Here is a 45,319-nt window from a genome sequence, read left to right as displayed (position 1 = left end):
TTTCCGCGCCGACGACGAACACGTCGCCGACCTTCAGCGTGCCGCGCGTGACGAGCACGGTCGCGACCGGACCACGGCCCTTGTCGAGCTTGGCCTCGACCACGCTGCCCTCGGCGGCGCGATCGGGATTGGCGGTCAGTTCGAGCAGTTCGGCCTGAAGCTGGATCTTCTCGATCAGCGTATCCAGACCGATCTTCTTGAGCGCCGACACTTCGACGTCCTGGGTCTCGCCACCCATGTCCTCGACCTGCACGTCATGCTCGAGCAGGCGTTCGCGGACGCGCTGGGCATTGGCGTCGTGCTTGTCGATCTTGTTGATCGCCACGATCATCGGCTTGCCCGCCGCCTTGGTATGGTTGATCGCCTCGATCGTCTGCGGCATCAGCCCGTCGTTCGCGGCCACCACCAGCACGACGATGTCGGTGACGTTGGCACCACGTGCGCGCATCTCCGAAAAGGCTTCGTGGCCCGGCGTGTCGAGGAAGGTGATCTTCGACTTGTCCTTCAGGGTCACCTGATAGGCGCCGATATGCTGGGTGATGCCGCCGGCTTCGCCGCGCACCACATCGGTGCCGCGCAGCGCGTCCAGCAGCGAGGTCTTGCCGTGGTCGACGTGACCCATGATCGTGACGACCGGCGGACGCGGCTGCAGCTTGTCCTCGGGATCGAGTTCGGTATCGATCTGGAGATCGACGTCGCTCTCGCTGACGCGCTGCACGTTATGGCCGAAATCGGTGACCAGCAGTTCGGCGGTATCCTGGTCGATCGACTGATTGACCGTGACCATCATGCCCATCTTGAACAGGGCCTTCACCAGGTCCGCACCCTTTTCGGCCATGCGGTTGGCGAGTTCCTGCACGGTGATGGCGTCGGGCACCACCACGTCACGGACCTGCTTGACCTGCGGCTCGCGCGGGCCGCCATAGGAGCGGCGATGCTCCTTCTCACGGGCGCGCTTCAGCGCGGCGAGGCTGCGCGCACGCGCGCCATCGTCGCCACCAAGGGCGCGGGTGACGGTGAGCTTGCCCGACTGGCGGCGATCGTCGCCCTTGCGGTCGCGCGACGGCTTGGCCGGATCGGCACCCGGACGACGCGGCGCGGCGCCAGGGCCCGAAGGCGTCGGACGCGCGGCGCCTGCGCCAGCGGCGGGACGCGGCTGGTTCTGGTTCTGCGCGGGCTGCTGCGACTGGGTCGCGGCGGGGGCTGCCTGCTGCGGCTCGGGCTTGGGCTGCGGCTTGGGAATTTCCGGACGCACAACCGGCGTGAAGCGACGCGGCGCGGGCAGCGACGCATCAAGCTGCAGCGTGATCGGACCCTGCGGGATCGGACGCCGCGGCGGCTGCGCGGGGGCGGCCGGCTTGGGCGCTGCCGCCTGCGGCGCCGCGGGCTTGGGCGCGGCCGGCTGCGGAGCTGCGGCCTGCGGGGCGGGAGCAGGCGCAGGGGCCGGAGTCGGCTCGGCGGTCGGCGCGGGCGCAGGGGCCTCCGCGATCACTTCCGGCTTCGGCTCGGGAGCAGGCGAAGGCGCAGGCGCAGGCGCGGCGGCTTCGACCGGAGCGGCAGCCGCCTCGGCCTGGGCACGCGCACGCTCTTCGGCGCGGCGACGCTCTTCTTCCTGTGCCTCGGCACGGAGGCGCTCGTCACGGCGACGCGCTTCCTCCAGCGCCTGCATGCGCTGTTCCTCGGCCTCGCGGAGCAGCTTGGCCTGGCGCTCCTGCGGCGACAGATTGTCCATGGGCTTGCGCGGCGGCTGGGCAGCCGGACGCGGCGCCTGCTGCTGCGGGGCAGCGGCGCGGGGAGCCTGAGCAGCCGGAGCCTCGGGCGCAGCGGCAGGGGCCGGCGTCGACTCGTCGATCGGCGCACCCTGCGGGCCGAGAACACGGCGACGCTTGACCTCCACGACCACGGTGTTGGAACGGCCATGGCTGAAGCTCTGCTTCACCTTGCCGGTTTCCACCGTGCGCTTCAGACCCAGCGGTGCGCGCATGCCCAGTTTCGGCTTGTCGTTTTCGGTGTCGCTCATGCGGCTACTCAAGTTCCTCGATAGTGTTCGTCGTCAATGGCACGGCGGACGGCAAAGCCGATGCGCCTTGCGATACGGAATCGCAAGACACGGGATCAGGTTCGGGTCCGATAAAGTGCAGCCAGCGATCGAGCGCTTCGCTCGTCCGTTGCGCCGCCCGGGCGTCGATAAGTCCGGCGTGTACCACATTTTCGCGGCCTAACGCCAAGGACAATATGGTGCGCGAGACCGGCAATGTTAAGCCCTTGAGGGCAGAACCTTCCCGATCCGAGCCAACCCGCCACGCCTGCGCCAGCTTTCGGCTGCCGTCGTCGCGGGCATCGGAGGCGTGGAGCAGCAGATGGAGTCGGCCGCTGCGCGCGGCCTTTTCGATCCGCTCGGCGCCGATCACCACATAGCCGGCCTTCGCCTCCAGCCCCAGCCGATCGAGCGCGGCGCGCTGCAACTGGGCGGCGATCCGGTCTTCCAGATCGTCCGGAATGCGAATCTCGCCGGTACGGAAGCTGCGCGAGAGCGCGCCCCGCAGCTTGCCCTTGTCGCGCGACGCCGTCAGCCCCGCCTTGTCGACGGAGATCCAGGCACCGCGGCCGGGGGCCTTGGCACGGATGTCGGGCAGCACTTCGCCGTCGGGCGAAAGCACGAGTCGGATCAGCCCTTCCCGCGGCGATTCCTCGCGCGAAAGGATGCAGGTGCGAACCGCGTCGGTCATCGGCCCCTCCGGTTACCGAGAGGGGGGATGACCAGTGCCAATGTCAGTCGGCGCGTATCATTGTTCGGAGTCCGCAATTGCGTCCTCCTCGCCTGCTTCCGCAGGTTCTTCATCGGCGAACCAATGGGCGCGGGCCGCCATGATGATCTCGTTGCCCTGTTCGTCGCTGAGGCCATACTCCGCGAGGATGCCGCCCTTGGGCTCCTTGCGGGGGGTATCGTCGCCGCGACGACGCGGCTCGGCGCGCTTCTTCTCGACCAGCTCGTCGGTCGCCAGGTCGGCGAGATCGTCGAGCGTCTTGATGCCCGCCTTGCCGAGCGTGACCAGCATCGCTTCGGTCAGATACGGCATGGTGGTCAGCGCGTCCTCGACGCCGAGTGCGCGGCGCTCCTCGCGATTGGCTTCCTCGCGGCGCTCCAGCGCTTCCTGGGCGCGGTTCTGGAGCTCCTGCGCGAGGTCCTCGTCGAAGCCCTCGATCGTCGCGAGCTCCTCGATTTCGACATAGGCGACTTCTTCCAGCGCGCCGAAGCCTTCGGCGACCAGCAGCTGGGCCAGCGTCTCGTCGACGTCGAGCTCGTTCTGGAACATCTCCGAACGCTCGACGAATTCCTTCTGGCGCTTCTCGCTCGCATCCGCCTCGGTGAGGATGTCGATCGCCTTGCCGGTCAGCTGGCTGGCCAGGCGCACATTCTGGCCGCGACGGCCGATGGCGAGGCTCAGCTGATCGTCGGGGACGACGACTTCAATGCGATCCTCTTCCTCGTCGATCACGACGCGGCTGACGTTTGCCGGCTGCAGCGCGTTGACGACGAAGGTGGCCGTGTCCGGCGACCAGGGAATGATGTCGATCTTCTCGCCCTGCATTTCCTGCACGACGGCCTGCACGCGGCTGCCCTTCATGCCGACGCAGGCGCCGACCGGATCGATCGAACCGTCATGGCTGATCACGCCGATCTTGGCGCGGCTGCCCGGGTCGCGGGCGGCGGCCTTGATCTCGATGATGCCGTCGTAGATTTCCGGCACTTCCTGCGCGAACAGCTTCTTCATGAACTCGGGGTGCGCCCGGCTCAGGAAGATCTGCGGGCCGCGGTTCTCGCGGCGGACGTTGAGCACCACCGAGCGGACGCGGTCGCCTACGCGCACCACTTCGCGCGGGATCTGCTGGTCGCGGCGGATCACGCCCTCGGCGCGGCCCAGGTCGACAACGACATGGCCGAACTCGACACGCTTCACCACACCGGTGATGATCTCGTTCACCCGGTCCTTGAACTCGTCATACTGGCGCTCGCGCTCGGCGTCGCGGACCTTCTGGAAGATGATCTGCTTCGAGGCCTGCGCCTGGATGCGGCCGAACTCGATCGGCGGCAGCGGATCGACGATGAAGTCGCCGACCTTCGCGCCCTTCTGGAGCTTCTCGGCGCCCTTCAGGTCGACCTGCTTGAAATAGTCGTCGACCTGCTCGACCACCTCAACGACACGCCACAAACGGAGGTCGCCCGAGACCGGATCGAGCTTCGCGCGGATGTCGTTCTCGACGCCGTAACGGTTCTTCGCGGCGCGCTGGATCGCGTCTTCCATCGCCTCGATGACGATGGCCTTGTCGATCAGCTTTTCCTTCGCGACCGAATCGGCGATCGCGAGCAGCTCGGCCTTGTTGGCAGAAATGGCGGTGGCCATCCGGGCTTATCCTTCTACTTCGATAATCTTATCGGCGCCCTCGGCAGAGAGCGGCGCGGTGGCGGCGATCAGGCGATCGGTCATCGTCAGCTTGGCATCCTCGATCGCCGCGAACGGCAGCACATGGTGTGCCTCGTCCTGCGTCACGATCGTGATAGTGCCCGCGTCCGCATCGATACCGGCGAGATCGCCCTTGAACTGTTTGCGCCCATCGAGCTTCTCGGCAAGCGTGATGCGGGCCTCGTGCCCCTTCCAGTCGGCGAAATCCTGCAGCCGAGTGAGCGGCCGGTCGATGCCCGGCGAGCTGACTTCCAGCCGATAGGCATGGTCGATGGGGTCGCGGCCTTCAGCTTCGAGCCGATCCAGCAGGTCCGAGATGCGGCGCGACAAATCGGCGCAATCGTCGATCGTCAGCTGGCGCGTATCGGGGCGCTCGGCCATGATCTGCAGCGTGGGATCGCTCTGGCCGCCGAACAGCTTCACGCGCACCAGGGCAAAGCCCAGCGCCTGCGCTTCGGTTTCGATCATCTTGGCCAGTTCGGCGAGATTCGCCACACACATCTCCGGTTGAAATCAAGCAGCTTCGGTGCCGGTGCCTCGTGGCGCCGACCTCGATCATGTTTGACGATGTCCGAGAAAGCATCCGCGATATACGCAATCGTGTGGCACGGAGCAAGGGGGCGCTGCCCTACTTGCATCTTTTCGCGGACGAAAGTCGTTGCAACACGTTGCAAAACCGGCTGCGTTCGCGGCCGAACCATCGCCGGAGAGGATTCCCCATGCCCCGTTCGCTGCTGCTGATCCCGCTTCTGTTCGCCGCTGCCTGTTCGTCGCCCGGCTCCAACGCCCAGCAGCCGACCGGCACGGCCGCGACGCCGACACCGTTGCCGGTTCCGAGCGGCACCCCCGCCCCACTGCCCGCGGGCGTGCCCTTCACCGCGATCCGCGTCGCCGATTTCGATTCTCCCTTCGCGCTCGCCTTCCTGCCCGACGGCGCCGCGCTGGTGACCGAGAAGGCCGGGCAGCTGCAATATTGGGAGGTCAACCAGAAGGCGCAGGCGGTGACCGGCGTGCCCAAGGTCGCCGTGGGCGGCCAGGGCGGCCTGCTCGACGTGGCGCCCGCACCGGACTTCGCCAGCAGCAACACCATCTATTTCACCTATTCGGAGCCGCGCGCCAACGGCAGCGCGCTGGCGCTTGCCCGCGCCAAGCTGACCCGCGGCAAGGCGATGGCGCCGCGACTCGACAATGTCGAGGTGCTGTTCCGCTCGGGCGCGGACGGCGATGGCGGCCAGTTCGGCGCCGTCATCGCCTTCGCGCCCGATGGCAAGTCGCTGTTCCTGTCCTCAGGCGAGCGCCAGCGCTTCACCCCGGCGCAGGATCCCAACCAGGCGATCGGCAAAATCCTGCACCTGACGCTCGACGGCAAGCCCGCCTCGGACAACCCGGATGCCAGCAAGGTCGGCGCGACGACCGTGCAGGTCATCGATCCGCCCGAGGACAGCATCGCCGCCAAGACCGCCAAGGGCCGCCCCTTCGCGTTCGACGGCCCCAATCCGGCGCCCGCCGCGATCTGGAGCAGCGGCCATCGCAATCCCTATGGTCTGGTCTTCGATGCTTCGGGCAATCTGTGGGAGCACGAGATGGGTCCGCAGGGCGGCGACGAGCTCAACCTGATCCTCAGGGGCCGTAACTATGGCTGGCCCAACGTCTCGTTCGGCGAGAACTACAACAACAAGCCGATTCCCAAGCCCAAGGCGGGCGACGGCTATGAGCTGCCCAAGCTCTACTGGGTGCCGTCGATCTCGCCTTCGGGGCTGATCTACTATGCCGGCAGCGAGTTCCCGCAGTGGAAGGGCTCGCTGCTGATGGGCGCGATGTCCGGCCAGGCCCTCATCCGCATCGCGCTCGACGGCACCAACGCCCGCAAGGCCGACCAGTGGAACCTGGACATGCGCATCCGCGACGTGGCGCAGGGACCCGACGGCTCGCTGTGGCTGCTGCAGGACGGCGCCAAGGGCGATGGCGGCTGGCTGATGCGGGTGACCCCGAAGAAGTGAGGAATTGGGGAGGTGCACGCCTCCCCACCATCCTTCGTCATCCCCGCGAAGGCGGGGATCCATTGCCGCATGTGGGTAGACTCTTTCTGAGACGCTCAGGCTGATGGATTCCCGCCTTCGCGGGAATGGCGGTGAGCTGTGGAGGGAACGCCCCTATCTGACGATCAGGAAGTTCATCCGAGCCGCGGCGATCGGCCGCTCCTCCTCGTCCTGCCACGCGATCGCGCTGACATTCGCCACGCGATTGCCCAGCCGCGTCACCGTGCCCTTGGCCCGCGTCTCCTTCTCGCGGCCACCGCGCATGTAATCGACGGTAACGTTGACCGGCTTCACCTTCGCCCCGCCTTCCGCTTCCAGCGCCTGGAGCAGCGCCCCCACCGCGGCCATTTCGAGCAACCCGCCGATCGCGCCACCATGGAGAAAGCCCGGCCGGCCGACGACGTCGCCAGAGAACGGCATCAACAGCACCGGCGCATCCGCGCCCGGCTCGACACTGAGCCCCAGCAGCTCTGCATAAGGTGGAAGCTTCACCAGTAGCCCTCCGCTGCCATGAAGGTCCCCGCGACATGCGCCAGCGGATCGGCCGGATCGCCGTCATGCGCCTGACCGCGCACGAACGCGATCGAGCGGGTCAGCCGATAGCATTCGCAGCGCCCGATAACCGTCTGGCCCGTCCGCGCCGGGCGGAGATAGTCGATCCGCAGATCGAGCGTGGCATGCGGCAGGAACTTGCCGACCTTCAGCCACACCGCGACGCTGCTCGCCATGTCCATCAAGGCGAGGATCGGCCCCGAGGCGAGCACGCCGGTCTCCTCCTGCCCCACCAGATCGGCACGCCACGGCAGCTCGAGCTCGGACCAGTCCTCGCCATGGTCGCGGTGGGCGACGCCCAGGCGGCTGCCATGGTTGGGAAAGCGGAGCGCGAAGAAGGCGCGCGGATCGAACCGGGGCGGCGCCGCGGGATCGCTGGACTGGGACATACCCACTTTTCTAGCGTCGCCATCTTGCCCGCGCAAATGCTTCGCCGCACATTGGCGACAAGCGACAGAGGATGCCGGAATGAGCGAGCGGGTGACGTGGACCATCGAGAACGGCGTGGCCGACGTACGGCTGCGTCGGCCGGACAAGATGAACGCGCTCGACCCCGCGATGATCGAAGGCCTTCTCTCGGCGATCGACGCGCTCGGCCAGACCGCTGGCCTGCGCGCCGTGGTCCTTTCCGGCGAAGGCCGCGCCTTCTGCGCCGGACTGGACATGGCGAGCATGGCCAACGTCGGCGGCGGCGTGGACATCGCCGCGCGCAGCCATGGGCTGGCGAACAGCTATCAGCAGGTCGCCTGGGGCTGGCGAACGCTGCCGGTGCCGGTGATCGCCGCCGTGCACGGTATTGCCTTTGGCGGCGGACTGCAGATCGCCAGCGGTGCGGACATCCGCATCGCAGCGCCCGACACCCGACTGTCGGTAATGGAGCTGAAATGGGGAATCGTGCCCGACATGGCGGGCTTCGTGCTCTGGCGCGGCACCGTGCGCGACGACGTGCTGCGCGAACTCACCTACACCGCGCGCGAGTTCGATGCAGCGGAGGCGCAGGCGCTCGGCTTCGTCACCCGGCTGGCCGACGATCCGCACACCGAAGCCTTGGCACTCGCGCACGCCATTGCCGGCCGCAACCCGGACGCGATCCGCGCTGCCAAGCGCCTCGCCAACCACGAGGGCGATGCCGCCGCCGTGCTGCTGGCCGAAAGCGTCGAGCAGGCAGCGCTGCTCCGCACGCCCAACCAAATCGAGGCGGTGATGGCCAACATGCAGAAACGCGCACCGCAGTTCCGCGACTGAGCCGGTTGCAATCAGGCCGCCGATCGCGGAAGCGTACCCGAAACTCGAAAGAATGAGAGGGTGCCATGCGCGAAGCCGCGATCGTCTCCACTGCCCGCACCGGCATCGGCAAGGCGGGCCGAGGCTATTTCAACGATACCGAAGCGCCGGTGCTCGCCGCGCATGTGATGAACGCGGCAGTGGAGCGCGCCGGGATCGATCCGGCGCGGATCGACGACGTGTTCTACGGCATGGGTAACCAATGGGGGACACAGGGCGCCAACATGGCGCGGATGGCGCTGTTCGCCGCGGGCGTTCCGCACAGCGTGCCGGCGTTCAGCCTCGACCGGAAATGCGGATCGGGCCTTACCGCCATCGCGCTCGCCGCCCGCTCGATCATGACCGACGAAATCGACGTGGCGCTGGCCGGCGGGATGGAGTCGATCAGTCTCACCATGGCCAATGCACCGCGCTACGCGAACCGCTCGGTCACCGAGCAGGTGCCCGCCGCCTATATCCCGATGATCGAAACCGCCGAGATCGTCGCCGAACGCTATGGCATCAGCCGCGAGGCGCAGGATGAATTCGCCGCGATAAGCCAGCAGCGCGCCGCTGCGGCCCTCGCGCGCGGCGCGTTCGATGCAGAGATCGCACCGATCACCGTCACCAAGGCGCTGTTCGACAAGGCCGGCAATCGCACCGGTAGCGAGGCGGTGACCGTCACCCAGGACGAAGGCATCCGCCCCGGCACCACTGCCGAGGTGCTGGCAACCCTCAAGCCCGTGTGGAAGGACGGCGCCTTCGTAACCGAAGGCTGCCACGTCACCGCCGGCAATGCCAGCCAGCTCTCCGACGGCGCCGCCGCCCAGATCCTGATGGACCGCAAGACCGCCGAGGCAGAGCGCCGCCCGATCCTCGGCATCTATCGCGGCTTTCAGGTGGCGGGCTGCGAACCCGAGGAGATGGGCATCGGCCCGGTCTTCGCCGTACCCAAGCTGCTCGCCCGTGCGGGGCTCAAGGTCGACGACATCGGCCTGTGGGAAATCAACGAGGCGTTCGCGAGCCAGTGCCTCTATTGCCGCGACACGCTCGGCATCGATCCCGACAAGCTCAACGTCAGCGGCGGCGCGATCGCGATCGGCCACCCGTTCGGCATGACCGGCAGCCGGCTGGTCGGCCATGCGCTGATCGAGGGGCGGCGGCGCGGCGCGCGCTATGTTGTGGTGTCGATGTGCACTGCAGGCGGCATGGGCGCGGCGGGGCTCTTCGAGATCGTCTGAACGGGTTGCAGCCGCGCGCGACACCTGCGAAACGGCCCGCGGGTTTGATCCAGACGGAGGGCGTGCGCCGGTGTCGTTCAACAGCTTCGGTCGCGTATTCCGCTTCACCACCTGGGGCGAGAGCCATGGCCCCGCGCTGGGCGCCGTGGTCGACGGCTGCCCGCCGGGGCTGACGCTCAGCGAGAGCGACATCCAGCCCTTCCTCGATCGTCGCCGCCCCGGCCAGTCGCGCTTCACCACCCAGCGGCAGGAACCGGACCAGGTCCGCATCCTCTCGGGCGTGTTCGAGGGCCGCACCACCGGCACCCCGATCGCGCTGCACATCGACAATGTCGACCAGCGCTCCAAGGATTATTCGGACGTCGCCAAGGCCTATCGCCCCGGCCATGCCGATTATGCCTATGACCAAAAATACGGCTTCCGCGACTATCGCGGCGGCGGCCGCTCCTCGGCGCGCGAGACTGCGGCCCGCGTAGCAGCCGGCGCGGTCGCGCGGCTTGTGATTCCGGAGGTGACGATCACCGCCTGGGTCGAGGCGATCGGCGGCGACGCGATCGACTATGCGAAGTTCGATGCGGCCGAGATCGGCAACAATCCGTTCTTCTGCCCCGATCCGGATGCGGCGGCACGTTGGGAAACGCTGGTCGATGCCGCGCGCAAGGACGGGTCGTCGCTCGGCGCCGTCGTCGCCTGCGAGGCCACCGGCGTGCCCGCCGGCTGGGGCGCGCCGCTCTACGCCAAGCTCGACAGCGAACTGGCCGCAGCGTGCATGTCGATCAACGCGGTGAAGGGCTTCGAGATCGGCGACGGCTTCGCGGCAGCCGCCCTGCGCGGCGAGGAGAATGCCGATGCGATGCGGCCCCGCGGTGACGGCGGCGTCGACTTCCTCGCCAATCATGCGGGCGGAATCGCGGGCGGCATCGCCACAGGCCAGCCGGTGCGGATGCGTGTCGCGTTCAAGCCCACCAGCTCGATCCTGATCCCGGTCGAAACCGTCACCCGCGAAGGCGAGGCCAGCGAGATCCGCACCAAGGGCCGCCACGACCCCTGCGTCGGCATCCGAGGCGTGCCCGTCGTCGAAGCAATGGTTGCATTGGTATTGGCGGACCAGAAATTGCTGCATCGGGCACAGGTCGGCTGATCTTGCGCTCGACTCACCCCTGATCCGTTCGCTTTTATCGGTTAATCGAAATCAGCCAATGAGACTTCTTGGGAATTTGGTGGTTAACCTTCCGTTGGCATAATCAACAGAAGGATGCCGTGTAATGTACATCAAGACCATTCTCGCCGCTGCTACGCTGATCGCCGCGCCGGCCGCCTTCGCGCAGCAGACCACCCCGGGCCAGACGACGCCGGGCGGCTCGACCATGGACCAGAGCACCACGCCGGGTCAGCCGTCGACCTCGCCGGCCGATCCGTCGATGAATCCGTCGACCACGACGACGCCGGGCGGCACGACGGGCTCGGGCACGATGAACACGCCGGATTCGTCGACCACGACGACGACCTCGCCCACCGACCCGAGCGCAAGCACGACGGACTCGACCATGGGTGACCAGACCGGCGACAAGCCGAAGCGCAAGCGTCCGCGCTAACGCAGGGTAGCTCGGCGCGGGGCCTTTCCCCCTTTCAGCCCCTCGCCTTGAGCTCCGATGCGCCCGGCCCTCCCCGAGGGCCGGGCGTTTTCGTGTCAATCGGCGAAGGGATCGCGAACGAGAATGGTGTCCTCGCGCTCGGGGCTGGTCGAAACCAGCGCCACCGGGCACTGGATCAGCTCTTCGACGCGACGGATGTACTTGATCGCCTGGGCCGGCAGGTCGGCCCAGCTGCGCGCGCCGAACGTGGATTCGGACCAGCCTTCCATCGTCTCGTAGATCGGCTCCACCGCCGCCTGGTCCGGCGCGCTGGCGGGATAATAGTCGAGCACTTCACCGTTCAACCGATAGCCGGTGCACACCTGGATCTCGTCGAACCCGTCGAGCACGTCGAGCTTGGTCAGCGCGATGCCGGTGATGCCTGAGACCGCGACCGACTGGCGCAGCAGCACCGCGTCGAGCCAGCCGCAACGGCGCTTGCGTCCGGTGACGGTGCCGAACTCGTGGCCGCGCGTACCAAGACGCTCGCCGATTTCATTCTCCTGCTCGCTCGGGAAGGGACCCGAGCCGACGCGGGTGGTATAGGCCTTGGCAATGCCGAGCACGAAGCCCACGGCGCCAGGGCCCATGCCGCTGCCGCTCGCCGCGGTGCCCGACACGGTGTTGGACGAAGTGACGAACGGATAGGTGCCGTGGTCGATGTCGAGCAGCACGCCCTGCGCGCCTTCGAAGAGGATGCGACGGCCGCGCGAGCGCGCCTCGTTCAGCATCTTCCACACCGGCTGGACGAAGGGGAGCACGAAGCCGGCGATGTCGCGCAGCTCGTTCAGCAAGCCCTCGCGGTCGATCGGCGGCCGGCCGAAGCCGGCCCGCAGCGCATCATGGTGCGCGGCGAGGCGATCGACCTGCGGCCCGATCGAATCGAGATTGGCGAGATCGCACACGCGGATCGCGCGGCGGCCGACCTTGTCCTCATAGGCCGGGCCGATGCCGCGGCGGGTGGTGCCGATCTTGCCGGCGCCGCTGGCATCCTCGCGCAGCGCGTCGAGATCGCGGTGGAAGGGCAGGATCAGCGGGCAAGTATCGGCGATCTTGAGCGTGTCCGGGGTCACGTCGACGCCCTGCTCGCGCAGCTTCTCCACCTCGGCCTTGAGCGCCCAGGGATCGAGCACCACGCCGTTGCCGATCACGCTTGGCGTGCCGCGGACGATGCCCGAAGGGAGCAGCGAGAGCTTGTAGACCTTCTCGCCGATCACCAGCGTGTGGCCGGCATTGTGCCCGCCCTGGAAGCGGACCACCACGTCGGCGCGCTCGGCGAGCCAGTCGACGATCTTGCCCTTGCCTTCGTCACCCCATTGGGCGCCGATCACTGCCACATTTGCCATGGATACACGTCCTCCGCCTGCCGGGCGGACCCTGGCCGCCCTTCGACAGGACTCGGCGGCAGGGACTGGTCAACCGGACGCATCGCCCGAAGCCGCGGCGCGAATGGCGAACGCACGCCCGAAGGTCAAGCCTTTCCTGCCGTCAACCGTCCAGTGCAGCGCGGATCGCGATGGCGAGTGCGGCGATGTCGAACGGCTTGGGCAGGATGTGCTCGTCCTCGCGCGCCGCCGGCGAATCGGGAGCGTACCCGCTGGTGAGCAGCACCTTCAGCTCGGGCATCCGTTCGCGCACCCGCGCCGCCAGCTCGCGGCCGCTCATCTCGGGCATCACCACGTCGCTGAACAGCAGCGAGACCTTCTGCCCGCGCTCGAGCAGCCGCAGCGCCTCGATCCCGTCGCGGGCGAAGACCACGCCATAGCCCAGCTCGCGCAATGCCTCGACCGAATAGGTGCGCACCCGGTCCTCGTCCTCGACGACCAGGACCACCTCGCTGGGTCGCCCCCGCGGAAGTTCGCGCTCGATGCTGCTCGCCGCCGGCGTGGGTACGGCCTCGGGCTGAGCCGGCAGCAGCACCCGCACGCAGGTGCCGTGGCCGGGCTCGCTTTCGATCGTGACGTGCCCGCCCGATTGGCGGACAAAGCCGAACACCTGGCTGAGCCCCAGCCCGGTACCCTTGCCGACGCCCTTGGTCGTGTAGAACGGATCGAAGGCGCGCGCCGCGACTTCGGCCGGCATGCCCACCCCCGAATCGCGGATGCGGATCTCGACGAAATCACCCGCGGCGATTTCGTAGCGACCGGCCTCTTCGGCACCGATCGCCACCTGCTCGGTCTCGATCGTCAGCGTGCCGCCCTCCGGCATTGCGTCGCGACCGTTGACCGCCAGGTTGAGGACGACATTCTCGAGCTGGTTGCGATCCGCCACCACCGGATCGAGCCGACGGGCGAACTGGGTCTCGATGACAACGCCTTCGCCGAGCGTGCGCACCAGCAGCTCGATCATTCCGCCGAGCATGTCGTTCACATCGAGGGCGGTCGGCGCGAGCGGCTGGCGCCTCGAGAAGGCGAGCAGTCGCTGGGTGAGCGCCGCCGCACGGCTCGCCCCGTCCCGCGCGGCGACGAGATACCGATCGATATCCGTCCGCCCCTGCGCAACGCGGCGCTCCATCAGGTCGAGCGCGCCGATCACCACCGCAAGCATGTTGTTGAAGTCGTGCGCGATGCCGCCGGTCAGCTGGCCCACCGCCTCCATCTTCTGCGCCTGGCGGAGCTGCGCCTCGGCGGCCATCAGCCGCTCGGTTCGTTCGCGCACCGCGGCTTCGAGTTCCTCGCGCGAACGGGCAAGCACTTCGCGCGCATCGACGATGTCCTGGATGTCGGTGCTCGTGCCGAACCAGCGGACGATGCGCCCGGTCTCGTCCCGCAGCGGCTGCGCGCGGCCTAGGGCCCAGCGATAGATGCCGCTATGGTGCCGCAGGCGATATTCGATGCGGTACAGGTCGCCGGTACGGATGCAATGCTGCCACGCGGCCGCCGCGCGCCGCTGGTCGCCCGGATGGAGGACCGTGCCCCACGCATCGCCGTCGGTGCTACCGCGTTCCACCCCCGTATAGTCGTACCAGCGATCGTTATAGTAATCGACCGCGCCCTCGGCATCGGCCGACCAGACCATATGGTCGATCGAATTGGTGATCGCGCGGAACTGCGCCTCGCTCTCCCGCAGCGCCAGCACCGCATCCGCGCGCTCCACCGAATCCCAGGTGGTTTCCACCACCGTCTCGACGAACGCGATCTCGTCGGGCTGCCAGGCCCGCGGGCCTGCGCCGTTGGCGTAGAAGGTCGCCACCCATTGCCCGCCGCGCAGCAACGGCACGCCGATCGCCGAGGGCGAGAGCTTGCTCAGCTCGGTATGCGGGAATTCGGTGCTGCTATCGTCAAAGGTTACGGTGCGGCCCTGACGATAGCGCTCGACCAGCGGTGCCACTGCATCCAGCCGCCACTGGCCGGCGAATTTGGGCAGGCTGCCATCGGTCCAGCAGGGACCGAGATGGATCACGTCACCGGCCACCCGGTAGAAGCCGACGCGGGCAAGCCCCAGCTTCGCGCCCAGTTCGGCGGCGGTGAGTTCCATGATCGCATCGGGCGTATCGAGGGCGCGCTGGCGCTCGGCAAGGCCATGCAGGAAAGACTGCGCCTCGGTGGCGGAGCGCAGGTCCTCGGCCGCCCCCTGAGCAGCTTCCTCGGCCAGCTTGCGATCGGTAATGTCGAAGCTGACGCCGGGGAACCGCACCGGGCGCCCCTCGGCATCAAAGATGCAGCGGCCCTGGGTGAGCAGCCAGCGCACCTCGCCATCGGTCCGCACCACCCGGAACTCCAGCTTCAGCGGCGCGCGATGGGCAACCGACTGGCGCACCTCCTGGGCGATTCGCACGCGATCGTCCGGATGGATGAAGTTGAGCACCGCATCGAAGGCACCGCCATGCGCGACGCGCGCCGGATCGATACCGAACAGCGCGGCGAAGCGCTCGTCGCCGGTCACCCGGCCGCTTTCCGCCGTCCAGTCCCAGGTGCCGATGCCGGTCGAGGCGTTGAGCGCGAGCTGCAGGCGCTCCTCGCTGTGCCGCAAGGCTTCCTCGGCGGCCGCACGCTCGGTAATGTCGCTGGCGGCGATGAAGACACCGGTGCTCGCGCCGCGAGCGTCCTTCACCGGCTGGAAGGTAAAATCGAGGATCCGGCGTTCCGGCTCCGCGCCGGGTCGCCGCTGCAGCATCACGTCGCGGCTGACCGCACGATAGACGGTACCGCTGCGAAACACCTGGTCCAGCACGTCGACATAGCCCTGCTCGACCACCTCCGGCAGCACCTCTGCCACGCATCGGCCCACCACCGCCTCGCGCCCCACCAGCTCCAGATAGGCGGGGTTGGCCAGCACGAAGCGGTGCTCCGGCCCCTCCAGCAGCGCCACAGCGCCGGGTGCCTGCTGGAAATAGTCCTGCAGTCGCGCCAGTTCCGCCTGCTGGGCGCGCTCGGCAAGCACGACTCGCGTGGTTTCGTTGCCCTGGTTCAGAATGCCGAGCACCCGGCCTTCCGCGTCGCGGACAGGCGTGAAGCTGTAGTTCCACCAAGTGTCGCGCAGTACGCCGTCCCGCGCCATTCGCAGCAGCTGATCGTAGACGGCAAAGCCGCGCCCGGTAGCGACGACCTCTTCCATCTGCGGGCCGACCACGTCCCAGATTTCAGCCCACACCTCGCGGCCTGGACGACCGAGCGCCCAGGGATGGCGATCGGCAGGAATAGGCGCCCAGGCATCGTTGTACAGCAGCCGGAAGTCGGGGCCCCAGTACAACGCCTTGGGGAAGCGCGAGGCGAGCAGCATGTCCACGGTGATGCGCAGCGGCTCGCACCAGGTCTCCGGCGGTCCGAACGGATGGCTGGCCCAGTCGAACGCGCGGATGCGTTCGGCCATGTCGCCGCCATGATCCAGAAAGCGAAGCGGCGCGGCCATGTGCAATTCGTTGATCATGGCCCGCCCCGAAGTCAATGCGACTGGGCAAAATACGTAGCAAAGGGTTACGGTTCCGTGTTCCGCGAAGTTGCACTAAAGCGACCGCCGAAGGAGATGGTGTCAAATGAAACTAGCCAGCCTCAAGCAGGGCCGCGACGGCAAGCTCGTCGTCGTTTCGAACGATCTCGCCTGGTGTGCCGATGCCAGCCATATCGCCCCCACGCTGCAGGCCGCGCTCGACGATTGGGAGCGGGTGGAAGGCGATCTGCGCAACCTCGCCACCGATCTCGAGCATGAGACCATCCCGATGATGCGCTTCCACGAGCGGCAGGCGGCGGCGCCGCTGCCCCGCGCCTATCAATGGGCGGACGGCTCGGCCTATGTGAACCATGTCGCGCTGGTGCGGCAGGCGCGCGGCGCGGAGCTGCCCGAGAGCTTCTGGCAGGATCCGCTGATGTATCAGGGCGGCTCCGACGGGTTCCTGGGACCGCGCGACTCGATCCCGCTCAGGGACGAAAGCTGGGGCTGCGATCTGGAGGCAGAAGTCGTCGTCGTCACCGGCGACGTGCCGCTGGGTGCGAGCCGCGAAGAGGCACTGGCGGCGGTTCGGCTGGTGGGGCTCACCAACGACGTGTCCCTGCGCAACCTGATCCCAGGCGAACTCGCCAAGGGCTTCGGCTTCTTCCAGTCCAAGCCGGCCAGCGCCTTCTCGCCGGTGTTCGTGACGCCTGACGCGCTGGGCGGCTGGTGGCAGGACGGCAAGCTCCACCGCACGCTGATGGTCGACCTCAACGGCAAGCCGTTTGGCCGCGTCGCGGCCGGCGAGGACATGACCTTCGACTTCGGCACGCTGATCGCGCACGCCGCCAAGACGCGGGCGCTGGGTGCGGGAACGATCCTCGGATCGGGCACCGTCTCCAACCGCGACGCCGATGGCGGCCCGGGCAAGCCGATCGGCGAGGGCGGCAACGGCTATTGCTGCCTCGCGGAGGTGCGCACCGTCGAGACGATCCTGCGGGGTGCTGCCGAAACGCCGTTCCTCAAGGCCGGCGACACGATCCGCATCTGGGCGGAGGACGACAAGCACCACCCGATCTTCGGTACGATCGAGCAGACGGTGGTGGCGGGCTGACCTTCCAGCGGCGGGGCGGCGTCAGAAGGCGAGGCTGCCCTGCCGTTCGACGAGCGGCCAGCGGCCTAGTTCAATATGCTGGTGTTCGCCGATGATGCTGTGGATCAGCACAAAGTCGTTCGCCGTCCAGCAGATCGGATCAATCGCGCGGGTAAATGGGACTCCGGCACGGTAGAGCAGCGTAACGTGCGGACAAAAAACCCACTCCGTCCGCAAGAACCCGGCGCGGGCCATTCGCCGCTGAAGAGGGCCCGCCAGTGCGGCAAGCGGCGGGCATCGTCGACTGGAACGCAGCGCGATCGAGCCGTTGCTCCCGGAAAGTTGATCGAGGCGCATCGGAATGGGCGCCGCCGCGATGCTCCCGCCAATTGAGTGCAACGCGCTTTCAAGAAGCGGACAGGGGCGCTTGAAGTCGTCCGTGATGGCGAGCGTGGCATGAAGTCGGGTATCCGACACAAGGTGCTCGGCGGGCCCGAGTTGATCCCGTTGCCGGGCGATGCCGCGACACATCGGCGATGGCTGCAAGGCGAAGAAGTAGCGGTGTTCGATGGCGGACATCAGTGGAAATCGTGCGACTTGATGGGAATGATGTCCTCGCGCCGCGACGGCCAGCTCTCGGGCGTGCGCTGCTTGGGATAGGCGTGCGCGGGATCCGTCGCGCGGGTGACCTTGCGGTCGCGCGAGTCGATCGTGCCGCCATGCGTCGCGCCGTCGCCGGGCATCGTCATCCGCGGCAGATCCCGGGCGCCGACGCTGCGCAGCAGCTCGGTCAGATCGGTGATCGTCTCGGCAATCAGGTGCAGCACCTCGCCCTCGCGCTGGAGCCGCCCCCGCACGGCAATCATCGGCGCGGCGAGGATGATCGGGCGGTAGAGCGCGAAGCGCGCCGGCCAGACGATCGCATTGGCGATGCCGGTCTCGTCCTCCAGCGTCAGGAAGATGCTCTTGGCGCTGCCGGGCTTCTGGCGGACGAGGACGATCCCCGCCACCTCCACCCGCGCGCCGTCCTTCAGCGTCTTGAGGTCGCCGCACGGCCGGATCCGCCGCGCGTCGAGCGTGCCGCGGAGGAAATGGAGCGGGTGCGCGCGCAGGCTGAGCTGGGTGGCGCGGTAATCCTCCACCACCTCGCGCCCGGCGCTGAGCGGGGTGAGCGACACCGCAGGCTCGGCCGCCTGGATCGGCCCTTCGATCCCCGCGAACAGCGGCAGCGGCGCCTGGTCGAGTGCCTTGATCGCCCAGAGTGCCTGGCGGCGATCCTGGCCGAAGGCGCGGAAGCCATCGGCCTGGGCGAGCTTCGTCAGCGCCGCGGGGGAGACGCGGGCGCGGCGCCAGACATCCTCGATCGAGGTGAAGGGCCGCTCGGCACGGGCGGCGAGAATCGCCTCGGCATCGCGGGCGGAAAGGCCCTGCACCACCCGCATGCCGAGGCGGAGGGGAAGCAACCCAAGATCCTCCCCGGCACGGGGAGGGGGACCGCCGCCGAAGGCGGTGGTGGAGGGGGAGCTCGGCAAGGGATGCCTGCGTGGAGCCCCCCCTCCCCCATGTGCTGGCGCACATGGCCCCCCTCCCCGTTCCGGGGAGGATTGTAGGACGCGCGTATCCCAGTCGCTGTCGTTGATGCACACCGCGCGCACCTCGACCCCATGCTCGCGCGCATCGCGGACGATTTGCGCCGGCGCGTAGAACCCCATCGGCTGGGCGTTGAGCAGCGCCGCGCAGAAGATGTCGGGATGGTGGCACTTCATCCAGCTTGAGGCATAGGCGATCTTGGCGAAGCTGGCCGCATGGCTCTCGGGAAAGCCATAGCTGCCGAAGCCCTCGATCTGCTTGAAGGTGCGTTCGGCGAAATCCTGGGTGTAGCCCTTCTTCAGCATCCCGCTGATCATCTTCTCCTTGAAGTGCGTGACACCGCCGGTCGACTTGAAGGTCGCCATCGCCCGCCGCAGCGCATCGGCCTCGGCGGGCTCGAACCCGGCGCCGACGATCGCCACCTTCATCGCCTGCTCCTGGAACAGCGGCACGCCGAAGGTCTTGTCGAGCACGTCCTTCAGTTCCTCGCTGGGGTATTCCACCGCCTCCTTGCCCTCGCGCCGACGAAGATAGGGATGGACCATGTCGCCCTGGATCGGCCCCGGGCGCACGATCGCGACCTGGATGACGAGGTCGTAGAATTCCTTGGGCTTGAGCCGCGGCAGCATCGACATCTGCGCGCGGCTCTCGATCTGGAAGGTGCCAAGCGTGTCGGCCTTCTGGATCATCTTGAAGGTATCTTCGTCGTCCCTCTGCATCTCGTCCGATGCCAGGGTGAGCTTGATGCCCTTGTGCTGCTCCAGCAGATCGAACGCGCGCCGCATGCAGCCGAGCATGCCGAGCCCGAGAATATCGACCTTCATCAGGCCGAGCGTCTCGATATCGTCCTTCTCCCATTCGATCACCCGCCGGTCGACCATCGCCGCGGGCTCGATCGGCACGATCTCGTCGAGATTGGCCTGGGCCAGCACGAAGCCGCCGGGATGCTGCGAGCGGTGCCGCGGCGTGCCGATCAGCTGGCGGGCGAGGTCGAGCGTCAGCGCCAGCCGCGGTTCGCTCGCATCCAGGTTGAGCGCGGCGGCATCGGCCTCGCTTACCCCTTCGTTGGACCAGCCCCACACCTGTCCCGCCAGCCCGGCGGTCACGTCCTCGGGCAGCCCCAGCGCCTTGCCGACCTCGCGCACCGCACCCCTGGTACGATAGCGACTGACCACGGCGGTGAGCGCAGCATGGCGCGCGCCATAGGTCTCGTAGATCCACTGGATCACTTCTTCGCGCCGCTCATGCTCGAAATCGACATCGATATCGGGGGGCTCGTTGCGGTCTGCGGAAAGGAACCGCTCGAACAGCAATTTGTGCTTCACCGGATCAATCGAGGTAATGCCGAGCAGGAAGCAGATCAGCGAATTGGCCGCGCTCCCCCGCCCTTGGCACAGTATCTCCTGCGCACGGGCGAAGCGGACGATCGAATGGACGGTGAGGAAATAGGGCGCGTAGCCGAACGTCTCGACCAGCGTCAGCTCCTTCTCCAGCAGCTCCACATAAGCGGGCGGCGGGCCCTCCGGGAATTTCGCGGCCAGCGCATCGCGGGCGAGCTTGGCCAGCGCCTCCTGCGGGCTGCGGCCGGACATCACCACTTCGTCCGGGTAGCGATAGAGCTTGCCGAGTTCGCGTGGGGAGAAGCTGCAGCGCTCGACCACCGCTTCCACCGCCTGCAGCGCCTCGGGCCAGGCGGCGAAGCGGCGCGCCATTTCGTGCGGGGGCTTCAGGTGCCGATCGGCGCTGCGGGCGCGGCGGAAGCCGAGATCGTCCACGGTTGTGGTGTGGCGGATCGCGGTCATCACATCGTGCAGCATCCGCCGGTCCGGGTGGTGATAGAGCACGTCGCCGGTGGCGAGCGGGGTGAGGCCATGCGCGGCGGCCGCTTCGGTGAGCGCGTGCAGCCGCACCGCCTCCTGCGGGCGACGGTGGCGGGTGAGCGTCACATGGCCGCGCTCTCCGAACACATCCGACATCCAGCGCAACGCTGCCGGGTCGCCGGCATCCGCCATGCCGGGCACCAGCGCGGCAACCAGGCCGTCCGCATGTCCGGCCACGTCTTCCCAATGGAGGAAGCACTGTCCCTTTTCGCCATGCTGCGCATCCGCCCGCGCCTTGCCGATGCTGAGCAGCCGCGTGAGCCGCGACCATGCGGCGAGATCCTCCGGCCAGACCAGCACGCCGCTGCCGTCGGTCAGATCCAGCCGGCAACCGGTGACCAGCCGCACGCCGGTCTCTTCCGCCGCGACCAGCCCGCGCACGATCCCGCCGACGCTGTTGTGATCGGTGATGCCGAGCGCGGGCATGCCGTACGCCGCCGCCGCCTCGAACAGCTCGGAAGGGGCGGAGGCACCGCGCAGGAAGGAATAATGGCTGGTGACCTGGAGCTCGCTGTACATGGCGGTCACCCGAACAGGCCGTGCAGGTACCAGCTGAGATCGCCGGTCACTTGGCGCTCGCCATCGCCCTGGCGGAACAGCCAGTAGCGGCGGCCGCGCTCGTCCTCGACGCGGAAATAGTCGCGGGTGGCATGGGTCTCGGCGGCGCGCTTCCACCATTCGCCATGGATGCGCTCGGGCCCGTCGGCATGGACCACCTCGTGCCGCTCGCCCCGCCAGGTAAAACGGCGCGGCGGCTGGTCGGGAAGGGCTGCGACGACATGGTCGAGCCGCTCGGGCCGGCGGAGCAGGCGGATCGGGCGCGGCCAGTCGGGGTGCCAGGGCGGCAGCGGGGCGTTCCGATCCAGCTGGCGGACATCGTCGGCCTTCATCGGCGGGGCTTCGCGCTCGGGCGGGTCGAGGGGGGGCAGTGCTGCGGCCGAACGCTCAGGCACGTCGCTCTCCACCGGCCGCATCCGCCACAGCCGCGCCATGCCGATGCGGGTCGCCAGCGTGTCGATCAGCGGGGCGAGATCGGGCACCGTCTCGGCATCGAGCCGCTCATCGACCGGCTGCGCGCCCAGCGGTTCGCTGCGCAGCAAATGCAGCGTCATCGCGTCGAGGCCATAGCCGGGTTCGATCTGGTCGATCCGGCGGGCGAGCAGGCGGAGGAGATGCGCCGGATCGCGGCTGGCGCGGGCAAGGCCGATGCCGATGCGCTGCGGCACGCCGTCGACCCGATCGGCGACCAGCCCGATGCGGCGCGCGCCCTGCCCCGCCTCGGCCAGCGCTTCGGCGAGACGGTGGACGAGATCGCCCAGCCAGTGCGCGATCACCTCGGGGGTCGCGATCGGCTCGGCGAAACGCTGGGTTACAGCGATCGGCTCGGGCGGGGTGACCGGGGTAACCGGCTCCGGGATGCGGCCCAGCGCCTGGTCGAGCCGTGCGGCGATCGTGGTGCCGAAGCGGCGGACCAGCGGCGCGCGGGGAAGCGCCGCGAGCTGGCCGATGCTGTCGACGCCGAGCCGGTGAAGCAGGTCGATCGCATCGCCTTCCAGCCGCAGCGCCTCGACCGGCAGCGGCGCCAGCCAGGCGGCGTGTTCGCCCGGTGGGCAGCGGAGCAGCGTCTCGGGCCGGAAGCGCGCGAATGCCGAGGCGGCACCGGGGGTGTCGGCGACGGCGATCTTGCTGGCAAACCCCAGCCGGGCGAGCAGCGCGTGCAATCGGCGGAGCATCCGGGCTTCGCCGCCATGGAGATGGGCGACGCCGGTCAGGTCGAGGAACAGCAGGTCCTCGCCGGCGAGGGTGATGCTCGGCGACCAGCGGCGGGCTAGGCTGTGCGCCAGCCGTTCGAGATCGGCGCGGTCGCCGTCCGTGTCGGCAGGGTCGACACGGAGCTCGGGCACCAGCGCGCGGGCCTGGGTGAGCGCCATGCCGATACGGATGCCCGCGCTCATCGCGACCGGGCAGGCGGCGGCGACTTCGCTGCGGCTGCCGGTGCGGCGGGAGAGGACGCGGGGAGACTCCACACCCCCTTCGTCATCCCTGCGGAAGCCGGGATCCATTGCCTTCTCCGTCGAAGAAGAAGCCGAAACCTCCAGGCGAATGGATCCCGGCTTTCGCCGGGATGACGATGGTGGGGGCGGCACAGGCGCAGCAACCGACGACGTAGCCACGCGCACCGCCAGCGGCAGCCGCACTACGCCGCCCGCTATCGCGCCGCCCTCGTCGGGCCGCATCCGCTTGAAAGCATGCTCCGCCGCCTCGCTCCGCCGGCCAAGCTCGCGCATCGGCGGCCGCTGGTGCGGCGGCAGCGCGGCAATGGCAGCATCGCGCGCGGCCCGCGCCCAGCGCGCACCCGGCCGCCAGCCGCCGCCCCGCTGGACGGAGCAGGCTGCTTCCTGCTCGGCAGAGGCGAGCGCTTGGACGGAAGCGAACCGTTCGTCGCCTGCGCTCCCCTCCCGCTCGCGGGAGGGGCTGGGGGAGGGACTGACGTGGAAGAACTGCTGTACGGTTTCAGCCCCTCCCCCGACCCCTCCCGCAAGCGGGAGAGGAGCGCGGGTGGCTCCGGAGTCCGCATTCTTGCTGTCGTTCCCTCCTGCAACCGGAAGAGCGGCAGAGATGGAATGCTCCTGAAGACTCGCGCCCCGCTCAGGCGGCGGCAGCGCGCGCCGCTCGGCCCGCCGCACGCGGTCGAGCGACCAGTGGGGCAGGAAGAGCGCAGCGACCCGTTGCATCGCAGGCCTCCACCAAGAGTTGGAACGATTCCCCCCCACGTTGCCGCGCCAGCGACACGTCCCAGCGCGGCCGGCCGACCCCCTCCACCGGCAGCGGTGCCGAGGGCGCACAGCCGATCCGCCAGCGCGTCACTGCCGCCGAGGGCGCGCCCAAGGGATCGCTCCCCTCGCGGGCATGGCGCTTGAGCAGCAGGGCGATGGTGCGGCCCCCCTCGGCCACCAACTGCAGCCGTCGGGTGGCGGGCATGGCCAGCCGCTTCACTTCGCCAATCACCGCGCCGAGCCCGCGATGGCGCAGCCCCTCCTCCATGATCGCGAGCAGTTCGTCGTCGTCGCGCGCCTCGGCGTAAATGACGCGCTTGGGGTCGAGGCCCACCTGCGCCAAGCCGGGGGCGAACAGGTCGCGCCGCCGCACCACCCATAGCACTGGGCCCCAACAGCGCGCGGCGATTCCGCCGATAAAGGTGGTAGCGGCGCAATCGTCGGTCAGGTCGGGCGTGGCGCCCGCAATCTCGTGCAGCGCATCGAGCCGCAGGCCCCCGTCGGCCAGCTTCGAATCGAGCCGCTCCAGCCCGAAGGGCAGCACCGGGCGCCGACGGAATCCGGTGCCGTCGATGGCGCTGAGCATTGCGCGCAACTGGTCGAGAGTGGCAGGATCGGGCACGGCGACTCGCTCGGGGTGGATTACAGGTCCGACTCGTTCGTTCCTATTTTGTTCTAATTCTGCCGCGAGTCAATCGGACTCCGGACCCCAAATTTTTAGGCCAGCGCTGCTGACCCATCTCGACAGGCCAGTTGAAATTTTATAACAAGGGCGTGAAATCGAGTCCGTGGGCGACACGGCCGTATCTGATGGAGAGACCATGACGGTGGACGCCCCGCGCGCCAACCTGCCGCCCCTATCGCTGCACGTGCCAGAGCCGCGCTTTCGCCCCGGCGACGAGGCCGATTTCAGCGATCTTTCGATCCCGCCCGCCGGCGCCGCGCGCCGCCCGGACACCGCCGAGCCTGCCGATCGCTTCCACGAACTCGCCTACGGCCTGGTGCGCGTCCTCGACGACGCAGGCAACGCCGTCGGTCCCTGGGATCCGCGGCTCGATGCGGAAGCCAAGCGCAAGATGCTGCGCAGCATGGCGCTTACCCGCGCGTTTGACGAGCGCATGTTCCGCGCCCAGCGCCAGGGCAAGACCAGCTTCTACATGAAGTCCACCGGCGAGGAGGCGGTGTCGGTCTCGGCTGCGCTGGCCATGGCGGGCGACGACATGTGCTTCCCCAGCTATCGCCAGCAGGGCATCCTGATCACCCGCGGCTATCCGCTGGTCGAGATGATGAACCAGATCTACTCCAACCGGAGCGATCCGCTGCAGGGCCGGCAGCTGCCGATCATGTATTCGTCGAAGGAGACCGGCTTCTTCTCGATCTCCGGCAACCTCGCCACCCAGTACCCGCAGGCGGTGGGCTGGGCGATGGCGAGCGCGGCGCGCGGCGACACCCGCATCGCCGCCACCTGGTGCGGCGAGGGCTCGACCGCGGAAGGTGACTTCCACTCGGCGCTGACCTTCGCGACCGTCTATCGCGCCCCGGTGATCTTCAACGTCGTCAACAACCAGTGGGCGATCTCGAGCTTCTCGGGCTTCGCGGGTGCCGAGGTGACCACCTTCGCGGCGCGGGCGATCGGCTATGGCATCGCGGGCCTCCGCGTCGACGGCAACGATGCGCTGGCGGTCTATGCCGCCACCCAATGGGCGGCCGAGCGCGCGCGGACCAACCAGGGCCCGACGCTGATCGAGCATTTCACCTATCGCGCCGAGGGCCACTCCACCTCGGACGATCCCAGCGCCTATCGCTCGGCCGGCGAGCCCAATGCCTGGCCGCTCGGCGATCCGATCCGGCGGCTCAAGGACCATCTGATCGGCCTCGGCGAATGGGACGAGGAACGCCACGCGGCGATGGACCTCGAGCTCGCCGAGACGGTGAAGCGCGCGCAGAAGGAGGCCGAGAAGAACGGCATCCTCGGCCACGGCATGCACCAGCCGTTCGAGACCATGTTCGAGGGGGTCTTCGAGGAGATGCCCTGGCACCTGAAGGAACAGAGCGACCAGATGATCGCCGAGCGCAAGGCGGCCGGGATATGAGCGGCGCCCCCCGGATGAACATGATCCAGGCGATCAACTCCGCCATGGACGTGATGATGGAGCGCGACGACCAGGTCGTCGTGATGGGCGAGGATGTCGGCTATTTCGGCGGCGTGTTCCGCGCGACCGCCGGGCTCCAGGCCAAGTACGGCAAGACCCGCGCGTTCGACACGCCGATTACCGAGATCGGCATCATCGGCGTGGCGATAGGCATGGGCGCCTATGGCCTGCGCCCGGTGCCCGAGATCCAGTTCGCCGATTACATCTACCCGGCGCTCGACCAGCTCGTCTCCGAGGCGGCCCGCCTGCGCTACCGCTCGAACGGCGACTTCACCGCGCCGATCACGGTACGCTCGCCCTATGGCGGCGGCATCTTCGGCGGGCAGACGCACAGCCAGTCGCCCGAGGGCATCTTCACCCATGTCTCGGGCATCAAGACGGTGATCCCGTCGACGCCCTATGACGCCAAGGGCCTGCTGATCGCCGCGATCGAGGACAATGACCCCGTCCTCTTCCTCGAGCCCAAGCGCATCTACAACGGCCCGTTCGACGGCCATTATGATCGCCCGGCCAAGAACTGGACCGCGCATCCGGCAAGCGAAGTCCCCGAGGGCTATTACCGCGTCGAACTCGGCAAGGCGGCCACGGTGCGCGAGGGCGAGGCGGTGACGATCCTCTGCTACGGCACGATGGTGCATGTCGTCGCAAGCACCGTCGAGGAACTGGGCGTCGACGCCGAGATCCTCGACCTGCGCACGCTGGTGCCGCTCGACATCGAGGCGATCGAAGCCTCGGTAAAGAAGACCGGCCGCTGCATGATCGTCCATGAGGCGACGCGCACCTCCGGCTTCGGTGCGGAATTGTCGGCGCTGGTGCAGGAGCGCTGCTTCTACCATCTCGAAGCGCCGATCGCCCGCGTCACCGGCTTCGACACGCCCTATCCCCACAGCCTCGAATGGGCCTATTTCCCGGGTCCGGTGCGGATCCGCGAGGCGCTCAACAAACTCCTCAAGGACTGACGCCCATGGCTCGTTTTACCTTTCGTCTGCCGGACATCGGCGAAGGCATTGCCGAGGCCGAGATCGTCGCCTGGCACGTGAAGATCGGCGACCGCGTCGAGGAAGACCAGCAGGTCGCCGACATGATGACCGACAAGGCCACGGTGGAGATGGAATCGCCCGTCTCAGGCGTAGTGGTCGCGCTCGCCGGCGAGGTGGGCGACCAGGTGCCGATCGGGTCGGCGCTGATGGTGATCGAGGTCGAGGGCGAGGCTGCGGCGCCGGTTGAGGCGGAGACCGCGGTCGAGGAGCAGGTCGAGGCTGAAAATCCGGGCGTTGAGGAAGCGACGGACGCAGAGCCAAGCGCTCCCCTCCCGCTTGCGGGAGGGGCAGGGGGAGGGGCTGAAACTGCGCCCGCACCCGCAGCAACAACTCCAGCCCCTCCCCCCGCCCCCCTCCCGCAAGCGGAAGGGGGAGAGAAGGTCCACGTCCTCGCCTCCCCCGCTGTGCGCGCCCGCGCGGCGGATCTCGGCATCGACCTTGCGCAGGTGAAGCCTGCCGAAGGCGACCGCATCCGCCATGCCGATCTCGACGCGTTCCTTCGCTATGGCAGCGCACAGGGCTATCACGCCCCCTACGCAAGCCGCGCCCGCGAGGATCAGCCGGTGAAGGTGATCGGCATGCGTCGCCGCATCGCCGAGAACATGGCCGCGTCGAAGCGCGCCATCCCGCACTTCACCTATGTCGACGAGATCGACGTCACCGCGCTGGAGGCGATGCGCGCCGACCTGAACGACAATCGCGGCCAGCGCCCCAAGCTGACCATGCTGCCGTTCCTGATCGTCGCCTTGTGCCGCACGCTGCCCGAATTCCCGATGCTCAACGCCCGCTATGACGACGAGGCCGGGGTGGTCACCCGCCATGGCCGCGTCCATCTCGGCATGGCGACGCAGACCGATGCCGGGCTGATGGTGCCGGTGATCCGCGACGCGCAGGACAAGAATGTCTGGCAGCTGGCGAGCGAGATCACCCGCCTCGCCGAGGCCGCGCGCACCGGCAAGGCGAAGTCCGAAGAGCTGAGCGGCTCCACCCTCACCGTCACCTCGCTCGGGCCGCTGGGCGGCATCGCGACGACGCCGGTGATCAACCGGCCGGAAGTGGCGATCATCGGCCCGAACAAGATCGTCGAACGCCCGATGTTCCACGGCGACGAGATCGTCCGCGCCAAGCTGATGAACCTGTCGATCAGCTGCGACCACCGCGTCGTCGACGGCTGGGATGCGGCGAGCTTCGTCCAGGCGGTGAAGAAGCTGCTCGAGACGCCGGTCCTGCTGTTCGCCGACTGAGCATGGCGCATGTCCTGCTCCGCTATACCCTGGCGCCCGACTATCTCGCGCGCCGGGGTGCGCTTCGAGAGGCGCATCTCGCGCTGGCCTGGGCGGCGTCGGACGCAGGCACGCTGTTGCTTGGGGGTGCGGTCGGCGACCCCCCGGAGAGCGCGCTGCTGCTGTTCGGCGATGCGGAGGCGGCGCGGGCCTTTGCCGCGCAGGATCCCTATGTGACGAACGGTCTCGTCACGCACTGGGACGTGGTCCCCTGGGCGACCGTGGTGGGGGCGGAAGCGGCGACGCCGATCAGCCCCGCCGGATCACTGCGAAACGAAGACCGACTGGCTTAGCGCGTCGCGCACGGCCTCGCGGCCCTCCAGCATCCGATCGCGCTCGCTGCGGTTGAGCTGCTCGGCATCGGCGGCAAGCTGCTGGCGCTTCGCCTGGAGCTTGCGGAATGCCGCCTCGTCCGCGGGTGCCCGGAAGCCGAACAGGCCGCCCATATTGTACCAGCCGCGCCGGGCGAGCAGCTGGCAGAGCTGCTGCGTGGCGTCGAGCATCGCCAGCCGGTTCGCCTGGCGCGGATCGTCACCTTCGGCACCCGCCATCGTCGCGATTCCGTACTTGGCCGATTCCGGTAGCCGCGCGTCGGCGATCGCCTGGCGTAGCGCCTGCCGCTCGGCAGCCTGCGCCGTGCCCGCCTTTTCGGTCTCGCTGCGCAGCGCCGCGAATGCCGCGCAATTGCCGATCGCCCGCGGATCCTGCGTCAGCAGATAGGGGCTGTTGAGCGCCGCCGCACCGAGCCGGGCAAGGCCCTCGCCATAGCGCTGCTGCGCCGCCGTCTCCGCAGCGGCCACGGCAGCAAAGCGACGTGAAATCGGCCCGCGCGCGGCCGCGTCGCCGGGGAAGCGCAGCGTGCCGTCGGCGGTAGGCTCGACATCGGCGAAGCTGCTCGCATCGGTACGCGCGCGGCTCTGGAACTGGCCGTTGGTGACCAGCCCGGCGACCGCACCGGTCGCGAGCAGCACCACCGCCGATCCGGCGCGCCAGCCCAAGCTTGCGCCGCGCAACACGGCCAGCAACACCAGCAGCCACAGCAGCGCGCCCAGCGCGACGCCCGCGCCGATCAGCACCGCCAGCGGCTGCGGCGGCAGCAGCAGCGGTGCCGCGATGGCGGCAATCACCAGCAGCGCGACGCCGGCCAGGGTCGCGAGCAGCGCCAGCGAAACGGGCGCGGCGCCGCGCGCATCTTCATCCTCTTCGATCATGGTTCCCCCCACAGGATCGGCGCGACCTTAGCAGCGCGGCCAAAACCCTCAAGCGGACATGCTTTTCATGCCGATCCCAAGATTTCACTTGGTTGCGCTGCATCGCAGCAAGAGGCATCGATGCCCGCATGACGCAATCTCAGGGTGCGGACCGCGCCGGCCTCCTTCTCGGTATCAGCGCCTATGCGATGTGGGGCGTGTTGCCGCTGTACCTGCACCTGCTCCAGCCGGTTCCGGCGCTGCAGGTGCTGTCGCACCGGGTGCTGTGGTCGCTGCTGTTGCTGGCTGTGATCGTGGTCGCCCTGCGTCGGGTGAAAAGCATCGCGGCGGCGGCGCGGGGGCGGACCCTGCTGCTCCTGCTCGGCAGCGCGGCGCTGATCGGGATCAACTGGCTGGTCTATATCTGGGCGGTCCAGAACGCGCATGTGCTCGATGCGAGCCTGGGCTATTTCATCAACCCGCTGGTCAATGTCGCGCTGGGCATGCTGGTGCTCGGCGAGCGGCTGCGGCGCTGGCAGGGCGTGGCGATCGGGCTGGCGGCACTGGGGGTGCTGCTGCTGACGCTGCACGGCGGCGGCGCGCTGTGGATCCCGCTCGCGCTGGCGTTGAGCTTCGGCGGCTATGGTCTGCTCCGCAAGGTGGCGGCGATCGATGCGCTGGGCGGGCTGACGGTAGAGACGCTGCTGCTCGGGCCGGCGGCGCTGGCGGTGCTGCTCTGGGCGAACCACAGCGGTACGGCAGCGTTCGGCGGTTCGACGCGCATGGACGTGCTGCTGATCGCGGCGGGCGCCGTCACCGCGACGCCGCTGCTACTGTTCGCCGCGGCGGCCAAAAGGCTGCCCTACGCAACCATGGGGCTGCTCCAGTACATCGCGCCGACGCTGCAGTTCCTGGAGGCGGTGCTGATCTTCGGCGAGCCGGTGCTGCCGGTCCACCTCGCGACGTTCGCGCTGATCTGGTCCGGCTGCGCGCTGTATGCGTGGGACAGCCTGCGCGCCTATCGGGCGGCGTCCCGCAGATAAGCGTTTCCTCCCCCGGCTACGCCGGGGGAGGAAACGGTCGTTCCTTTACCCTTCGCGGCGGCCGAGCAGGCGCAGGCGCAGGGCGTTGAGCTTGATGAAGCCCGCCGCGTCGCGCTGGTCGTAGGCGCCCTGGTCGTCCTCGAAGGTGACCACCTTCTCGCTGTACAGCGAATAGGGCGACTTGCGACCGGTGACGATCACGCTGCCCTTGTACAGCTTCAGCCGCACGGTGCCGGTGACCTTCTCCTGGCTGTAATCCACCGCGGCCTGCAGCATCTCGCGCTCGGGCGAGAACCAGAAGCCGTTGTAGATCAGCTCGGCATAGCGCGGCGCCAGCTCGTCCTTGAGATGCGCGGCGCCGCGGTCGAGCGTGATCTGCTCGATGCCGCGATGCGCGAGGTGATAGATGGTGCCGCCCGGCGTCTCGTACATGCCGCGCGACTTCATGCCGACGAAGCGGTTCTCGACCAGATCGAGCCGGCCGATGCCGTGCTTGCGGCCGAGCTCGTTGAGCGCGGTGAGCAGGGTCGCCGGCGACATCGCCTGGCCGTTGAGCGCCACGCCGTCTCCGCGCTCGAAATCGATGGTGATCGTCTCGGGCTCGTCGGGGGCGTCCTCGGGGTTCACCGTGCGCGAGTAGACGTAATCGGGCACTTCCTCCCACGGATCCTCGAGCACCTTGCCCTCGGACGAGGTGTGGAGAAGGTTGGCGTCGGTCGAGAAGGGCGATTCGCCGCGCTTGTCCTTGGTCACCGGGATCTGGTGCGATTCCGCGAACTCGATCAACTTGGTGCGGCTGGTCAGGTCCCATTCGCGCCAGGGTGCGATCACCTTGATGTCGGGGTTCAGCGCATAATAGCCGAGCTCGAAGCGGACCTGGTCGTTGCCCTTGCCGGTGGCGCCGTGGCTCACCGCGTCGGCACCGACTTGCTTGGCGATCTCGATCTGGCGCTTGGCGATCAGCGGCCGCGCGATCGAGGTGCCGAGCAGGTAGAGCCCCTCGTAGAGCGCGTTTGCGCGCATCATCGGGAACACATAGTCCTTCACGAACTCCTCGCGCACGTCCTCGATGAAGATGTGCTCGGGCTTCACGCCGGCCATCTCCGCCTTCTTGCGCGCGGGCTCCAGCTCCTCGCCCTGGCCGAGATCGGCGGTGAAGGTCACCACCTCGCAGTTATAGGTCTGCTGCAGCCATTTCAGGATCACGCTCGTGTCCAAGCCGCCCGAATAGGCGAGGACGACGCGATTGATCTTATCCGACATGGGGCAGGGACTCCGAAATGGGGAAACGCGCGCCCTGTACGGCCCGCGCGCTCGGGGTGCAACTCCGGCGGCGATTTGGCCCGGTCGCAGCGAGGCGTCGCATACCAAGTCTACAGGAACTAGCACCAAAACGGACCGATTCACGTGTTGCAGCGCAACAATACACTCGGAACCCGCTGATTAGTAAGGAAAGTTTCCGTTTGACAAAAAGCAGCAATCTTATGTTGTATACCATATCCGTATAACATTCTAACGCGGATCTTGCCCGGGGGTCGGGCCAACAAGGGGTAGTCCATTATGAACAATGCTCGTCTGCGGCTTTGCCGCGGCCTCCTTCGTGCGTCCGTCGCAGGTGCGACGCTGGTGATCCTTCCACTGGTGCCGACCTCGGCCCATGCGCAGGGCTATTCGACCGTCCGCGCCACCGGCCGGGTAGTAGATCCCGACGGCAAGCCGATCGTCGGGGCGACGGTATCGGCCAAGTCCGAGGACCAGGGCTTCACCCGCACGGCAACCACCGACAAGGAAGGCAATTTCAGCCTGCCGGAGATGCAGACAGGATCGTACAGCTTCAGCATCACCGCGGCGGGCTACCCGGGCTACGAGGAATCCGGCGTCCGCATCTCGGCCAACAACACCGGCAACATCTTCGCGCTCGCGCCCGAGGGCAGCAACAACGAGATCGTGGTGAAGAGCTCGCGCGTCGCGACTGCCGATTTCGACCGCACCACCACCGGGCTCGTCCTCGACCTGGCCGATGTGAGCCAGCGCCTGCCGCTCGCGCGCAGCCTGCAGGCAGCCATCCAGCTGGCGCCGGGTGCCAGCGCGGGGTCGAGCGCCTTTTCCGGCCAGACCTCGTTCAACGGCGGCGCCGTGTCGGAGAACGCGTTCTTCATCAACGGCCTGAACATCACCGATTTCCGCAAGGGGCTGTCACCGGTCGAAGTCCCCTATGACTTCTACAAGACGCTGGAGACCAAGACGGGCGGCTATTCCGCCGAGTTCGGCCGCTCGACCGGCGGCTTCGTCAACGCCACCACCCAGTCCGGCAGCAATGAGTTCCACGGCATGCTGCTGTACAACTGGAACCCCAATGCGCTGCGCTCCAAGACGCGCGACACCATCTATTCGGACAACCGCAACGGCGAGGCCGATTCCAAGTCGCTCACCGCCACGCTCTCCGGCCCGATCTGGAAGGACCATCTGTTCTTCTTCGGCCTATACCAGGCGCGCGACAACAACAGCATCAGCGCCGGCACCGAATATGACCTGAAGACCAAGACGAAGCAGGGCACCTCCCGCTCCTTCTACCATACCGGCTCGCCCTTCTACGGCGCCAAGATCGACGGCTATATCAACGACCAGAACCACCTCGAATTCACCTATTTCAACACCAAGTCCGACAGCACCACCCAGACCTATGGCAGCACCTCGACGGTGCGGTTCGATCGCGATCGCGGAATCGACGGGCCGTTCGCGGGTGCCTCGTTCGGCAAGGCCGGCGGCAGCAACTATGTCGCGCGCTACACCAGCATCCTGACCAAGTGGCTGACCGTCTCGGCCGCCTATGGCCGCGGCGAGAACAACAGCAGCTATCGCAGCGTCAACGCCGATTCCAAGGTCGTCCCCGGGGTGACCGACGCCCGCACCGATCCCAGCAAGGCGTTGACCATTGCCGGCGGCGGCGTGGGCATCAACAACGACGTCCGCAAATTCTACCGCGCCGATGTCGACGTGACGGTGCACCTGTTCGGCGACCACCATTTCAAGTTCGGCTATGACCGCGAGGATCTTTCCTCCGAGAACCGCGCGGTGGGCGCGGGCCTGGGCTACAGCTACACCATCTACCGCGCCAAGCAGGGCGACCAGTTCGGCCTGCCGATCGGCACCGACTATGTCCGCCAGACCTATTATTCCAACATCGGCAGCTTCACCTCGCAGAACGAGGCGTTCTACATCCAGGATGCCTGGTCGCTGATCGACGGCCGGCTGAACTTCAACCTCGGCTTGCGCGGCGACCGGTTCACCAACAACAACTCGGCGGGCGCACGCTTCTACGAATCGGGCACGCAGTTCGGGCCGCGGCTGGGCTTCACGCTTGATCCCTTCGGGGCACGGACCGACAAGGTTTATGGCAGCTTCTCGCGCATGTACCTGCCGGTGGCTTCGAACACCAACATCCGCCTGACCGGCGGCGAGACCTATTATACCCGCACCAACCTGCTCGCCGGCATCGGCGCGGACGGCATCCCGCAGCTCGGCGCGCCTGTGTCCTATGCCGGTGCGGCAGCCTGCCCGGACGACAAGGTGGTCAATTGCGACGTCACCGGATCGGGCCAGCCGGTGGCCGTGGGTGCGGCGGTGTCGCAGTCGCTCAAGCCGCAATCGGAGGACGAGTTCATCCTCGGCTATGAGAAGCGGATCGGCCGCTGGCGGTTCAACGTCTACGGCATGTACACCAAGCTGAACGAAGTGCTGGAAGACGCCGCGATCGACCGCGCGGTGAACAATTATTGCACGCAGAACGGCATCACCGGCTGCGACAAGACCTGGACCGGCTTCACCCAATATGTGCTGCTCAATCCGGGCCGCCCGATCACGGTCCAGCTCGCCGCGCCGATCAACGGCGAGTCCAAGGTGCGCACCGTCACCTTCTCGGCCAAGGACCTCGGCTATCCCGAGGCCAAGCGCACCTACAAGGCGATCGCTTTCGAGGTCGGCCACGAGTTCGACGGCCGCTTCGAGCTCAACGGCTCCTATGTCCTGTCCTGGACCAAGGGCAATTACGAGGGCGGGGTGAAAACCGACAACGGCCAGAGCGACACTGGCCTGACGACGGACTTCGACCAGCCGGGCCTGACCAACGGCACCTATGGCTATTCGCCCAACGACCGCCGCCACGTGTTCAAGCTGTGGGGGTCCTATGCGCCGCTCGAGCACCTGACGATCGGCTTCAGCACCTCGGCCACCTCGCCGCGCCATTATGGCTGTATCGGCCAGGTGCCGGCGTCGGTCGATCCCTATGCCCGCGCTTATGGTGCGGCGGGGCTCTACTGCCGCGTGCTGGCGAACGGGCAGATCGCGACCGATCCGACCACCCCAGTGGCCGATGCGCCAGTGAAGCTGATCCCGCGCGGATCGGTGTTCACCAGCGACTGGGTGTTCGGCAACGACCTCTCGCTCGCCTGGGAAACCGAGATCGGCAAGTCGAAGGTGAACCTCAACTTCACGGTGTTCAACGTGCTGAACCTGCACGCCAAGACCGACTTCAACGAGTATGGCACCGACGGCAACGGCGTCGCGAGCCCTTATTACCGGCAGGTGACCGGCTATCAGACCGCGCGTTCCGCGCGTCTGCAGGCCCGCTTCTCCTTCTGATGCGCGCGCCGTCGGCAGCCAGGATCACTGGCTGCCGGCGGTCAGCTTCGCTTCGGCTTCGGCCATATAGTCGCGGGTGAGCGGCAGCGCGGTGCGCGAGCGCGAGAATTGCAGCTGGTAATTGACCAGACCGCCATTCATGAAACTGACGTAGCAGCCCGCCAGGTAGAAGGTCCACATCCGGTAGAAGCGCTCGTCATAGAGGTCGACGATCGCATCATGCGCCGCCACGGTGCGGTCGTACCACGCCTTGAGCGTGTGGCCGTAATGCATGCGCAGCACTTCCACGTCGGTGAGGAAGTAGCGCAGCCCTTCATAGCCCTGGGCGATCTCCGACAGCGCGGGGATGTAGCCGCCGGGGAAGATGTACTTCAGCGTGAACGCGTCGGTATAGCCCGGCCCGCCCGCACGCCCGATCGTGTGGAGCAGCATCACCCCCTCGGGCGTCATCAGCTCGCGGCACTTGGTGAAGAAGGTGCGATATTGGGGCGTGCCGACATGCTCGAACATGCCGACCGAGACGATGCGATCGAACTGCCCGGTAAGCGCACGATAGTCGATCAGCTCGAACTTCACCTTGTCGGCGACGCCCGCCGCCTCGGCCCGCTCGCGGGCGATCTTCAGCTGCTCTTCGGAGAGCGTGATGCCCAGCACCTCGGCGCCGGTCTTGGCGTGGATGTAGAGCGCCATGCCGCCCCAGCCGCAGCCGATGTCGAGCACGCGCATGCCGGGCTCGATCGCCAGCTTGGCGACGATATGCGCCTTCTTGTCGGCCTGGGCCTGCTCCAGGCTGTTGGCCGGATCGGTGTAATAGGCGCAGCTATATTGCCGGTCGGCATCGAGGAAGAGGTCGTAGAGTCGCGCCGAGAGGTCGTAATGGTGCGCGACGTTCTGCTTGGACTTGCGCGCCATGTTCTTGCGGCCGAGCCAGTGCGCCACCTTGCCCGCGGCGAGGCTGAGCGCGCTCGGGTTGAGCGCGGCGTTGCTCTTTTCCCAGCGGTTGTTGGAGGTCACCAGGTCGAGCAGGTCGAGGATGTCGCCCTGCTCGATATTGAGGCTGCCGTCCATATAGGTCTCGGCAGCGCCCAGCGCCGGATCGCGGACGATGCGGCCTTCAGCGCCCTTGGACAGCAGGATCGTGACGGGCTTGAGGGCGGGATCGGGGCTGCCGAAGGTGCGGCTGCTGCCGTCGGGTCGGATCAAGGTGAGTTCGCCGCGCTTCACGGCGCGGTCGAAGAAGCGGTCAATCAGGGCCATGGCGCTCCACTAGGCAGAGATTGTGTCGGGAATACGCGTATTGCGTTTCGACGCGCGGCAAACAACCTATCTGCCAGTAGGTTTCGGGGCGGGACTTAAATTCCCGCATACCATTGGTAGCCGCTCGAATCTTCCCAGGTGCCGCCCTTGCCCTTGCCGATCCCGGCGAGCGAGGCGACCGCCTCGATCCCGACGAGATATTTCGCCTGCTTGTAGCCGAGCTGCCGCTCCACCCGCAGCCGCAGCGGCGCGCCGTGGCCGATATCGAGCAGCCGATCGTTGAGCGCCCAGGCGAGGATCGTCTGGGGGTGGAAGGCGTCGATCAGGTCGATCGATTCATAATAGCCGCCGTCGCCATAGCGGTCGGCGCAGTGGAAGACGATGTAGCGCGCCTGCGCGCTCAGCCCGGCGGCGTTGAGGATCGTCGCAAGCTGCGGCCCCTGCCATTTGCCGATCGCGCTCCAGCCCTCGACGCAATCGTGGCGGGTGATCTGCGCGCGCTGCGGCATGTGCTGGAGCTGGTCGAGCGTGAGCTGCATCGGGCGAGCGACCATCCCGCCCACCTTCAGCCGCCAATCGACGAAACGGGTCCCCGCCCAGACATTGTACTCGGGCGTGTTCGGATGGTGGGTGCCGTTCACCCGGAAGATCGGGCTGCGCTGCTCCGGCCGGAACTCGGTGGCGAGCGATCCGCGGCCGATCGAACGCTGGAGGAAGCGGTGCGCCTCCTCCGCGCTCGCCAGCACGGGGCTGTCCGTGAAGCGGTCGCAGCCGGTGAGCAGCCCGGCGGCGCCGCCGACCAGCAGGTTGCGGCGGGTGAGGATCATGGCTGCTTCTCCGCGGGCACGCGCCACCAGCCCGTAATCATCGAGCGTAGTTCGTTGATCGGTCCCGCCAGCAGCACCAGCGTCAGGTGGACGAGCAGGAAGACGAGGATCGCCCCCATCGCGATAAAGTGCACCGAGCGCGCCGACTGCCGGCCGCCGAACAATGCGGTCAGCCAGGGCCAGGCCGCGTCCATGCCCGGCGAAAGCGCGAGGCCGGACAGGATCACCGCCGGCAGCAGCACGAACAGCGTGCCGACATAAGCGAGCTTCTGGAAGATGTTGTAGGCGCGCGGATCCTTGGGATCGTGGAAGCGCAAGGCGAGATGGTCCTTGAAGTCCTTCCACAGATGGCGGGGGCCCAGCTCGCGCGCGCGGATGCGCAGGTCGCGCAGGATATGGCCGTTCGCCAGGCTCCACAGCAGATAGACCAACAGTCCGAAGGCCAGCACCAGCGCGAAGAAGAAATGCCAGTGCCGCGCGCCGGCGAGGCTGTAATAGGAGGGGATCGTCACCCAGCCGGGGAAGCGCGGCAGCTCCAGCCAGGCATGGTCGAAATTCGCGCCATATTGCCCCCAATAGAGTCGGGGATGCGCGTTGAAGATCATCAGCCCGCTGCCGACCATGATCAGCAGCGCGATCGCGTTGATCCAGTGCCACAGCCGGGTGATCAGCCGGTGGCGGTAGATCAGGCCTGGCCTGTCGCGTGGACCTTCGGGCATCTGCGCTTCCTTCGCTGTACGGGGCAAGTGTAGGAGATTCGGACGGCAGGCGGAATCGGTTTCACCGCCGCCACAAAAATCCGGAGCGTGCATGCCGACCGACTTCCACTTCTACGAACCCGCCTCGGGCCATGGCCTTCCGCACGATCCGCTCAACGCCATCGTCGGCCCGCGCCCGATCGGCTGGATCAGCACCATGTCGGCCGACGGCGTGCGCAATCTGGCGCCCTACAGCTTCTTCAACCTGTTCAACTATCGTCCGCCGATCCTCGGCTTCGCCTCCACCGGGTGGAAGGACAGCGTCGCCAATATCGCCGAGACCAAGGAGTTCGTCTGGAATCTCGCCACGCGGCCACTCGCAGAGGTGATGAACGCGAGCGCCGCGACGGTGGACCCGGAGGTAGACGAGTTCACCCTTGCCGGCATCGACACCCTCCCCCCCCGCACCGTACGCCCCGACCGCGTCGCGGGCAGCCCCGCGCAGTTCGAATGCCGGCTGACCCAGCTGATCCGCCTTCAGAACAAGGAAGGCGCCGAAGTGGACACCTGGCTGGTGCTGGGCGAGGCGATCGGCATCCATATCGATCGTGCGATGCTGGAGGACGGCGTCTACCAGACCGCCCGTGCCCGCCCGATCCTGCGCGGCGGCGGACCGGCGGACTATTTCGAGATCGGCGAGGACGCGCTGTTCAGGATGATCCGTCCGCGCTGACGCCCGGCTCGGGCAGGATCGGCGGCGTCGAATCCGGATAGGTCAGCCACGTCTTCCACAGCTGGTGGATGCGCGCCTCGGTCAGCTCGATCCGGCAGGTGAGCAGCGCGGCATTGCGGATCGTGCCGCCCTGCCAATGCGCATAGACGGCGTCGCACTCGCCCTTGCGCCAGGCGATCCAGCGGCCCTGCGCCTCGTCGAACGCCTTGACCACCGTCACCCCGTCGCTCGCGGCACGCTTGCGAGCGGCGACGAGATAGGTGTTCATCTCCACCTCGGCGGCGTTGCTGGCGCGCGCGAGGCACAGGTTCATGTCCACCGTCGTCTTCGCATCGGCGCAGCGATCGGCGGGGGCGGCAAGCGCGAGGGCGAGCAGGAGCAGCGGCATGGCTGCATCCTACAGGCAGAAACGTGCAGGGCTCAACCGAGTGCTGCGAACTTCTCTTCGGCCTCGCGATCGAGCTGGGCGCGGCTCTTCTTCTCAGACGCGGTCTTGAGCTGGCCGCACGCCGCATCGATGTCGCGCCCGCGCGGGGTGCGCACCGGCGCCGAGATGCCGCCCTCGAACACGATGTTCGAGAAGGACCGGATCCGATCGGGCGTCGAGCATTCATAGGGCGCGCCCGGCCAGGGGTTGAACGGGATCAGGTTCACCTTGGCGGGCAGCTTGTACTTGCGGAGCAGGCGGACCAGCTCGTGCGCATCGGCGTCGCTGTCGTTCTTGTCCTTGAGCATCACATATTCGAACGTGATGCGGCGGGCATTGTTGGCGCCCGGATAATCGGCACAGGCCTGGAGCAGTTCCTCGATCCCGTACTTCTTGTTGAGCGGCACGATCTCGTCACGCACCTCCTTGGTGACCGCGTGGAGCGACACCGCCAGGTTCACGCCGATCTCCTCGCCCGCGCGCGCCATGATCGGCACCACACCCGAGGTGGAGAGGGTGATGCGGCGCTTGGACAGCGCGAGACCGTCGCCGTCCATCACGATCTGGAGGCCGGCCTTCACCTCGTCGAAATTGTACAGCGGCTCGCCCATGCCCATCATCACGATGTTGGTGAGCAGGCGGCCTTCCGGCTGGCTCGGCCATTCGCCGAGCGAATCGCGCGCGAGCATCACCTGCCCGACGATCTCGCCGGCGGTGAGGTTGCGCACCAGCCGCATCGTGCCGGTGTGGCAGAAGCGGCAGTTGAGCGTGCAGCCCACCTGGCTGGAGACGCACAGGGTACCCCGATCGGCATCGGGGATGAACACCATCTCGTAATCCTGCCCGTCGGGCGAGCGGAGCAGCCACTTGCGGGTGCCGTCGTTCGAGACCTGGGCCTCGACCACTTCCGGGCGGCCGATCACGAAGCGTTCGGCCAGCCACGGGTGCTGCGCCTTGGCGATGTCGGTCATCGCCGAAAACTCGGTGGCGCCGCGATTGTAGATCCAGTGCCACAGCTGCTTGGCGCGCAATTTGGCCTGCTTGGGCTCCAGCCCGGCGGCGGCCAGCGCCTCGCGGATGCCGTCGCGGGAGAGACCGATCAGGTCGGTACGCCCGTCTTCGCGCGCGGCGGGGGCACGCGGCACGGGCACGGGATCGATGTGCCCGGGGATGGGCATGGGGGCGGCCGACACTGTCTGCATCCGCCGCATATAGGCGAAAATCCCCGGCTTTTCCAGCGGCGTGATTCCGAGAGGCACCGTCCCCGGACGGGTCATGCCGTCCCGCCATCGCCACGATCTATCGTGAATCGGGTGTGAAGCGGAAAACCAAGCCCCATTATTACGTTACGCCGATGCAAAACAGTTTCATTGTTGCGAGGAGTTGAGAATGAAGACGATCTTTTCGAGCCTGGCAATTGCCGGCACGCTGATGGCGTCGACCGCCTTCGCCCAGACCACGACCCCGGCCCAGACCACCCCGGCCGACGCCGCCCCGGCACAGACCACGCCGGCGACGCCCGACCAGGGCACCACGGGTGCAGGCACCGCGGCGACGGCCAGCGCCGGTTCGGCGACCTTCACCGATACCGAGGTCCAGCAGTACGCCAAGGCGGCGCTCGCGGTGAACAAGATCAACGCGGACACCAGCATCCCGACCGCGGAAAAGAACCCCAAGTTCGTCGCCGCGATCACCGCGTCGGGCCTGCAGCCGCAGCGCTTCAACGAGATCAGCCAGGCGATGGCCTCGGATACTGCGCTCAACCAGCGCATCCAGGCGGCGGCCGCCCAGGCGCAGACCAGCGGCCAGTCGGCCCAGGCGACCGCACCGGCCAGCCCGACCGGCAACTAAGCGCATAGCTCCCTAAGCCGGCGGCGGTCCCCAGCGGACCGCCGCCGTTTTTGTATGCGCCACTGTCATGGATCCGGAACCTAAGCCCGCCAAAGGCACCGCCTTGGGTTCGCTTCGCAAAAGGACAGGACGGAATGCGCAAGGGGTTGATGGTCGGCGCGGCAGCGCTGCTGATGGCGATGGCACCGGGCGGGACGACGCCGGACGCCGACAAGAGCCTGGATTCGCTGCGGCTCGACCAGGTGCGGATGCTCGGCTCGCACAACAGCTACCGTCCCTATCCGCTGCCCGAGGTGGAAGCGCGCATCCGCACGCTGCTGCCGAGCAACTGGGAGGGCCTCGCCTATGGCCACCCGCCGCTGGAGAGCCAGCTCGCGCTCGGTATCCGCCAGCTCGAGATCGACGTCGCGCCCGATCCGCAGGGCGGCGCCTATGCCGCGCCCTATGCCAACGCCACCGACGCGATCAGGGCCGAGATGGCCACGCCCGGCGCCAAGACCATCCACATCCCCGGCATCGACTGGCAGACCCATTGCCGCGTCTTCCGCGCCTGCATGGCGCTGTTCCGCCGCTGGTCGGACGCGCATCCGGGGCATCTTCCGGTGATGATCCTGGTCAATGCCAGCGACGTGCGGCCCATCCCCGGCGTGCGCACCACCGATATCGGCTTCGACGCCGCGACGCTCGACGCGCTCGATACCGACATCGCCGCGACGATCGGCCGCGAGCGGGTGATCGCGCCGGACGATGTGCGCGGGTCGCTCCCCACGCTGCGCGACGCGGTGACCGCGCATCGCTGGCCGACGGTCGGCGCCTCGCGCGGCAAGTTCCTGTTCGTGCTCGACACCTCGGACGCGAACGAGGAGCGCTACCGCACCGGCCATGCCAGCCTGAAGGGCCGGATGATGTTCGGCTGGTATCCCGAGAATGCGCCCGAAGCCGCCTTCTTCAACACCCAGAGCCCGACCGCAGACACCGCCACGATCACTCGCCGTGTGAAGGCCGGCTTCATGGTCCGCACCCGCGCCGATGCCGAGACGCTGGAGGCGCGCACCCATGACCGTCGCCGCCTCGACACGGCGATCGCTTCGGGCGCGCAGCTGATCAGCACCGATTATTACGGGGGCGTGCCGGATCCGCGCGGGCTCAACTGGGTCGTGTCGCTGGGGAAGAGCACGGTTATCTGCAACAGCGTGACGGCGAGCTGCCCGACGCGCTGAGCATGTCAGCGGCGGTCCGGCTCCGGACCGCCGCGCAGCAGCACATCCCGCCGCGGCGCCGGCACGGTGATCCCGTTCTCGCCGAACAGCTTCCACAGCCGGTTCAGCACGTCGCTGCGCACATTGCCGACGCCGCTCTCCGGATCGCTGATCCACACCAGGATCTCGTGCGCCGCGCCGTTTTCGCCCAGCGCGGTCAGCCAGACATTGGGCGGCGGCGTGTCGAGCACGCGCGGGCTTTCGGTCGCGGCGCGCAGCATCAGGTCCTGCGCGAGCTCCAGGTCGCAGCCATAGGCGACCGTCACCGCGATCCGCACGCGCACGTTGCGATCGGTATAGGACCAGTTCTCGACTTCCTGGGTCATCAGATTCTCGTTCGGAATCAGATGCTCCTTGCCGTCACGGGTGATCACCGAGACGGCGCGCACGCCGATCTTGTTCACCCAGCCGAAACTGTCCCCCACCACGATCACGTCGCCCGGCTTGATCGAGCGGTCCATCAGCAGGATGATCCCCGCGATCAGGTTGCCGATCGTCTTCTGAAGCCCAAAACCGATCGCCAGGCCGAACCCGCCCGAGAACAGCGCCAGGCTGGTCAGGTCGATCTCCAGCAGGTCCATCGCAAAGAAGAAGGCGAGGACGACGATGGCGATGCTGGCGAGTTTCTGCGCGAGCAGCTTCTGCGTCGGGTCCAGCCCGCGCGCATGGCCGATCCACTGCTCGGTGATGCGCGTGACGGCACGGGTGACGGCGAGGATCGCGACCACCGTGACCAGCATCGTCACCAGCAGCATGACCGAGAATCGCCGCGAGCCGATGGTAAAGCCGATCTGCTCGGCCAGGCGGCTGACCGGCTCGAGCCCGCCGATCTCGCGGCTGAACAACGCCACGAAACACACGATGGCAAAGACCCAGGCCAGCCAGCGCGGCAGGTTCAGCCCGCGCAGCAGCTGGAACCCCGCGCGCGCCACCGACGCGCCCAGGGCCAGCCCGATCGGCACCCCCGCCAGCGAATCCCAGGGCCAGATCGCGCCCAGCGTCATCAGCAGGAAGGCAGCGGTGCCATGCCGGGTGATCGCGCAGATCCGCGCGTGCAGTGCCTCGCCCTTGGCGATGGCGAAACGCTGCACCATAGCGGCGATGGGCGGGCCGAGCTTGCGCCCCGCGATCACGCCGCCCGCCAGCATGGCGAGCGTCAGGACCGAGGCGACCGCCGCCTCCATGGCCTCGGCGCGGGTCGGCAATTCAATGCCGCTCGCCTGAAGCCATTCGAACAGCGTCATCCGCGCGCGGCCCGAAAGCGGGCAAGCCCCCGGTCGAGATCGGAGATCAGGTCGTCCGTGTCCTCCAGCCCGATTTGCAACCGGATCAGCGGTCCGGCGAATTCGCGCCTCGTCACGCTGCGATAGCGATGCGGGTCGGCCGGGATAGCGAGGCTCTCATAGCCGCCCCAGCTGAACCCGAGTCCGAAATGCGCGAGGCCATCGAGCATCGCGGTGCGCGCGGCGTCGTTGCCACCGTCGAGCACGAAAGCGAACAACCCGCTCGACCCCAGGAAATCCCGCGCGAACACGTCATGGCCGGGACAGGAGGGCAAGGCGGGATGCAGAACCTGCGCCACGCCCTGCTGTTCGGCCAGCCATTTGGCGATGGTCAGCGCGCTGGCCTGATGCTGGGCGAGGCGGACGCCCATGGTGCGCAGGCCCCGGCTGCCCAGATAGGCGTCGTCGGGACTGGCGACCTGCCCCAGCTGGAAACTCGTGTCGCGCAAGGCCGCCCAATGCGATGGCGCGGCGGTCACCGACCCCAGCATCGCGTCCGAATGGCCGACGATGTACTTGGTGCAGGCCAGCACCGTCAGGTCGACGCCCTTTGCGATCGCCGGGAAGAAGAGCGGCGTCGCCCAGGTATTGTCGAGGATCGTCGTGATGCCCTTCGCCCTGGCGACGTCGACGATGGCGGGAATATCCTGCACCTCGAACGTCAGCGAACCGGGGCTTTCGAGGAAGATCGCGCGCGTGGCCGGGCCGATGAGCTCGGCGATGCCGGCGCCGACCAGCGGATCGTAGAAGCGCGTCGTGATTCCCATCCGCGCGAGCAAGCCGGTCGCCAGCCCACGCGTCGGGTCGTAAGCGCTGTCGACCAGCAGCAGTTCGTCGCCCGGCGACAGCACCGACAGCAGCGCCGCCGCGATCGCCGCCACGCCTGAGGGGTAGAGGAAGGTCGCCTCCGCCCCCGGCTCCAGGCTGGTCAGCGCATCGGCCAGCGACCATTGGGTGGGCAGGCCCTTGCGGCCGTAGAACAGCTTCTCGTGCAGATCGCCCGCACCGGTGGCGCGCATATGGGCGACATTGTCGTACAGCACCGTCGAGCCGCGCCATACGGGGACGTTGACCACGCCCTTGGTCCATTCCGCGCGGCGGCCCGCCTGGACCAGACGGGTGGCGGGCTTGATGGGCAGGTCGTCGTCGGTCATCGTCTCAAGCGTCTTTCGCTTTGGGGGTGCTGGGGTCGGAGCCCCATTCGGTCCAGCTGCCGTCATAGACCGGCGCCAGGCCGCCGATCCGCTCCGCCCCGAAGGCGAGGACGCAGGCGGTGATGCCGGAGCCACAGGTGGCGACCATCGGCTTGGCGGGATCGACCCCGGCGGCGGCGAATTCGGACGCGATGGCGTCCGGGGATTTCCAGCGACCATCGGCCTCGAACAACCGGGAATAGGGCAGGTTGAATGCGCCGGGGATGTGGCCGGGCTCGACACCGGGGCGTGGTTCGGGCTCGGCTCCGGCGAAGCGGCCGGGGGAGCGGGCATCGACGATCTGGGCGTCACCCGCTTCGACATGGGCGCGGACCTCGCGAAGGCTGCGCACGCGGGCCAGATCGGCTTGCGCGAGGAACAGGCCGGGGGCTTCGGGGGCGCCCGCCGGGCCGACCGTGACCGGATGCCCTACCGCTGTCCAAGCCTCCAGCCCACCGTCGAGCAGCGCCACCGATGGCGCACCGAAGAGGTTGAGCAGCCACCAGACCCGTGCGGAACTGTGCAGCGGCGACCGGTCGTAGAGGACGATCCGGTCGGCATGGCCGACACCCGCCTCGCTCAACACATGGGCGAAATACTCGGCCGGGGGCAACGTCATCGGCAGGTCGCTGTCGGGATCGGCGAGCGCCCCCATCGGCAGGAAGCGGGCGCCGGGGATATGCCCGTCCTCGAATCCGCGTCGGGCCCTGGTGCCGTCCGGGTCGTCGAGGAAATAGGTGATGTCGAGGATGCGCAGGTCCGCCTCGCCTGCGATGGCGGCGAGCTCTTCCGGGGTGATGAGTGGCGGCATCTTGGGGCTCCTCGGTCGGTCGGGTCCGTACCTAGGCGCGTTGGGGGCGGGGTCGCAAGCGGGGCGCGCGGTAAGCCCCTCCCGCAGGCGGGAGGGGTTTGGGGAGGGCAGGGCCACGGGCATTGGTCTCTGTGAGACCCCAAGCCCTCCCCCATCCCCTCCCGCTCGCGGGAGGGGAGCGGCTAGAGGCGAGGGGAGTATCTGACGCTCCGTTCAGCCTGAGCGA

General features: G+C 67.8%; 37 protein-coding genes. 15 read left to right on the top strand and 22 right to left on the bottom strand.

Features of this window, described 5'->3' with window-relative positions; genetic code table 11:
• The 4 genes from QZ670_RS05965 to rimP form a co-directional block, all read right to left on the bottom strand.
• On the bottom strand, positions 1 to 2,020 hold a 2,020-nt coding region (locus tag QZ670_RS05965; RefSeq protein WP_294252927.1), incomplete at its 3' end, for a translation initiation factor IF-2 N-terminal domain-containing protein.
• A 4-nt stretch (positions 2,021 to 2,024) separates the two neighbouring features.
• Positions 2,025 to 2,729: a DUF448 domain-containing protein gene (locus tag QZ670_RS05960; protein WP_294252925.1), complete on the bottom strand. Its 705-nt coding sequence runs from the start codon at positions 2,727 to 2,729 to the stop codon at positions 2,025 to 2,027.
• 57 nt (positions 2,730 to 2,786) lie between these two features.
• Positions 2,787 to 4,406, bottom strand: coding sequence for a transcription termination factor NusA (gene nusA, locus QZ670_RS05955; protein WP_294252923.1), 1,620 nt, complete (start codon positions 4,404 to 4,406; stop codon positions 2,787 to 2,789).
• 6 nt (positions 4,407 to 4,412) lie between these two features.
• Positions 4,413 to 4,967 carry a ribosome maturation protein RimP gene (gene rimP / locus QZ670_RS05950; RefSeq protein WP_294252921.1) on the bottom strand — a complete coding sequence of 185 codons (555 nt, stop codon included), beginning with the start codon at positions 4,965 to 4,967 and terminating at the stop codon, positions 4,413 to 4,415.
• 218 nt (positions 4,968 to 5,185) lie between these two features.
• Between rimP and QZ670_RS05945 the strand changes: the two genes are divergently transcribed.
• Positions 5,186 to 6,466, top strand: a complete 1,281-nt coding sequence (locus tag QZ670_RS05945; RefSeq protein WP_294252920.1) for a PQQ-dependent sugar dehydrogenase — start codon at positions 5,186 to 5,188, stop codon at positions 6,464 to 6,466.
• 153 nt (positions 6,467 to 6,619) lie between these two features.
• Here QZ670_RS05945 and QZ670_RS05940 read toward each other — a convergent pair whose 3' ends face one another.
• Positions 6,620 to 6,997, bottom strand: coding sequence for a PaaI family thioesterase (locus QZ670_RS05940; protein ID WP_294252918.1), 378 nt, complete (start codon positions 6,995 to 6,997; stop codon positions 6,620 to 6,622).
• The gene (locus QZ670_RS05935) at positions 6,994 to 7,446 is read right to left on the bottom strand and encodes a PaaI family thioesterase (RefSeq protein ID WP_294252915.1); all 453 of its coding nucleotides are present in this window, start codon (positions 7,444 to 7,446) and stop codon (positions 6,994 to 6,996) included. The genes QZ670_RS05940 and QZ670_RS05935 overlap by 4 nt, the downstream gene beginning before the upstream one ends.
• 79 nt (positions 7,447 to 7,525) lie before the next feature.
• Here QZ670_RS05935 and QZ670_RS05930 point away from each other — a divergent pair, with 79 nt between their 5' ends.
• From QZ670_RS05930 to QZ670_RS05915, 4 genes are all read left to right on the top strand, one after another.
• Positions 7,526 to 8,302, top strand: coding sequence for a crotonase/enoyl-CoA hydratase family protein (locus QZ670_RS05930; protein WP_294252913.1), 777 nt, complete (start codon positions 7,526 to 7,528; stop codon positions 8,300 to 8,302).
• A 65-nt stretch (positions 8,303 to 8,367) separates the two neighbouring features.
• A complete protein-coding gene (locus QZ670_RS05925; RefSeq protein ID WP_294252911.1) occupies positions 8,368 to 9,561 on the top strand; it encodes an acetyl-CoA C-acyltransferase in 1,194 nt (397 codons plus the stop codon).
• 70 nt (positions 9,562 to 9,631) lie between these two features.
• The gene (gene aroC / locus QZ670_RS05920) at positions 9,632 to 10,702 is read left to right on the top strand and encodes a chorismate synthase (RefSeq protein ID WP_294252909.1); all 1,071 of its coding nucleotides are present in this window, start codon (positions 9,632 to 9,634) and stop codon (positions 10,700 to 10,702) included.
• Positions 10,703 to 10,826: 124 nt separating this feature from the next.
• Positions 10,827 to 11,156: a hypothetical protein gene (locus QZ670_RS05915; protein WP_294252907.1), complete on the top strand. Its 330-nt coding sequence runs from the start codon at positions 10,827 to 10,829 to the stop codon at positions 11,154 to 11,156.
• 95 nt (positions 11,157 to 11,251) lie between these two features.
• On the opposite strand, the gene QZ670_RS05910 is transcribed toward QZ670_RS05915, so the two are convergent.
• Both QZ670_RS05910 and QZ670_RS05905 read right to left on the bottom strand, forming a co-directional pair.
• The gene (locus QZ670_RS05910; RefSeq protein ID WP_294252904.1) at positions 11,252 to 12,541 is read right to left on the bottom strand and encodes an adenylosuccinate synthase; all 1,290 of its coding nucleotides are present in this window, start codon (positions 12,539 to 12,541) and stop codon (positions 11,252 to 11,254) included.
• Positions 12,542 to 12,683: 142 nt separating this feature from the next.
• Positions 12,684 to 16,046, bottom strand: coding sequence for a PAS domain-containing protein (locus tag QZ670_RS05905; protein WP_294252902.1), 3,363 nt, complete (start codon positions 16,044 to 16,046; stop codon positions 12,684 to 12,686).
• A 124-nt stretch (positions 16,047 to 16,170) separates the two neighbouring features.
• On the opposite strand from QZ670_RS05905, the gene QZ670_RS05900 reads away from it, so the two are divergent.
• The gene (locus tag QZ670_RS05900; protein WP_294252901.1) at positions 16,171 to 17,178 is read left to right on the top strand and encodes a fumarylacetoacetate hydrolase family protein; all 1,008 of its coding nucleotides are present in this window, start codon (positions 16,171 to 16,173) and stop codon (positions 17,176 to 17,178) included.
• A gap of 21 nt (positions 17,179 to 17,199) precedes the next feature.
• Here QZ670_RS05900 and QZ670_RS05895 read toward each other — a convergent pair whose 3' ends face one another.
• The 4 genes from QZ670_RS05895 to QZ670_RS05880 all read right to left on the bottom strand — a co-directional run bounded on the left by QZ670_RS05895 (position 17,200) and on the right by QZ670_RS05880 (position 23,990).
• Entirely contained in the window at positions 17,200 to 17,736 is a 537-nt protein-coding gene (locus QZ670_RS05895) for a 2'-5' RNA ligase family protein (RefSeq protein WP_294252900.1), read from the bottom strand.
• Positions 17,736 to 21,146, bottom strand: coding sequence for an error-prone DNA polymerase (locus tag QZ670_RS05890; RefSeq protein WP_294252899.1), 3,411 nt, complete (start codon positions 21,144 to 21,146; stop codon positions 17,736 to 17,738). Before QZ670_RS05890 ends, QZ670_RS05895 begins: the two co-directional genes overlap by 1 nt.
• 5 nt (positions 21,147 to 21,151) lie before the next feature.
• Positions 21,152 to 22,690: a DNA polymerase Y family protein gene (locus tag QZ670_RS05885; RefSeq protein ID WP_294252898.1), complete on the bottom strand. Its 1,539-nt coding sequence runs from the start codon at positions 22,688 to 22,690 to the stop codon at positions 21,152 to 21,154.
• 586 nt (positions 22,691 to 23,276) lie between these two features.
• Complete coding sequence (locus QZ670_RS05880; protein WP_294252931.1) at positions 23,277 to 23,990, bottom strand: protein ImuA; 714 nt, start codon at positions 23,988 to 23,990, stop codon at positions 23,277 to 23,279.
• A gap of 235 nt (positions 23,991 to 24,225) precedes the next feature.
• Here QZ670_RS05880 and QZ670_RS05875 point away from each other — a divergent pair, with 235 nt between their 5' ends.
• The 4 genes from QZ670_RS05875 to QZ670_RS05860 are packed head-to-tail and all read left to right on the top strand — an operon-like array spanning position 24,226 to position 28,173.
• Complete coding sequence (locus QZ670_RS05875; protein WP_294252896.1) at positions 24,226 to 25,497, top strand: 3-methyl-2-oxobutanoate dehydrogenase (2-methylpropanoyl-transferring) subunit alpha; 1,272 nt, start codon at positions 24,226 to 24,228, stop codon at positions 25,495 to 25,497.
• 14 nt (positions 25,498 to 25,511) lie between these two features.
• Positions 25,512 to 26,516 (top strand): alpha-ketoacid dehydrogenase subunit beta, encoded by a 1,005-nt coding sequence (locus QZ670_RS05870; RefSeq protein WP_294252929.1) that lies wholly within the window; start codon positions 25,512 to 25,514, stop codon positions 26,514 to 26,516.
• A 5-nt stretch (positions 26,517 to 26,521) separates the two neighbouring features.
• Entirely contained in the window at positions 26,522 to 27,841 is a 1,320-nt protein-coding gene (locus tag QZ670_RS05865; RefSeq protein ID WP_294252894.1) for a dihydrolipoamide acetyltransferase family protein, read from the top strand.
• Positions 27,842 to 27,843: 2 nt separating this feature from the next.
• A complete protein-coding gene (locus QZ670_RS05860; RefSeq protein WP_294252892.1) occupies positions 27,844 to 28,173 on the top strand; it encodes a YciI-like protein in 330 nt (109 codons plus the stop codon).
• Here QZ670_RS05860 and QZ670_RS05855 read toward each other — a convergent pair.
• Entirely contained in the window at positions 28,144 to 29,091 is a 948-nt protein-coding gene (locus QZ670_RS05855) for a hypothetical protein (protein ID WP_294252890.1), read from the bottom strand. The genes QZ670_RS05860 and QZ670_RS05855 overlap by 30 nt on opposite strands.
• Positions 29,092 to 29,219: 128 nt before the next feature.
• On the opposite strand from QZ670_RS05855, the gene rarD reads away from it, so the two are divergent.
• A complete protein-coding gene (gene rarD / locus QZ670_RS05850; RefSeq protein WP_294252888.1) occupies positions 29,220 to 30,113 on the top strand; it encodes an EamA family transporter RarD in 894 nt (297 codons plus the stop codon).
• Positions 30,114 to 30,158: 45 nt separating this feature from the next.
• Here rarD and QZ670_RS05845 read toward each other — a convergent pair whose 3' ends face one another.
• A complete protein-coding gene (locus QZ670_RS05845) occupies positions 30,159 to 31,376 on the bottom strand; it encodes an argininosuccinate synthase (RefSeq protein WP_294252886.1) in 1,218 nt (405 codons plus the stop codon).
• Between the two features lie 363 nt (positions 31,377 to 31,739).
• Between QZ670_RS05845 and QZ670_RS05840 the strand changes: the two genes are divergently transcribed.
• On the top strand, positions 31,740 to 34,754 hold the full coding sequence (locus tag QZ670_RS05840; RefSeq protein ID WP_294252884.1) for a TonB-dependent receptor: 3,015 nt from the start codon (positions 31,740 to 31,742) through the stop codon (positions 34,752 to 34,754).
• Positions 34,755 to 34,778: 24 nt separating this feature from the next.
• Here the strand turns inward: QZ670_RS05840 and QZ670_RS05835 are convergent, their stop codons facing one another.
• The 3 genes from QZ670_RS05835 to QZ670_RS05825 form a co-directional block, all read right to left on the bottom strand.
• Complete coding sequence (locus QZ670_RS05835; protein WP_294252882.1) at positions 34,779 to 36,011, bottom strand: cyclopropane-fatty-acyl-phospholipid synthase family protein; 1,233 nt, start codon at positions 36,009 to 36,011, stop codon at positions 34,779 to 34,781.
• A 95-nt stretch (positions 36,012 to 36,106) separates the two neighbouring features.
• Positions 36,107 to 36,838 (bottom strand): molybdopterin-dependent oxidoreductase, encoded by a 732-nt coding sequence (locus QZ670_RS05830; RefSeq protein ID WP_294252881.1) that lies wholly within the window; start codon positions 36,836 to 36,838, stop codon positions 36,107 to 36,109.
• A complete protein-coding gene (locus QZ670_RS05825) occupies positions 36,835 to 37,557 on the bottom strand; it encodes a cytochrome b/b6 domain-containing protein (protein WP_294252879.1) in 723 nt (240 codons plus the stop codon). The genes QZ670_RS05830 and QZ670_RS05825 overlap by 4 nt, the downstream gene beginning before the upstream one ends.
• Before the next feature lie 91 nt (positions 37,558 to 37,648).
• On the opposite strand from QZ670_RS05825, the gene QZ670_RS05820 reads away from it, so the two are divergent.
• Entirely contained in the window at positions 37,649 to 38,269 is a 621-nt protein-coding gene (locus QZ670_RS05820; RefSeq protein WP_294252877.1) for a flavin reductase family protein, read from the top strand.
• Here the strand turns inward: QZ670_RS05820 and QZ670_RS05815 are convergent.
• Both QZ670_RS05815 and rlmN read right to left on the bottom strand, forming a co-directional pair.
• Positions 38,247 to 38,657 carry a lysozyme inhibitor LprI family protein gene (locus tag QZ670_RS05815; protein ID WP_294252875.1) on the bottom strand — a complete coding sequence of 137 codons (411 nt, stop codon included), beginning with the start codon at positions 38,655 to 38,657 and terminating at the stop codon, positions 38,247 to 38,249. The genes QZ670_RS05820 and QZ670_RS05815 overlap by 23 nt on opposite strands.
• A gap of 32 nt (positions 38,658 to 38,689) precedes the next feature.
• Positions 38,690 to 39,874 (bottom strand): 23S rRNA (adenine(2503)-C(2))-methyltransferase RlmN, encoded by a 1,185-nt coding sequence (rlmN, locus tag QZ670_RS05810; protein ID WP_294252873.1) that lies wholly within the window; start codon positions 39,872 to 39,874, stop codon positions 38,690 to 38,692.
• 211 nt (positions 39,875 to 40,085) lie between these two features.
• On the opposite strand from rlmN, the gene QZ670_RS05805 reads away from it, so the two are divergent.
• A complete protein-coding gene (locus QZ670_RS05805; protein WP_294252870.1) occupies positions 40,086 to 40,547 on the top strand; it encodes a DUF4168 domain-containing protein in 462 nt (153 codons plus the stop codon).
• Positions 40,548 to 40,681: 134 nt separating this feature from the next.
• Positions 40,682 to 41,767 carry a Ca2+-dependent phosphoinositide-specific phospholipase C gene (locus tag QZ670_RS05800; RefSeq protein ID WP_294252869.1) on the top strand — a complete coding sequence of 362 codons (1,086 nt, stop codon included), beginning with the start codon at positions 40,682 to 40,684 and terminating at the stop codon, positions 41,765 to 41,767.
• Between the two features lie 5 nt (positions 41,768 to 41,772).
• On the opposite strand, the gene QZ670_RS05795 is transcribed toward QZ670_RS05800, so the two are convergent.
• From QZ670_RS05795 to QZ670_RS05785, 3 genes are read right to left on the bottom strand one after another with little or no spacing between them, the layout of a single operon-like run.
• Positions 41,773 to 43,050 (bottom strand): mechanosensitive ion channel domain-containing protein, encoded by a 1,278-nt coding sequence (locus tag QZ670_RS05795; RefSeq protein WP_294252864.1) that lies wholly within the window; start codon positions 43,048 to 43,050, stop codon positions 41,773 to 41,775.
• The gene (gene metC, locus QZ670_RS05790; RefSeq protein ID WP_294252862.1) at positions 43,047 to 44,243 is read right to left on the bottom strand and encodes a cystathionine beta-lyase; all 1,197 of its coding nucleotides are present in this window, start codon (positions 44,241 to 44,243) and stop codon (positions 43,047 to 43,049) included. Before metC ends, QZ670_RS05795 begins: the two co-directional genes overlap by 4 nt.
• Before the next feature lie 4 nt (positions 44,244 to 44,247).
• Positions 44,248 to 45,093 carry a sulfurtransferase gene (locus QZ670_RS05785; protein WP_294252859.1) on the bottom strand — a complete coding sequence of 282 codons (846 nt, stop codon included), beginning with the start codon at positions 45,091 to 45,093 and terminating at the stop codon, positions 44,248 to 44,250.
• Positions 45,094 to 45,319 lie beyond the last annotated feature (226 nt).

It is taken from the genome of uncultured Sphingomonas sp. (genome assembly GCF_913774285.1).
In the GTDB taxonomy this organism is placed as follows: Bacteria; Pseudomonadota; Alphaproteobacteria; order Sphingomonadales; family Sphingomonadaceae; genus Sphingomonas.
This window is presented reverse-complemented; position numbering and strand designations above follow the sequence as displayed.

Bases quoted from the DNA above. Each gene is read 5' to 3' on its own strand.
- QZ670_RS05960 (WP_294252925.1), bottom strand. From the start codon at position 2,729: ATGACCGACGCGGTTCGCACCTGCATCCTTTCGCGCGAGGAATCGCCG.
- nusA (WP_294252923.1), bottom strand. From the start codon at position 4,406: ATGGCCACCGCCATTTCTGCCAACAAGGCCGAGCTGCTCGCGATCGCC.
- rimP (WP_294252921.1), bottom strand. From the start codon at position 4,967: ATGTGTGTGGCGAATCTCGCCGAACTGGCCAAGATGATCGAAACCGAA.
- QZ670_RS05945 (WP_294252920.1), top strand. From the start codon at position 5,186: ATGCCCCGTTCGCTGCTGCTGATCCCGCTTCTGTTCGCCGCTGCCTGT.
- QZ670_RS05935 (WP_294252915.1), bottom strand. From the start codon at position 7,446: ATGTCCCAGTCCAGCGATCCCGCGGCGCCGCCCCGGTTCGATCCGCGC.
- QZ670_RS05930 (WP_294252913.1), top strand. From the start codon at position 7,526: ATGAGCGAGCGGGTGACGTGGACCATCGAGAACGGCGTGGCCGACGTA.
- QZ670_RS05925 (WP_294252911.1), top strand. From the start codon at position 8,368: ATGCGCGAAGCCGCGATCGTCTCCACTGCCCGCACCGGCATCGGCAAG.
- QZ670_RS05915 (WP_294252907.1), top strand. From the start codon at position 10,827: ATGTACATCAAGACCATTCTCGCCGCTGCTACGCTGATCGCCGCGCCG.
- QZ670_RS05910 (WP_294252904.1), bottom strand. From the start codon at position 12,541: ATGGCAAATGTGGCAGTGATCGGCGCCCAATGGGGTGACGAAGGCAAG.
- QZ670_RS05905 (WP_294252902.1), bottom strand. From the start codon at position 16,046: ATGGCCGCGCCGCTTCGCTTTCTGGATCATGGCGGCGACATGGCCGAA.
- QZ670_RS05900 (WP_294252901.1), top strand. From the start codon at position 16,171: ATGAAACTAGCCAGCCTCAAGCAGGGCCGCGACGGCAAGCTCGTCGTC.
- QZ670_RS05895 (WP_294252900.1), bottom strand. From the start codon at position 17,736: ATGTCCGCCATCGAACACCGCTACTTCTTCGCCTTGCAGCCATCGCCG.
- QZ670_RS05890 (WP_294252899.1), bottom strand. From the start codon at position 21,146: ATGTACAGCGAGCTCCAGGTCACCAGCCATTATTCCTTCCTGCGCGGT.
- QZ670_RS05885 (WP_294252898.1), bottom strand. From the start codon at position 22,690: ATGGATCCCGGCTTCCGCAGGGATGACGAAGGGGGTGTGGAGTCTCCC.
- QZ670_RS05880 (WP_294252931.1), bottom strand. From the start codon at position 23,990: ATGCTCAGCGCCATCGACGGCACCGGATTCCGTCGGCGCCCGGTGCTG.
- QZ670_RS05875 (WP_294252896.1), top strand. From the start codon at position 24,226: ATGACGGTGGACGCCCCGCGCGCCAACCTGCCGCCCCTATCGCTGCAC.
- QZ670_RS05870 (WP_294252929.1), top strand. From the start codon at position 25,512: ATGAACATGATCCAGGCGATCAACTCCGCCATGGACGTGATGATGGAG.
- QZ670_RS05865 (WP_294252894.1), top strand. From the start codon at position 26,522: ATGGCTCGTTTTACCTTTCGTCTGCCGGACATCGGCGAAGGCATTGCC.
- QZ670_RS05860 (WP_294252892.1), top strand. From the start codon at position 27,844: ATGGCGCATGTCCTGCTCCGCTATACCCTGGCGCCCGACTATCTCGCG.
- QZ670_RS05855 (WP_294252890.1), bottom strand. From the start codon at position 29,091: ATGATCGAAGAGGATGAAGATGCGCGCGGCGCCGCGCCCGTTTCGCTG.
- rarD (WP_294252888.1), top strand. From the start codon at position 29,220: ATGACGCAATCTCAGGGTGCGGACCGCGCCGGCCTCCTTCTCGGTATC.
- QZ670_RS05845 (WP_294252886.1), bottom strand. From the start codon at position 31,376: ATGTCGGATAAGATCAATCGCGTCGTCCTCGCCTATTCGGGCGGCTTG.
- QZ670_RS05835 (WP_294252882.1), bottom strand. From the start codon at position 36,011: ATGGCCCTGATTGACCGCTTCTTCGACCGCGCCGTGAAGCGCGGCGAA.
- QZ670_RS05830 (WP_294252881.1), bottom strand. From the start codon at position 36,838: ATGATCCTCACCCGCCGCAACCTGCTGGTCGGCGGCGCCGCCGGGCTG.
- QZ670_RS05825 (WP_294252879.1), bottom strand. From the start codon at position 37,557: ATGCCCGAAGGTCCACGCGACAGGCCAGGCCTGATCTACCGCCACCGG.
- QZ670_RS05820 (WP_294252877.1), top strand. From the start codon at position 37,649: ATGCCGACCGACTTCCACTTCTACGAACCCGCCTCGGGCCATGGCCTT.
- QZ670_RS05815 (WP_294252875.1), bottom strand. From the start codon at position 38,657: ATGCCGCTGCTCCTGCTCGCCCTCGCGCTTGCCGCCCCCGCCGATCGC.
- rlmN (WP_294252873.1), bottom strand. From the start codon at position 39,874: ATGCCCATCCCCGGGCACATCGATCCCGTGCCCGTGCCGCGTGCCCCC.
- QZ670_RS05805 (WP_294252870.1), top strand. From the start codon at position 40,086: ATGAAGACGATCTTTTCGAGCCTGGCAATTGCCGGCACGCTGATGGCG.
- QZ670_RS05800 (WP_294252869.1), top strand. From the start codon at position 40,682: ATGCGCAAGGGGTTGATGGTCGGCGCGGCAGCGCTGCTGATGGCGATG.
- QZ670_RS05795 (WP_294252864.1), bottom strand. From the start codon at position 43,050: ATGACGCTGTTCGAATGGCTTCAGGCGAGCGGCATTGAATTGCCGACC.
- metC (WP_294252862.1), bottom strand. From the start codon at position 44,243: ATGACCGACGACGACCTGCCCATCAAGCCCGCCACCCGTCTGGTCCAG.
- QZ670_RS05785 (WP_294252859.1), bottom strand. From the start codon at position 45,093: ATGCCGCCACTCATCACCCCGGAAGAGCTCGCCGCCATCGCAGGCGAG.